Genomic DNA, 53,994 nt, shown 5'->3' with positions numbered 1-53,994 from the left:
TCATCGGCTGGGGCCTGGCCGCTATGAAGATGATCTCGATCGACCGCGCCGCCGGCAAGGATGCCCTCGACCAGGTCGTCAGCCAGGGCCGCGAGCGCCTCAAGCAGGGCTTCTACGTCATCCTCTTCCCGGAAGGCACTCGCGTCGCCCCGGGGCAGACCAAGCGCTACAAGCCGGGCGGTGCCTACCTGGCGACCCACGTCGGCTGCAAGGTGGTGCCGATCGCCCACGACGCCGGCGAACTGTGGCCGCGCCAGGCCTTCCTGAAGAAGCCGGGCACCGTCACCATCAGCATCGGCCCGGCTTTCGACGCCACCGGCATGAGCGAGATCGAGGTCAACAAGAAGGCCGAGGAGTGGATCGAGACCGAAATGCGCCGCCTCTCGCCGCACCGCTACCCGGATGCCGTCAGCAGCACCTGAAGCCGTCCGCAGCATCGTCATCGGCGACCAGACGGTCGCCTATCAGCTGCGCCGCAGCCAGCGGCGGACCATAGGCCTGGCCATCGACCATCGCGGCCTGCGCGTCGGCGCCCCGAACCGCGCCCGGGTCGGCGACATCGAAGCCCTGATCCGCCAGCACGGCCAATGGGTGCTTGACAAGCTCGCTGCCTGGCGCGAGCGCCCCGCCCCGCAAGCGCTGGACATCACCGACGGCACGGTCATTCCGCTGCTCGGCGAGCAACGGGTCATCGCCATCACGCCGCTCGGCCGCAGTGGCTGGCAATTCGGCCCGCAAACCCTCTACCTGCATCCGAGCGCCACGGCCAGCGCCCGGCAATTGATGGAAAAAGCCCTGCGCGACAAGGCCCGCACGGTCTTCGCCGAACGCCTGGCGCTGCATGCCCCGCGCCTCGGCGTCGCCGTGCCGCCGCTACGCCTGTCCTCGGCCCGCACACGCTGGGGCAGTTGCAGCCACCACGGCGGCATTTCGCTGAACTGGCGCTTGATCTTCATGCCGCTGCCGGTGGTGGACTACGTCGTCTGCCACGAGTTGGCCCACCTCAAGGAAATGAACCACAGCCCGCGTTTCTGGGCGGTGGTCGAACAACTGTGCCCCGACTGGCGCGCACTGCGCCTGGAATTGCGGCAATGGGGAAAGACTGTTGCTGGTTATTAGTCATTAGTCAATGCAAGGGGCACCGTGGCGCCCCCAAAAATCGCTAACCATTAACTACTAAAAACTAGTTACTAGCAACTGTCGTCCAATCCTTACCCCAGCTTCGCCGATTGCCGACAACGATCGGCGTCTCTTCCGATTTGCATAGCCCCCCGAATCTCTACACTGCGTTGTGGAGGCGGCGGAATGTCGCCGTGACCGTCAGCATCGCATAACAGACGATACGGGGAATCACGATGATCGTGCATGACAACGGGGGAGCCGTCGCCCATACCGCTCATATCGCCAATAGCGCCGACTACGTGGCGACGCAGTTGCTCCACGACCTGGCCGGCCTCTCGGCGCAGGCCATCGACAGCGTGCCGCAGTTGAAGAAGCGCCTGCTCGACATGCAGTGCGACCGGCAGTTGGGCCGCGTGCGGCTGTTCGACCGGGACGGCCGCATCGGCTTCTCGCTGGTGCCGGCCCATGACTAGCAACGGCGGCCAGCTGGCAGCCTCGCCGGGCCTGGCGGCCGGCAATCTGCCGCAGATCGCGCCGGCAGGCCGGGCGCTGTTGCGCCCGCCCGAGTCGCGCCGCCTGATCGAAAGCCTGCGCGTCATGCTCGCCATCATCGCCGGCCTGCTGATGTTCGACGTGCCGCCGGAAAACCGCCTGCCGCTGGCGATCGGCGTCCTCGCCTTCAGCATCTACGCGGCGGTCATCCTGTGGCTGGCGGCCAACGGCGCGACGGGCGCCCGCCACCGTGTTTTCTGCTGGCTCGACGCTGCCTGGTTCCTGCTCCTGCTCGGCCTGGCCGGCGAACGCGGCGTGCCGTATTTCCAGTTCCTGCTCTTCCCGGTGTATTTCGCCGCCTGGCGCAGCGGCTATCGCGAAAGCGTCGCCATCGCCGCCTTTGCCGGGCTGTCGTCCATCGTCGTCTTCGCGCTGCAGGCGCCGGGCATTTCGTGGGAGCGGCTGCTCGCGCTGCCGCTGTCGCTGCTCCTGGTCGGACCGATCTCGGCGGCGCTGGCCCGCGGCGAGGCGGCCATCCGCGAAGAGCAGGCCTTCGCCGCCAGCGTGGTGGAAGGACTGGATTCCCGGCGCGGTTTCGACGCCCTGATTCCCGAGCTGATCGCCCGCATCGCCCGCCCGCTCGGCGCCTCTGCCGCCCTGCTGGCGGTGCATACCTTTGAGGGGCGCAGCCGCATCTTCTGCTGGGAGACGGAAAGCGGTCCCGCCGAGCTGTCGGCGCTGGCCGCCCAGGCGGTGGCTGAACAGGTGCTGTCGCTGACGCCCGACCTCGCCCTCGGCTGGTCCGGCGCCCAGCGCTGGTGGGAGCATGACCGCCTGCTTGGCTTCGGGCCGGCGCGCCTGCCGCTGGCGCCGGGCGCCACCGACCGCGCCATCGCCGTGGCGCTGGCCGGCCTCACCGGGCGCAACCGCCTGCTGTCGGTACCGCTGTCGCCGTCCGGCATCGGCCGCGTGCGCCTGATCCTGGCCGGCGACATGCTGCCGGTCAGCGTCCGCTGGCTGGAAATGCTCGCCCACATCGTCGACCAGGTCGGCCCGTCGGTTGAAAACGCCTACCTGCGCGAGCGCCTGGCGACCGAGGCGGCCGACACCGAACGGGCACGCATCGGCCGCGACCTGCACGACAGCGCGATCCAGCCCTACATCGGGCTGAAGTTCGCCATCGAGGCCGTGCAGCGCCGGGCCGGACGGGACACACCGCTGGCGGCCGATCTCGAGCGCCTGGTGGCGATGGCCAGCGAGGAACTGGCCTCGATGCGCGAAGTGATCAGCGGCCTGCGCGGCGCGCCAGGCAAGGGCGGCGCCCTGCTGTCGAGCGCCGTGCGGCGCCAGGCGCAGCGCTTCGGGCAGCTGTTCGGCATCGCCGTCGAAGTCGAGGTCGCCGGCGAAATGCCGGTCAGCCGGCGCATCGCCGGCGAGGTGTTCCACATCGTGGCGGAAGGGCTGAGCAATATCCGGCGCCATACCCAGGCCCGCCGGGCGTGGATTTCCCTGAATGCGGCCGGCGGCATGCTGGTGCTCGGCATCCGCAATCCGAACGATGCCGGCAAGGCGGCCGCTCCCCGCTTCACGCCGATCTCGCTCAGCGAGCGAGCCGCCGCGCTCGGCGGCTCGCTCGAACTGGACTGCGACGCGGCCGGCACCACCGTTACCGTCCGCGTACCGATCCCGGTCGGGCGGGCGAAAGGACGAACATGAGCGCCCCCACCGGCCGCCCCCCCATCCGCGTCATGATCGTCGACGACCACAAATCGGTAGTCTGGGGTCTCGAACGCCTGGTCGAAAGCGCCGGGGCGCGCATGACGGTGGTCGGCACGGCCAATTCCTGCGCCGACATGCTGGCCGGCGTCGGCGCCGCGCAACCGGACATCATCCTGCTCGACCTCGACCTGAACGGCCAGAACGCCGGCGACGCCCTGCCCGATCTGCAGCGCCTGAGCCAGGCGCAGGTACTGATCCTGACTGGCGGCCGCGATCCGCAGGTCCAGCACGAAGCCATTCTGAAGGGCGCGCGCGGCGTCATCGGCAAGGACGAAAGCGCCGAACTGCTGCTCCATGCCATCGAATGCGTCCATGCCGGCGAAGTGTGGATCAACCGCATGATGATGGCCAAGGTCATCGGTACCCTGTCGGCCGGCGGCCGAACGCCCGGCGCCGATGCCGAAGCCGTGCGCATCGCCAGCCTGACGGCGCGCGAACGCGAAATCGTCCGCGCCGTGGTGCACAACCGCGGCGCCAAGAGCCTGGCCATCGCCCATGCGCTGCACATCAGCGAGCACACCCTGCGCAACCACCTGACCACCATCTACGACAAGCTCGGCGCCCGCAACCGCATCGACCTGTTCGCCTACGCGGTGGAACACGGACTCGCCGCCGGGTAGCGCCCCCCCACGCCGCCGACCAGGAGTTTTGTCATGGTCGCGGCAGGACAAAACGACGCCGCAAACCCCGCTGCACCTCCTTTGTGCATGCCGCCTGCAGCGGCCGACACTGCTCTGTACATGAGCTTCGATCCGCCCCCCCCTCACGATCACGCCGTCACCGCCGCCAGCCCGCGGCGGGTGCTGGTCGTCGACGACCACGGCCGCACCCTCGCTGCCGTCGCGGCGCTGCTGCAGGCGGAATATCCGCGCATCGACGTGGTCGGCACCGCCAGCGACGGCCCGGCGGCGCTCCGGCTGCTCGCCGAGGCGGCGCCCGGCATCGTCGTCCTCGACCTCGATCTCGGCGGCGAGCGCGGCCTCGACCTGCTGCCGGCCATCGGCCGCCATCCGGGCGTCAAGGTCATCATCCTCAGTTCTTCCGACGACCCGCAGGAAAAGGTCCGTGCCCTCGACGCCGGCGCCGTGGCCTTCATCCACAAGTTTGCGCCGGCCGGCGAGCTGGTCGGCGCGGTACTCGCCGTTGCCCCGCAGGTGCCGGTAGGAGTTTTGTCATGCCGGGCCGGGAGCGCCCGCCCAGACAAATCGGTTGAAGCCTCCGATTCGGGGAAAAAGCCCGCTGCCTAAAGTGATCACAACGGACGGAGAGAAACGCCATGACCCCGACACCACATGCAGCACCCAGCCCTATCGCCTTCGCCTGCCACACAGCCGAGGCCTTTATCCGGGACCAGGCGGCGGTGACGGCCCTTGAGTACGCCCTGCTCGGTTCGCTGATCGCCGCGGTGGCTGCGGCGGGCGTCGGCACCCTGGGCAACCACGTCCAGGCACTGTGGGCGGTAGTCGCCAACGCCGTGGTCGCGGCGATGTGATGGCGATGCGCAGGGATTGCCAAGCAATTGCGGAGGACGCCGAAACAGGCGCCCCCCATCGGATATCAGGCGGGCCGACGGCTTTGCCTGATGTAACAACCGCCAGCCGGCGGGCTTTTTGACCAACCTGGAGAAACACCATGAGCAAGCTGAACCAACTGAAGCACTTCCTGCAGAACGAAGAGGGAGTAACCGCCATCGAGTACGGCCTGATCGCCTCGCTGATCGCCGTCGTCATCATCACCGGGGTAACCACCGTTGGCACCAAGCTGAACACGCTGTTCGGCACGACCATCGCCAGCAAGCTTTGATCGATGCGCTGCGCATCGCATCGACGCTTGCCGTTACCTGCTTTGCGCGGCGCTCCCGACACCCGATTTCACACCAGTTGAAAAGCGAGACGCCCATGTCCCCCTCCCTGCCCACCCTGACGCTGCTCGGCGCCCTGCTCGCCGCGGCGCTGGCCTGCGACACGGCGCAACGGCGCATTCCCAACTGGCTCGTCCTGGCTGGCCTCACCGCCGGCCTCGCCTGCAGCCTGTGGGCCGCTCCCGGCGAACCCGCGCCGCTCGCCGCGCTGCTCGGCGCGCTGCTCGGCCTCATCATCATGCTGCCGCTCTATGCGCTGCGCACCATGGGCGCCGGCGACGCCAAGCTGATGGCGGCCGTCGGCAGCTTCCTCGGCCCGCTGCCCATCCTCGGGGCCGCCCTGCTCACCTTCGCCGCCGGCGGCGTGCTGGCGCTGGGCGCCGCGCTGTGGTCCGGTTCGCTCGGCCGCGTCCTGGGCAATCTCCGCCTGCTCGGACTGGTCCTCATCTCCGGCCGCTCGGCCGGCGTCGCACTGAGCGACGTGCAGACCACCGGCCGCCTGCCCTATGCCTTCGCCATCGCCATCGGCACCGCGCTCCAGCTGTGGCTGGCGACGCAGGAAGGCTGGGTTTTCGCATGACCCCCACTCACAAACCACTGGAGCTCGGAGACATGGCCATCGATACCCTCAACGAAACGTATGGCGCTGCCGGCAGCGACCTGCCGGCAGCATCGCCCGCGCCCTCCGTAGCCCCGCCGGCGCCGCGCCGCCTGGCCGATACCGGGCTCGAAACCCAGCTGCTGCTCGGACTAATCGGCAAGCTGCTCATCCTGCGCGGCAACCAGCGCCTGATCGACCTGGCGCAACACCTGCGCCTGCCGGCCGGCATCGTCGAGGAACTGCTCGATTTCATGCGCGCCGAACGCCTGGTCGAACTGCTGCGCCGCGGCGCAGCGGCCGGCGACGCCGATTACGGCCTAACCGAGCGTGGCCGCGGCCGCGCCGCCGACGCCCTGCGCAAGTGCCGCTACGCCGGCCCGGCACCGGTCACGCTGGGCGACTACGCGGCCCAGGTACGCCGCCAGTCGGTCGCCGACATGCGCGTCACACGGGCCGAAATCGCCGATGCTTACCGCGACACCGTGGTGCGCGGCGAATTGCGCGACCTGATCGGCACGGCGATGAATTCCGGGCGGCCGATGTTCTTCTACGGCCCGTCGGGCAGCGGCAAGACCTACCTTGCGGAAAGCCTGGTCCGCCTGATCCGCGGCACAGTCTATGTGCCGTACGCCCTGGCCGTCGATGGCGAAATCATCCAGGTCTTCGACCCGCTGATCCATCGGCCGCTGCCGGCCGAAGCGGCGACCGCCGGCCTCGACAACCGGGCGCGGATCGACGAGCGCTGGGTGGCCTGTGCCCGCCCGGTAGCGATCAGCGGCGGCGAACTGACCCTCGACCGGCTCAACCTGCAGTACGACCGCGTCGCCGGGCTCTACCAGGCGCCGGCCCATGTCAAGGCCAACAACGGCCTGTACATCATCGACGACCTCGGTCGCCAGCAGGTCAGCCCGGAACAGCTGATGAACCGCTGGATCGTGCCCATGGACCGCCGGCGCGACTACCTCGCCCTGCATACCGGCAGCAGCTTCGAGATTCCTTTCGACGTGAAGCTGGTGTTCTCGACCAACCTGACGCCGGAGGCCATCGCCGACGAGGCCTTCCTGCGCCGGCTGGGCTACAAGATCTACGTCGGGCCGCTCGGCGAAGGCGAATACGAACAGATCTTCCGCCAGGTGTGCGCCGAATTCGGCATCGCCTTCAGCGCCGCCACTTTCCAGTTCCTGCTCACCCTGCACCGGCGCATGAACCGCATGACCTTCGCCTGCTACCCGCGCGACCTGATCGCCCAGGTCCGCGACTACGCGACCTACCGCGAATGGCCGATCGACCTGACGCCGCAGCTCATCGAATGGGCGTGGCACGGCTACTTCGCGCAGCAATGAACACGCAGCAATCAACGCGCAGTAACGAACATTTACCACCTTCAACCATGACGAATCGAGGGACACCATGAAAAATACACGCGGCATCGTGATGCTGGTCATGGCACTGCTGGCGGGTCTGGCGGCTGTCGCACTGGCGGGCAAGTGGATCCAGCAGCAGGGCCGGAACGAGGGGGGACGCATCGCCGTCGCCATGCTCGACCTCCAGCTCGGCAGCCGGATTTCGCCGGAAATGATCCAGATGGTCGCCTGGCCGGCCGGCAGCATCCCGGCCGGCGCCTTCTCCGACCCCGCCGCCCTCGACGGCCGGGTCGCCAAGACGACGCTGACGCGCGGCGAACCACTGCTCGAAAGCAAGCTGGCGCCGGTCGGCAGCCGCGGCGGGCTGTCCGCGGTGGTCGGCGAGGGCAAGCGCGCGATCACCGTGCGCGTCAATGACGTGATCGGCGTCGCCGGCTTCGCGCTGCCCGGCAACTATGTCGACATCATGGTCAATACCCAGGCCGAAGGCGTCAAGACCAACAACAAGGACCGCACCATCTCGAAGATCGTCCTCGAGCACATCCTGGTCCTCGCCGTAGCGCAGGAGGCCGGGCGCGACGAGACGCGGCCCAAGGTGGTCAATGCCGTGACCCTGGAAGTCACGCCCGAACAGGCCGAGCGCATCGACCTGGCGCGCTCGGTCGGCACGCTGTCGCTGGTCCTGCGCAACCAGATCGACCCCGATCTGGCGAAGACGGCCGGGGCGACCAAGGATTCCCTGCTCGCCGTCGCTGCCGCCCCGCTCCCGGTCAAGCTGGCCGCGCCGGCCCGGCGCCCGGTCGCTGCCGCACCGGTCAGCCGCGGCAGCGATTGCGTCGAGGTCATCCGTGGTCTGAGCAAGTCCACCGCCTGTTTCTGAATCGAACGTCTGCACTTTCCGGGAGCACAACATGAAATCAGTAATTTTCCCGCACTGCCTGACGGCGGCCCTGCTTGCCACGGCCTTCGCCCAGGGAGCGGCGCACGCCGCGCCGGCCCCGCATGCCCCGCCGGCCGCGTCGGCCACCGGCGCGTCACCCTGCGGCCGGGTCGAAATCGGTCCAATGGTCAAGCTGGCGGTCGGCAAGGCCAGCCTGCTCAAGCTGGAGACGCCGGTCAGCCGCATCCTGCTCGGCAACCCCGAAAACGCCGCGGCAGCGCGGCCCGGCGAAGGCGCCGCCAATGCGAACCCGGCTGGCCGGGCGGACGCCGGCGGCGGCCAGCAGAACGTGCGGCGGCCCGGCGTCGCCGATGTCGATGCCCTGCTGCTCAGCCCGCGCGAAATCTACCTGCTCGGCAAGACGGTGGGCTCGACCAACATCGCCATGCTCGACCGCAGCGGCCGCTGCATCGTGGTCGACGTGACGGTCGGCATGGACACCGCGGCGCTCGCCGCTTCGCTCAAGGAACTGATGCCGGGCGAGGAGCAGATCCGCATCTCGTCGGCCGCCGATTCGGTGGTCCTGGCCGGCACGGTCAGCGATGCGCTGGCCGCCGACCGCGCCGTCGATATCGCCGGCGCCTACGTGCGGCGGACCACCGGCGGCGGGACGGTCGGCACCGGCCGCGCCGCCGCCCACGACCGCATCATCAACATGCTGTCCATCGCGGCGCCGCAGCAGGTCATGCTCGAAGTCAAGGTGGCCGAAGTGTCGAAATCCCTGCTCGACCAGTTCGGTATCAACTTCGCCCGCGCCTATTCGCCGGCCGACGGGTCGATGATCCGCTTCCTGTCCGGCCTGTTCGGCGGCAAGGGCATCATCGCCCAGCAGGTCAGCGGCACCACCGGCGCCATGGTCGGCAGCGGCGTCGCCTCGACGCTGTCGGGCGGCTCGGCGACGGCGAGCATTTCGGCGCCGGTCGGCGACGTCCGGGCGGTCAATGGCAACGTCACCCAGTGGCCGATCATCGCCGGCAAGAACGCGACGAGTTTCAGCAGCGATGCCCAGAAGCAGGACGGCCTGCTGAAGGTCCTCGCCGAACCGACGGTCATGGCGATCAGCGGCCAGGAAGGCAGCTTCCTCGCCGGCGGCAAGATTTTCATCCCGGTCGCCAGCAACAGTGGCACCGGCGGCACGGCGATCACACTGGAGGAAAAGGAATTCGGCGTCAGCCTGAAGTTCACGCCGACCGTGCTCGGCGACGGGCGGATCAACCTGAAGGTCAATCCCGAGGTGTCTGAACTGAACTCCCAGGGCGTGGCGATCACCGCCACCAACGTGGCAGGGACGGCCATCCTGCCGTCATTCACCACGCGGCGGGCATCGACCACCGTGCAACTGATGGACGGCCAGAGCTTCGCCATTGGCGGCTTGATGAAGAACAACGTCACGGCCAACCTGACCGCCTTCCCCTTCCTCGGCGAACTGCCGGTGCTCGGCGCGCTGTTCCGCAGCACCAGCTACCAGAACGACCGCTCCGAGCTGGTCTTCGTCATCACGCCGCGGCTGGTCCGCCCGCTGCCGCCCAACTACGCGTTGCCGACCGACGGCTTCGTCCCGCCGTCGCGCACCGACGTGATCGTCAATGGCCGGCTGGAAGGCAGCGGCACGGCGTCAAGCCTGTCGGAAATCCCGGCCGGGTCGCAACCGGGCACCGCCAGCCGCGACGGCTTCGAAGTGAAATAAGAGGAGAACGACATGAACAGGACCACCGCAGCACTTTGCGCCATGGCCGGCATCCTTGCCCTCGCCGGGTGCACCGCCACCACCACGCCGAAAAGCGATGCTCGCATGGGCGAAGCGATGCTGCTCATGCGCGCCCAGCAGACCCTGAACCCGGAGGCCTCGCGCAATGCCGAGCCGGTGGTCGGGCTGGACGGCAAGGCGGCCAAGGGAGCGCTCGACAACTACCGCGACAGCTTCCGCCAGCCGCCGGCCGAAACGGCCAATTTCCTCAGCATCGGCACCGTCGGCGGCACCCGCTGAGCGGCAACCAGAGGAGGCAAAAATGCGTCAGACACTGCATGACCGGAAACGCCAGGCGGGCGCGGTGGCGATCATCGTCGCGCTCACCCTGGCCGTCCTGATCGGCTTCGCCGGCCTGGCCCTGGACGGCGGGCAGCTCTACGTTTCCAAGACCGAGCAGCAGAATGCGGCCGATGCCTGCGCCCTGTCGGCCTCCTACCTGCTGACCGGGACGCCGATCCCGGCCGCCAATTTCACCCTCGCCGAAAACGCCGGCGTCGCCGTTGCGGTCGCCAACCGCGTCGGCTTCCAAGGGGCACCAATTTCGGCCGGCGATGTGCAGGTCGAATTCGGCACCTCGCTCGCCGGTTCGAGCTGGACGACGGCGGCGGGGGGCCCGGCGGGCACCGCCCGCTACGTGCGGTGCACCGTTTCGCGCACCGGCATCCCGATGTGGTTCATGCCGGTGCGCGGCTTTGCCGCACAGAGCGTCAGCGCGGCGGCCACCGCGGCGCTGTCGCCGGCGCAGAGCAATTGCGCCATCCCGATGGGCTTGTGTACCTCGGGCACACCGCCCGACTACGGCTATGTCCGCGGCCAGTGGTATTCGATGAATTTCGACGAAAGCGGCGGCAGCCTGTCTAACCTGAGCGGCAACTTCCGCTGGCTCGATTTCGATCCCTCGGCGGGTACACCAGGCTGCTCCGGCGGCGGCGCCCAGGAGCTAGCCTGCCTGCTCAAGGGAGTCGGCCAATGCACGCTGCCGCCGGTCGGGCCGGCTACCTGCTCGAGTTCCGGCAATTCCTCGCCGGTGCCCGGGTGCGTAGGCCAGACCGGGAATATCAACTCGTTGGGCAGTGCCTTCAACACCCGGTTTGGCATCTACCAGGGCGGCGGCGTTTCGAACAGCGACCTGACCGGCGCTCCGCCCGATTTCGCCGGCTTCGGCTATGATGCCACCAGCTGGCCGCCGGGGCACGACGCCTATAACGGCACCTCGGGCGCGACCCACAATTTCCTGACCGCGCGCACCACCAACGACGCCGTCCAGGCCTCGCTGGTGCCCAACGGCGCCAGTGCGGCGACCTCGGGGCAACTGGCCACGCACGGCGCCGACCGCCGGCTGGTTACCGTGCCGCTGGTCGACTGCGCCAGCTTCACCGGCAGCCAGCATGCGCCGATCCGCGGCTACGCCTGCGTCCTGCTGTTGCATCCATACAAGAAGAGCGGTTCGAACGTGACGGTCACCGCCGAGTACCTCGGCCGTTCCGACCTGCCGGGCAGTCCCTGCGCCACGTCCGGGGCGGTGGGCAATTCAACGTCGGTCGGGCCGATGGTTCCGGCCCTGGTGCAATAAGGAGGTTGGCCATGCGCAAGCACATGACAGGGGCGATCGCCGTCGAACTGGGCATCCTGATGATTCCGCTGGTCACGCTGGCCTTCGGGATCACCGAATACGGCCGGGCGATCTATTCGTACAACACGCTGGCCAAGTCGGTGCGCGACGCGGCGCGCTACCTGACCTCGCACACGCCGGGCGACCCGCAGGCCCATGCCGACGCCCAGTGCATGGCGGCCTTCGGCAATGCGGACTGCACCGGCACGCCGCTCGCCCCCGGGCTGACCCAGGCCATGGTGCAGACCTGCGACGCGGTATTGACCTGCCCGGGCGTCACCACCTCGGTCACCACCGGCACCGGCACGATCAACCTGGTCGCCGTGCGCATCGTCGGCTATCCGTACGACTCGGTCGTCGAGTGGGTGATGCCCGACATGACCTTCAACAACATCGCCGTGTACATGAGGTGAGCGCCATGACGACCACGACCAGCACAGCGGGCCGGCGCCCGCAGGACCAGCAGGGCGCGGCGGCCGTCGAATTCGCCGTCGTCGCCGCCGTCTTCTTCACCCTGCTCATCGGCATCGCCGAAATGGGTCGCCTGATGTGGACCTGGAACGCGGCGGCCGAGGCGACGCGGCGCGGCGCCCGCCTGGCCGTGGTCTGTTCGATGAACGACGCCAACATCAAGACCCACATGCGCGAAATGCTGCCGGCACTGGCCAATTCGAACATCAGCATCGACTACCTGGACCCGCCGAACGCCCCGAACACCTGCACGACGGCGACCTGCAAGGAGGTCAGCGTGCGCCTGAGCGGCTACACGCACCAGAGCTTCATTCCCTTCGTACCGCTTTCCGTCCCGCTGCCGCCCTTCCAGACCACGCTGCCGCGCGAGTTCATGGAAAGCACCGGCAATCCTGTCTGCAACTGAGTCCATCCAGCCATGAAAATCAAACTTCTGTGCAATGACCCCGGACGCTACGAGTTCCTGCGCCACGCCGTGGCCGACAAAGACACCACGGGCCACGACATCTCGGGCGGCGCCTGCCCCGATGGCGACCTGCCGGCCTTCGTCAACGGTTCGCCGCCGGACGCCCTGATCATCGACGGCGCCACGCCGGCCTCGCTCGATGCCATCGAGGCGCTGAACCTGCGTTCGCCGGGCATCGAGACCCTGCTCATTTCGGACGATGCGACGGCCGATTTTCTGATGCGCGCCATGCGGGTCGGCGTCCGCGAGGTGATTCCGGCCACCGCCGGGCTCGAGCTTCTGCAGGCCGCCATGGCCCGCCTGCGCCACAAGCGGGGCCGGGCGGAAGGTGCCGGCGACGGCCGGGTGTTCGCCTTCCTGTCCTGCAAGGGGGGCAGCGGCGCCACCTTCCTCGCCGCCAATTTCGCCTATGCCGCGGCCCGCGCCTGCGGCCGGCGGGTGGCGCTGATCGACCTCAACCTGCAGTTCGGCGACGCCGCCATTTTCGTGTCGGAAAGCCGGCCGCCGAGCAACGTGGCCGAACTGGCGCAGCAGATCCACCGCCTGGACGCCTCGCTGCTCGCTGCGTCGATGCTCGAAGCGGCGCCCAATTTCTTCGTGCTGGCCGCTCCGGAGGACCCGGCGCATGCCGGCGACGTCAAGCGCGAGCACGTCGAGGCCATCATCCGGCTCGCCCGCCAGCACTACGATTTCGTCGTCCTCGACGTTTCCCGCTCGCTCGACGCCGTCAGCCTGAAGGCGCTCGACCTGGCCGACACCATCTTCCCGGTGCTGCAGCTGACCCTGCCCTACGTGCGCGACGGCAAGCGCCTGCTTGCCGTCTTCCGCTCGCTCGACTACGACCGCGCCAAGATCGAGCTGGTGGTCAATCGCCACGAAAAGGGCGGCGAGCTGTCGCTACAGGACCTCGAGCAGGCGCTCGAGCACAAGGTCGCCCATGTCGTGCCCAACAGCTACGCGGCGGCCGCGGCGGCGGTCAATCTTGGGGTGCCCATCGTCCAGGCCAGCCCCGCCAACCCGATCAGCAAGGTGGTGACCGAGATGTGCCGTCGCTACGCCCCCGCCCCGGCCCCGGGCGGCGGCTGGTGGACACGCATCCTGGCCCGCCAGGCCCGGCACTGATCTTCACGTATCGACAGGAGAACGAGCATGTCACTGAGAGAAAGACTGGAAGCGGTCAGCGGCATTGGCCTGACCCAGCCGCGCGAAGCGGTGTCGACGCGGCCGGTGGCGCGCAGCGGGCAAGCCTACCAGGAGCTGAAGAGCCACCTGCACACGGTGCTGCTCGAACGCATCGACCTCGAGGCCATGGAAAGCCTTAGCCCGGAGCGCCTGCGCGAGGAATTGCGCGGCCTGGTCGAGACCTTGCTGCAGGAAGAGAACGTGGTGGTCAACGAACTGGAGCGGCGCAGCCTGGTGCGCGACATTCAGTACGAAATGCTCGGCCTCGGGCCGCTCGAACCGCTGCTCGCCGATCCGGCCATTTCCGACATCCTGGTCAATAACGCGCAGCAGGTCTATGTCGAGCGCGGCGGGCGCATCGAGCTCAGCGAGGTCACTTTCGTCGACGACGCCCACCTGATGAAAATCATCGACAAGATCGTGTCGCGGGTCGGCCGGCGCATCGACGAATCGAGCCCGATGGTGGACGCCCGCCTGCCCGACGGCTCACGGGTCAATGCCATCGTGCCGCCGCTGGCGCTCGACGGGCCGGTGCTCTCCATCCGCCGCTTCGCCGCCATCCCGCTGACCATGGACAAGCTGATCGAATTCCGCACCCTGGTCCCCGAAATGGCCGAACTGCTCGCCGGCCTGTGCAAGGCCAAGGCCAACATCCTGATTTCCGGCGGCACCGGCAGCGGCAAGACGACGCTGCTCAACATCCTGTCGGGCTGCATCCCGTCGCACGAACGCATCATCACCATCGAGGATGCCGCCGAGCTGCAACTGCAGCAACCGCACGTCGTGCGCCTGGAGACCCGCCCGGCCAACATCGAGGGGCGCGGCGAAGTCGGCCAGCGGGCGCTGGTCCGCAACGCGCTGCGCATGCGCCCGGACCGCATCATCCTCGGCGAGGTGCGCGACGCCGAGGCCTTCGACATGCTGCAGGCGATGAACACCGGCCACGAGGGCTCGATGGGCACCATCCACGCCAACACGCCGCGCGAGGCGCTGACCCGGCTGGAGAACATGCTGGGCATGGCCGGCGTCAGCTCGCCGCCCAAGGTCATGCGCTCGCAGATCGCCTCGGCCATCCACGTCGTGGTCCAGGTCATGCGGCTGAGCGATGGCAAGCGCAAGGTGGTCAGCCTGCAGGAAATCACCGGCATGGAGGGCGACATCATCACCATGCAGGAAATTTTCCACTTCCGGCAGACCGGCATCGACGAGGGCGGCAAGGTGCAAGGCAGCTTCGCAGCGACCGGCATCCGCCCCCGCTTCTCCGAGCGCCTGCGGGCTTACGGCGTGCAGTTGCCGGACAGCCTGTTCGATCCGCAACGCCATTTCGAGTGAGACGGGAGCCCAGGCCATGTACGACTCGATCTTCCTGCTCTTCGCCGTCACCGTGTTCGTGGCGGTGGTCCTCGGCCTCGAGGGCGGTTTCATCTGGTGGACGGACCGCCGCGGCCCCGAGGCGCGGCGTCTCGAACGGCGCCTGCGCGCGGCGTCGGCCGGCGGCCATGCCGCCGAGCACCTGACCATCCTCAAGCAGCGCTCGCTGAGCAAGTCGGCCGGGCTGCACCGCCTGCTGCTCAGCCTGCCGCGGGTGCATACCTTGGACCGCATCCTGATGCAGTCCGGGCTGACGCTGTCGGTCAGCCAGCTACTCGGCCTGACGCTGGGGCTGGCGGCGGCTGGCCTGTTGCTCCCCATCCTGCTCGGACGCGGCGTGCTGGTCGGCCTCGCCCTAGCCGCCATCCTCGGCACCCTGCCCGTGCTGTACGTGCTGCGTGCCCGGACCAAACGCCTGCAACGCATCGAAAATCAGCTGCCCGACGCCATCGACCTGATGGGCCGCGCCCTGCGCGCCGGCCACGCCTTCCCGACGGCGCTGAGCATGGTCGGCGACGAAATGGCCGACCCGGTGGGCGGCGAATTCCGCACCATCTTCGACGAGATCAACTACGGCGTGGCGCTGGAGAATGCCCTGCGCAACCTCCTGACGCGGGTACCGAGCACCGACCTGCAGTATTTCGTCGTCGCCCTGCTCATCCAGCGCGAAACCGGCGGCAACCTGGCCGAGCTGCTCGACAACATCAGCGCCATCATTCGTTCGCGCATCAAGCTGCAGGGCGAAATCCGCACCCTGTCGGCCGAGGGCAAGCTGTCGGCGTGGGTGCTCTCGCTGCTGCCCTTCGGCGCCGCGCTGGTCATCAACCTGGTCAATCCCGGCTTCATGACCGTGCTATGGACCGACGCGACCGGCCTCAAATTGATCTACGGCGCCTTGTTCACCATGGCTTTCGGCATCTGGTGGATGACCCGCATCGTCAAGATCCGGGTCTGACCCGCCGCCCTTCCACCCTTGCAGGAGTCTCGCCAAATGAATTCCATGCAGATCGCTTTCCTGATTCTCGTCTTCCTGTCCGCCTTCGGGCTTGCCGCGGTGGGCATGGCCTTCCTGGCCCCCAACGCCACCCGCGAACGCCTGCACAACATCGTGCCGGCAGCCGGCGGGCGCAGCACGGCCGGCCGTTCGTGGTTCGGACGGGCAAGCGGCGTGACCGCCCGCTTCGGCAAATTGTCGACACCGGAGGAAGGCTGGGAAAAATCCGGGCTGCGCATCCGTTTCATGAATGCCGGCCAGCGCAGCGCCTCGGCGCCACTCATCTACTTCGGCGCCAAGTCGCTGCTCGCCATTGGCCTGCCGCTCGGCGCCTACCTCGGCCTGTTCGTGACGGAGGCCATGCCCGGCCTCAACGGCACGCTGCTGATCCTGATCGTCGTCGCCGCATTCGGCTACTACCTGCCCAATTTCATCCTGTCGCGCATGGTCATGGTCCGCCAGCGCGAAATTTTCGAGACCTTTCCCGACGCCCTGGACCTGATGACCGTCTGCGTCGAGGCCGGCCTCGGCATCGAGGCGGCGCTGAACCGGGTGGCCGGCGACATCGCGCACAAGAGCGAAGTGCTCAGCGAGGAACTCGGCCTGGTCGGGCTAGAACTGCGCGCCGGCAACGACCGCGAGCGCGCCCTGCGCAACCTGGCGGCGCGAGCCGGCGTCGAGGAGGTGGAAACCTGGGTGGCGATCATGATCCAGGCCGAACGCTTCGGCACCAGCATCGCCGCCGCGCTGCGCGTCCATTCCGAGATGCTGCGCACCAAGCGCCGGCAACGTGCCGAGGAAGCGGCGGCAAAGATCGCGCTGAAGCTGCTCTTCCCACTGATTTTCTGCATCTTCCCGGCCCTGATGCTGGTCCTGCTCGGCCCGGCCTTCATCCAGATCTACCGCGTGCTGCTGCCGACCATGAGCGGCGGCAATTGACCCGGCAGCCATTAAAGGAGTCGCCATGAAACTGCGCCTATCCGTTGTCGCCCTGAGCGCCGCGCTCGCTACGGCATGCACCACCACCGACAACTCCCGCGCCAAGCTCGATGTCCGGCCCACTCTGTCGGTGCGCCACAGCGCGGAAAGCGCGGCATCCTACTACCAACTCGGCCGCTACTTCCACGGCCAGAACCGGCTGGCGCTGGCCGAAGAAGCCTACCAGCGGGCGACGGCGCTCGACGCCGGGCACATCGACGCGCTCAATGCGCTGGGCAGCCTGTATGCCGAACGTGGCGAACTGGAGCGCGCCGCCGCCAGCTTCGCCCAGGCCGTCGCCCTGGCCCCCGATGCTGCCTACCTGCACAGCAACCTCGGCTACGCCTACCATTTGCAAGGCCGCCCGGTCGCCGCCTACGCCGAGCTGTACCAGGCCCTGCGCCGCGACCCCGGATACGAACGCGCCTGGCGCAATCTGCAGCAGCTGGCCAGCCTGCGTCCCGACCCGGCATTGACCGCCACCATCGCCGCCCGCCAGTTCGACCAGCTGCCGGAGACCCTGCCCGGCGCGCAGGCTGTTGCGCTGCCGGCTTCGCCTGGCGACAGCGAAACGATCAGGGTGGCCGTCGCCACCCTGCCGTCAGTTCCGGCGCTGGCCGCGGGCAGCAGTGACAACGCAGCCGTTGGCGAGCCGGCCGCCATCCCGCCCAGCCCGGCGACGGAAGCGGCTCCTGTTGTCGCGCAGCCGGAAACAAGCGAATCGGCGAGTGCCGCGGCAAGTCCCGTGGATTTTTCGGCGCTGCACATCGAGGTCTCGAACGGCAACGGCATTCCCCGCTTCGCCCGGAACTTTCGCGCGCAGTTGAAAGCCGACGGCATCCCGGTGAGCCGCGTCACCAATCTCGGCTCCTTCCGGCTGCAGGAAAGCGTGGTCGAATACCAGCCCGGCCACGAGCCGGCCGCGCGTGCCCTGAACGCCCGCCTCGGCTTGGCGGCGCGGGTCGTCGCGGCGATCAAGCCCCGTCCGCGCTCGGACATCCGGATCGCGCTCGGCCGAGACGCGACAGCGCCGGCCGGCATGGCGCCCAAGGACAAACCGCCCCTCGCCCGCCTGTAACGGCGGGGCGAACGGGCGCAAGCGCTTTACGGATCAGCGGCCGGCGGCTACCAGACGCCGACGTTGGGCATCGATACCCACGGCTCGCACGGCGGCAAGGCCTCGCCGCGCTGCAGCAACTCGATGGAAATCAGGTCCGGGGAACGCACGAAAGCCATGCGCCCGTCGCGCGGCGGGCGATTGATGACGATGCCGGCCTGTTGCAGGCGCTCGCACATCGCGTAGATGTCGTCGACCGCATAGGCGACGTGGCCAAAGTTACGGGCACTGCCGTAATCTTCCGGGTCCCAGTTGTAGGTCAGTTCCAGTTGCGCGCTTTCGTCGCCCGGGGCGGCCAGGAAGACCAGGGTGAAGCGTCCTTGCTGGTGTTCGGTGCGCCGGACTTCGCGCAGCCCGAGGGCTTCGTAAAAACGCAGCGATGCTTCCAGGTCGCGCACGCGCACCATCGTATGCAGGTATTTCATCGGGGGATTCCTTTATGGTTTTGTGAATAGGACAGTCCTGCCATTTTGACATTCCCGCCGGTCGACTTGGGACAAACTGAATTCACTCGTCGGGCGATGAAGATCAAGGCGCGGGAACTACCCTCCGGGCACAATCCCGCGCAAAGGAGATCGCCATGCAACTGCCCGAATTTTTTTCCCAGGCTCCCGCCATCACGCTGTACGACCCGCTGGCCGAATTGCTCGGCGCCGCGCAAGGCGGCCTGATCGACTATCACTTCGCCGATGCGGTCAAACTGGCCGGCCATTCCTGCCCGACCGTCGCTGGCGCCTGGCTGGCGACCGTGCATGGCCTGCGCGCCCTGTATGGCGACGCAACGCCGGTGCGCGGGGAGATTGCCGTGGCGCTGGCCGAGACGGTCGACGACGGCGTCGCCGGCGTCATCGCCAGCATCGCCACCCTGCTCACCGGGGCCGCCGGCGCCGGTGGATTCAAGGGATTGGGCGGCCGCTACGGGCGGCGCAACCTGCTCGCCTTCGGCGTGGCCGGCGTCGCCGGCATCCGCCTGACCCGGCGCGATACCGGTGCCAGCGTGGACAGCATCGTCCGCCTGCAGAGCGTCGCCGGCGATCCGCGCATGGGCGAACTGCTGCCGCAGATTCTGCACGGCATAGCCGGTCAGGAGAGCATCAAACTGTTCGGCCAACTGTGGCAGGATCGGGTGCGCCGCATCCTGACCGGCTACGGCGACGGCAGGGAACTGGTGGAAATCCGCCACCACCGGCCTTCTGACGCCCAAACCGATTGACATCTGCAGCCAGACCGCGACAATGCCAATAGCACATTCCCCAACAGATTCAGACATGGCAAAACCCGCAGCACTAGTCGTCGACGATTACGCCTCCATGCGCAGCGTCGTGGTCGAAGTCCTCAAGCGCGCCGGGTTCACCGAAATCCATCAAGCCGGCAACGGTCTGCTGGCGCTGGCCAAGCTGAAGGAATACAAGAAGATCGGGCTCATCATTTCCGACTGGTACATGCCGGAAATGGACGGCATCTCACTGCTGCAGGCGGTCAAGGCCGACGAGCAGCTGGCGCACATTCCGTTTCTGATGATCACCGCCGAAGGACAGCGCGCCAACGTGCTCGACGCCATGCAATGCGGCGCCGCCGGCTATATCGTCAAGCCCTTCACCCCGCTCGCCCTGCAGCAGCGCCTGGAAAGCATGTTCCCCTAGGTCCGGCTGCCAGGGTGAATCCGCCCTAGCCCTTGCCCAGCGCTTCACGCACCACCGCCTCGAAACGCTCGACCACCACCGACCAGCGGTGGGCCAGCATCGATTGCCGGGCCGCGACGCCCAGGCGCTCCCGGTTCAGGGTGGCCGCCACCATGCCGACGGCAAGCTCGACATAGCCAACCTCGTCGCCCGGCGGCACCAGCCGGCCATTCTCGCCATCAACGATCAATTCGGCCGCCGCCGCACTGCGATAGGCGAGCACGGGCAGGCCGCTGGCCATCGCCTCGGCCACCACGTTGCCATAGGTTTCGGTCAGGCTGGGGAAGAGGAACAGGTCGGCGCTGGCGTAATGCGCCGCGAGATCGGTGCCGGTGCGCATGCCGGCGAAACGATGATCCGGATGATCGCTGGCCAGCTGCTTCGCCGCCGGCCCGTCGCCGACCCAGACCATGGTGGCCAGCGGATGCTGCCGGATGATCGCTTCAAAAGCCCGCTCGACCAGTTGCAGATTCTTCTCCGGCGCCATGCGGCCGACGTACAGACAGACCGGCGCCGCGTCGGGCGCCGCCCAGCTGGCACGCAATTCACTGCTGCGCCGCTGCGGATCGAACAGCTGAGTATCGACGCCGCGGCCAACGACGCGCACGCCGCTCAGCCCCTCGCCGGCGAGATCGGCGGCCAGGGCGGCGGTCGGCACCATGGTCGCCCGCGTCCGCCGATGCAGGGTGCGCAGATAGGCGGCCACCGCCGGTCGCATCCAGCCCAGGCCGTAATGCACGCTGTAGCGGTCGAAATTGGTGTGGAAACCGGAGGTGACCGGTATCCCCAGCTGGCGCGCCGCATTGACGGCCGACCAGCCGAGCGGCCCCTCGGTCACCACATGCACCAGGTCGGGCCGGCGCGGGTGCCATTCCTTGCGCAGCCGGCGGCCGGCCGGCAAGCCGAAGCGCAGGCCGGGATAGCCGGGCAGCGGAAAACCGGGCAGGGCCAGCTCGTGTTCGCTGTCGGCATCGGCCTGCCCCTGGCGCGGGCGGATGACACGAACCCGGTGGCCGCGTTCGCGCAGGCCGCCGACCAGACGGCCGATGGTCATGGCGACACCGTTGATTTCGGGAGGAAAGGTCTCGGTCACGACGGCGATATCGAGGGAATTCGCGAGTGAATTCGTGAGCGGATTCGATGCGTGCATGGCGGCTCCTGTTTGCCGCCAGACTAGCCGGCCATCGCTACGCGCTGATGACAGCTTTTGTCACCCGGCTGTCACGTCGGCCGCCTATAATTCGCCGTTTCCCGCCAGCCCGCCCGTCCCATGTTCCAGCGCTCCGCCCTCCTCCTCGCCCTGACCGCCGCGATGGCTGTCCATGCCGCCGAAGAAGTGCGGGAAGACTGGCAACTCAAGGGCCAGGCCACCTACGTTTCGCAGAAGTCGAAGAGCTTTCATGCCGCCTACAGCGGCACCAATAGCCTGTTGTCCGGCGGCGAGAGCAGCTACACCTTCACGTCCACCGCCTTTCTCGGCGCCCGCCTGTGGAAGGGTGGCGAGGTCTATCTGAACGTCGAGGCCGGCCAGGGCGACCCGATGTCCGGGCTGACCGGCCTGGGCGGCTTCACCAACGGCGAGGCGACCCGCGTTTCGGGCAACAGCATCCGCGCCTATCGGCAGCGCCTGTTCCTGCGCCAGACCTGGGGCCTGGGCGACGAAACCGAATACCAGGAATCCGAGTTCAACCAGATGGCCGGCCGCGTTGCCAAGGATCGCGTCGTGCTGACCGTCGGCAATTTCTCGACCCTCGACATCTTCGACGACAACGCCTACGCCAAGGACCCGCGCACCCAGTTCCAGAACTGGAGCAACATGGCGCATACCGCCTTCGACTACGCGGCAGACGCCCGCGGCTTCGGCTGGGGCTTTGCCGCCGAGTGGTACCAGGGCGACTGGGTGCTGCGCTTCGGGCGGATGACCGGCCCGACGACGCCGAACGGCAAGGATGTCGACTACCACATCGTCCGCCATTACGGCGACCAACTGGAAATCGAGCACGCCCACCGCATCGCCGAACGTCCCGGCAAGGTCCGCCTGCTCGCCTTCCGCAACCGCGCCCGGACCGCCGCCTACAGCGACGCCAGCGCCTGGCTGGACGCCAATCCGGGTGCCGATCCGCAAGCCATCAACAACGTCCGCAACGGCGAGCGGATCAAGTACGGCTTCGGCCTCAACCTGGAACAGGAAATCGCCGACGATCTCGGCTGGTTCCTGCGCACCATGCACGCCGACGGCCGTACCGAAACCTACGCCTTCACCGAGGCCGACGGCTCCTTCGCCACCGGCCTGTCGCTCAAGGGCGGCCGCTGGAACCGGCCAGACGACACCTTCGGCATCGCCTGGATACGCAACACCATCTCCAACGAGCGGCGCGACTACCTGGCCAAGGGCGGCATTTCCTTCTTCATCGGCGACGGCAAGCTGGGCTACAGCCCGGAACACATCTTCGAGACCTACTACAGCTGGAAAGCCATGCGCAGCCTGTGGCTGACCGCCGATTACCAGCACATCGAGAACCCGGCCTACAACGCCGACCGCGGCCCGGCCAACGTGCTGTCGCTCAGGCTGCACACCGAGTTTTAGGGGTATCCGTATTTGATGGTTGATGCGACAAAAGCGTATTGCATCGCATCAAGTTAACGGTTGCATCACGGGAAACGGTTGAATCCGCCCCCCTAAGCAGCCACTTGATGCTCGTCCATTTCGAGCAATGCCATTACATGAAAACGCTAGTTGCGATTGCGAGAATGCTTCCAATCGCAACGATAAAAATAGGCAAAAGCCTCTGCCCATCGCGCCTAGCAATAATTGTCGCCTCATCCACTCTTACAATGCCATCCACTTCTATCTTGAAAACTTGGTTGTCTTGAATCCAGAAAACTGCGCTTTTCCCTTTGTCGCTTCCCATTTCAGGGTAACCGCAATAATCACGATGACAAGATGAGATAACCTCCCTCTTGTCATCGAGCAGTGCCAAACGCTTGCGGGCATAAGCTTTGAAGGGGTCATCCAAAGTGCCCTTGAGAGGGGTCAACGGGATTTCTGCAACACGAGGAATATCCCGTTGCATCACCGAGGCAAACAAACCTATAGCGACAATAACCAAGATTGCCCATTTCGCATTTAAGCCCCTCCTTTTCCTGTCGTTTACGAGAATTTCCATTGAAGGTCTTAAGAAAATATCATTAGTCGCCATTCAATCATATCGCATATTGCCAGGCCGCTTCTGGCCGAACCAGGGCATGATCCCTCGACTACTGCGGCGCACAGTAGGAATTCAACCCGAAAATACAATCCTCTTTTAAGGAAGCGCCGACTGTCCGGTGCGTCATTCCCGCAAAGGCGGGAATGACGGCATGGGGGCCTTCCTCAGATCGCCGCGCCGAGCGGATTTTCCGGAACGAACTGCGGCGCCCGCAGATTGCGATACAAGGCAGCAAGGCGCTCGGCCATCGCCACATCGCTCCACTCACGGGCATAGAGCGGCGCCTCGTCGGCCAGATACCGCCAGGCGGTCGGTCGGCTCAGCAAATGCCCCAGCGCCTCGCCGAAGGCGCGCGGTTCGGCCGGCGGCGAAAAGGCACCTCGCCCGGGGGCCAGGATATCGACCGTCCCCATCTCGGCCACGGCGATGACCGGCACGCCGGCCGCCATCGCTTCGAGCAGAACCAGGCCCTGGGTTTCGGTACGCGACGCAAAGACGAAGACGTCGGCGGCGGCGTAGCAATCGGGCAAGTCCTGCCGGCGGTCGAGATAGCCGATGAAGGACACGCTGCGCGACAAGCCCAGTTCGCCGACCTTGGCCTGCAGGTCGCCCATGGCCGGCCCTTCGCCGGCGATGACCAGCAGCACGTCGGGGCACAGCTTGCGGGCATCGAGCAAGGCTTCGAGCAGGAAGGCGATATTCTTTTCGTGCGCCACCCGGCCGACGAACAGGGCCATCGGCCTATCCTCGGCAATGCCGTGCTTGAGCCGGAAGGCCATGCCCTCACCGCCCGCGAACTGGGCGATCGGAATGCCGGTCGGCAGCACATGCAGGGGTGCGGTGACGCCGTAGCTTTCGAGCCGCTGGCGCATGGCCGTCGACGGCACGACCACCGCATCAAGATCGTTGCACTGGCGCCGCGAGAAGCGCCGCGCCAGCCCGCGCAGCCAGCCGGCCGGCACCAGGCGGGCGTAGTGCTGCAGGTACTCCTCGAACAGGGTGTGATAGGTGGCGATGACCGGGATGCCCAGCGTCCGCCCGGCCTTCAGCCCGGCGTAATGGGCGATGAACGGGGTCTGGACATGGATCAGGTCGCAGGCCCGGGCTTCGACCAGCACGGCCTGCTGCATCGCCCGCCAGCCGACCAGGCGATCCTCGCGGTCGCCGGGCACCGGCCGGCCGGCGACGCGGACGATACCGTCCTCGTCGGGCTCGTCGCCGTAGCGCGGCACGACCAGCCGGACCTCGACGCCCTGCGCCGCCAGCGTGCGCCGGAAAGTCTCGATGGATGTCGAGACGCCATTGACGCGCGGGAAATACACATCGGAAACCATCAGTATCCGCATGTCAAACCTCCAATGTTTCTTCAAGCCGGGCGGGAACTGCCGTCTGCATTGAGGCCGGCGGCGCGGCCAGCAGGCGTTGCGGCGCCGGCTCGCCCCAGGTCACCAGCTCCAGGCGACCGTCGAAATGCTCGACGATGGCCGTACACGAATCGACCCAGTCGCCGCAATTGACGTAGGTCAGGCCGCCGAGGTCGCGGATGGTCGCCCAGTGGATATGACCGCAGATCACGCCATCCAGGCCGCGCTCGCGGGCATGGTGGATGGCCGATTCCTCGAAGTCGAAAATGAAATTGAGCGCCGTCTTGACCTTGCGCTTGGCGTAGCCGGCCAGCGACCAGTAGCCGGAAATGCCCAGCTTGCGCCGCCCCCAGGACAGCCAGGTGTTGACGCGCACCAGCAGGTCGTAGGCCTTGTCGCCGAGTATGGCCACCCAGCGGTGGTGGCGCGTCACCTGGTCGAACTGGTCGCCATGGATGAGCAGGAAGCGCCGGCCGTCGGCCGTCTCGTGCACCAGTTCATCGACCACCTCGACATCGCCGAAGACGATGCCGCAGTAGTCGCGCAAGGCCTCGTCGTGGTTGCCGGGAATAAAGACCACCCGCTCGCCATGCCGCGCCCGGCGCAGCAGCTTCTGTACCACCGTGTTCTGCGCCTGCGACCAGCAGATGCTGCGGCTCATCGCCCAGAAATCGATGATGTCGCCAATCAGGTAGGTCTGCTCGGCCGGGTGCTCGCGGAGAAATTCAAGAAGACGCTCCGCCTGGCACGCCCGCGTGCCGAGGTGGATGTCGGATAAGAAGACGGATCTGACCTTGGGCATGGCCCCACGATACGACCCGCCCGTGACCGGCCTGTTACGGCCGCATTACGCTTCGATGTCGCTCAGTAGGTCTTGAAGAAGTAAACGACGGTCAGCGTTGCGCCGACGGCGATCACCAGACGCCGCAGCCAGATCGCGGGCATACGTTTGGCGACGGCAGCGCCGACCATGCCACCGATGGCGGCCGTGCCCAAGGCGACCAGGGTATGCGGCCAGCTGATGGCGCCGGCGATCAGGAAGGTGGCCGCCGCGATGGTGTAATTCACCGCCGAGGTCAGGTTCTTCAAGGCATTGAGTTCCTGCATGTCCTCATACCCTTGGATGGACAGCGCAGCCAGGGTCAGGATACCCATGCCGGCACCAAAGAAACCACCGTAGATGGCGACAACGAGTTGAAACAGGGCGCCCCCGACGCCACCACCAGGTTCGCCGGTGGGCACGGCGCCAAAGCGCCGTTTGCCCCAGGCGACAAGCCGGCTGACCTGGGCACTGAAGGCGAACAAGCTGGTGGCGACCAGCAGCAGCCACGGGATGAGCGCCGAAAAAGCAGCATTCGAAGTGGCCAGCAGCAGCAAACCGCCGGTCAGGCCGCCGATGACGGAAACGATGATCAACAGGATGGCCCAGCGCCCATGGCGCATGGCCTCCTCGCGATAGGCCCAGGCGCTGGACAGGCTGGCCGGCCATAGCGCGACCGTATTGCTGGCGTTGGCCGTAACGGGCGGCACGCCTGCAGCAAGCATGGCCGGGAAGGAAAAGAAGGTTCCACCGCCGGCGATGGCGTTCATGCCTCCAGCCAGGAAGGCGCCGAGCGCGACGAGAAGGGCTTCGTTCAGCGTCATATCGTTTGGTCACTGCAAGAGAAATGGTTGGAGGGCTCTGTCCAATTTGCCGCCCGCTAGACAGTGCGATTTTCCCTTAGGGGCGGCAACAGCTTCTACAGCCCCCCTGCTCCGGCGTCCACCTTCAGCTTCAAGGAAAGCTTCATCTCAAAATGGATATATGTCAGAAGAGGGTCAGTGCACGGTAGGAGCTTTTGTCGGCATTCTTTACACAAAAGCATGTACAAAAATAAAAACACATTAAAAATCAGCAACATGCACCAATGGCACGACCATTGCAGAGAATGACCACGTCTTGTTTGCCAGGGGCCTGAAATGAATTTCTTCAGCAAAATGCTCGTCGCCAGCACAATCGCAGCCTTATTCGTGAGTTCAGCTTCCGCTGACCAAATCAAGGTCAGCATGACTGTCGATAACTCCTACGCTCTTTACACCGGCACTCTGACGAGCGCCACCACGTTTATCGGCACTGACGGCAACTGGCCAAGCGTTGAAACCTACAACTTCAACCTCACGGGCGGCAGCTATATTTATGTCGTGACATCATCCGACAAATCAGTTGCACAAGGATTTCTCGCTCAGTTTGAGAACCTAACGCAAGGCTACAAATTCTACAGCCAAGACCCGCAATGGCAGGTAATGGCGACCGGTCTGGGAGGAAATGCTCCCTATGCAGGCACGCCAGCAGACATCGCTCTTCTAAGTCAGGAATTATTGGATGCGAATTCCGGAGGAAATGCCTCCAATGGCTGGGCTGATTTCACTGCCGGAGCCAACAACGGAGCTGGTCCTTGGGGCCTCATGTCCGGTATTGATGCTGCTGCCAAATGGGTATGGTACGCAGGTGGCAACTGCGACGCCACGAATCCGACGAACGGCGGATGCGATGCCGGTGAATGGCTCGTTTTCAGAATTGCAGTTGCAGCGACACCGGATAATCCGCGGCCTGACGCCAACAACAACGTGCCGGAGCCGACTACCCTCGCTCTTCTCGGATTAGGTCTTATTGGCCTGGCAACGAGACGTCAGCGCCCAAGCCGGCCTTAATAAAATTCGCTACGCTCACCCAAGCGGCCAGCTCGGTGAGGTGGCCTTGTTTTTCTATCCAAAGAACATCTCTAGGCTATCTCAAGCGTCAATTTCGCCTCGGCAATGAATCGCGACTGAGTTATCAAGTCGCTCCATTCACGATCATGAGCCGCGATGGTATTGAGTAGGTCATCTAGCGGGCGAGCTTGCCAGAGGCATCGCTATTCGCTGCCACCACACAGGCTAGATCGCGATTCACGCCGCCCCAGCCGTCCTTGAACAAGGGCAGCAGATAAACCGCAGCAAATCCACCCAGTCCCCACAAGCAAGCGGCAATACGCCACGGCAGCGAACCGGGGTAGCCTTGGCCGTCGAAAGGCAACGTCGCCACGGCAACCACGGAAATGGCGATCAGGAACCAGTGGGCGCGTACGCCCAGGCCCCAGCGGAAGTGCTGGCTCAGGCGCAGGCCGAGCCAGCCGCCGAGCAGGCCGACCATGGCACCGGCCAGCACGTCGACCGGCCAGTGGGCGCCGACCGCGACTCGGGAGAAGCCGGCCAGTGCGGCGAGCGCGACCAGCAGCGCGGCGCGCCAGCCAAGCAGCGCCATCCACGCGACGACGAAGGAGAAGGCCGATACCGTGTGGCCGGAGGGAAAGCTGTGTGCTGTCAGCTTGGCACCGATGATGGTGATCTGCGCCGCATCGAATACGGCCGCCGGACGCGGCAAGGGAACCGCCATCTTGAAGCCGCGGCTGACCGCACCGGCGATCAGCGCGCCGAGGAAGAGCGCCCAGAACACGCGCGGATAGCGCAGGCAGAAGGGCAGCATCAGGGCCAGTTGGACGCGGGCGTCGCCGAGCGTAGTCAGCGACTCCCACAATATCGGCGGCAAATGGCTGCCGACTGCCTGGCCGGCGAGAAAGCCGCCTTGCCAGCTATCACTCAGCCACACCCCGAGCAGCGCCACGGCGAGCAGCAGGCAGCTGATCAGCACCCCGGCATCGAACCACGGATGCCGGGCGTACAGCGCGTCGTCCTTCACGGCTGCCCCTCGCGCTCGACGCGGGCCAGGGTGACAAAGCTCTTCTGGTAGAGGTTGTTCATGCGCAGCCCCGGGGCCAGCAACGCCTGGACTTCGGACTGGCGGTCGGTGCGGGTGAGGACCAGTTCGCCCTCGACCGGCACGCGGGTCGGCGTCGCGGCCTGCCGATAAACGCTGAAGCTGGGCATGATGATGCGCCAGGCGACGACCGTGCCGCCGGCATCCCGAGCCACCTGTGCCGCCTCGCGGATCGGCCCCTGGGTGACGCCGATGACGCGCGGCGCGATGATCGCCGAGATCATCACCGCCTGCAGCAGGCCGGCCAGCAGCAGGCCCTGCCACACCGGCAGGCTGCGCCACAGTGCGAGGCCGATGGCAGCGACGGCGAGCAGCGGCAACAGCCAGCGCGCCTGGTCGGAGAAGGCCACGACCAGACCGTCGAGCAGGGTTTTCTCGAACGGCTTGCCCGCCTTGCCGGCGGCAAAAGTCAGGATTTCCGGCAGGGCCGCGAGGACCACCGCGAACAGGATCAGCGGCATGTAGGCCAGCCAGCGCCGTTCGAAGTCTGGCCGATACTTGGCCAGCAGAATGAACACCGGCGTGCAGCCGTAGAGCAGGTAGTGCGGCAGCTGCGTGCCGGAAAACGAAAAGAAGGCGAAGACGACGACGAACCAGATGAGCAGGAAGCGCTCGAACAGGCCTTCGCCACGCATCGTACCCAGCGGCGCCCGGCGTAGCCGGCCGGCCAATTTGCCGACGATGGCCAGCAGCCAGCCAAAGAAGGGCATCAGCACGAAGGGCAGCACGACCAGGTAGTAGTACCACTTGCCGCCGTGCCCCTCGAAGGTGTTCGAGTAGCGATTGACGTTGTGCTTGAGGTAGAAGCCGCGGAAGAAGGCATCACCCTGGTCGAGATAGACCGCCACATGCCAGGGCACGACGATGGCCAGGAAGACCAGCCAGCCCGGCCAGAAGAAGATGGCGCGCAGCCAGGCCCGCCAGGCGCCGGCCGATACGAAGAACAGGCCGCTGACCAGCAGCGGGAAGAAGACGGCGACCGGCCCCTTGGTCAGGAAGCCGAGGCCGAGCATGCCGTAGGTGTAGAACAGCAGGCGCCGCGTTTGCCCGGCCGGCTTGCCGTCGCGTTCGGCGCAGAAATAATCGTAGATGCCGAACATCGACAGGGCGATGAACAGGTTGAGCAGGGCATCGGAAATCGCCGCCTTGGCGACGAAGCCGACGGCCAGCGACAGGGCCATGACCAGCGCCGCGACCTGCGCCGTCCGCCGGTCGGCATGGCGGGCGCAGAAACGGTAGAGGGCGAGCATCCACAGCACGGCGAAGACGATGGACGGCAGGCGGAAGCCGATTTCGCTGACGCCGAGCGCGCTGACCGACACGGCCTGCGCCCAGTAGATCAGGATCGGCTTGTCGTGGCGCGGCGCGTCGTTCAGGGTGGGCGACACCAGGTTGCCGCGCGCCATCATTTCGCGCGTCGCTTCCGAGAAGGCGCCCTCGTCCACGTCGGTCAGCGGCAGGCTGTAGGCATTCAGCACGAAGGCGATCGCCACGGCCAGCAGCAGGCTGAACGGCGACAGCAGGAAACGCTCGATGGCGGAAGGGAGGTCACGGGCTCGCATGGCCGGCATTATAAGGCAGCGCGTGGGCCGCCCCGCCGCCGCTTGACGTTGCCATGGCGGGCGCCTAAATTCGCCGCTTTCCGCCCACTGCGCCCCAAGGATTCCCCATGAACATCGGCACTCCGCTCTCCCCTTCGGCCCTGCGCGTCATGCTGCTCGGCGCCGGCGAACTCGGCAAGGAAGTGATCATCGCCCTGCAGCGCCTGGGCGTCGAAGTCATCGCCGTCGACCGCTACGAAAACGCCCCCGGCCACCAGGTCGCCCACCGCGCCCACGTCATTTCGATGACCGACGGCGCCGCCCTGCGCCGCCTGGTCGAACTGGAGAAGCCGCACCTGATCGTGCCGGAAATCGAAGCCATCGCCACCGACATGCTGGTCGCCATCGAGGCCGCCGGGCTGGCCGAAGTGATCCCCACCGCCCGCGCTGCCAAGCTGACCATGAACCGCGAAGGAATCCGCCGCCTGGCGGCCGAGGAACTCGGCCTGCCCACCTCGCCTTATCAATTCGCCGATTCTCTGGCCGAACTGCAGGCCGCCATCGACGGCGGCATCGGCTACCCGTGCATCGTCAAGCCGACCATGTCGTCGTCGGGCAAGGGCCAGTCGCTGCTGCGCGGCCCGGACGACGTGCAGAAGGCCTGGGGCTATGCGGCGAGCGGCGGCCGGGTGAACCAGGGCCGGGTCATCGTCGAGGGCTTCATCGACTTCGATTACGAAATCACCCTGCTCACCGTCCGCGCCCGCAATGCGGCCGGTGACGTGGCGACCCACTTCTGCGAGCCGATCGGCCACGTGCAGGTTTCCGGCGACTACGTCGAATCGTGGCAGCCGCAGGCAATGACCCCGGCCGCGCTGCAGCGGGCGCAGGAAATCGCCGCCGCCGTCACCGGCAACTTGGGCGGGCGCGGCCTGTTCGGCGTCGAACTGTTCGTCAAGGGCGACCAGGTGTGGTTCTCCGAAGTCAGCCCACGGCCGCACGACACCGGGCTGGTCACCCTCTGTTCGCAACGCTTCTCCGAATTCGAACTGCACGCCCGCGCCATCCTCGGCCTGCCAGTCGATACCGCCCTGCGCGAACCGGGCGCCTCGGCCGTCATCTACGGCGGCATGGAAGAAAAGGGCATCGCTTTCGAAGGCCTGGCCGACGCGCTGGCCGTCCCGCGCAGCGACCTGCGCCTGTTCGGCAAGCCGGAATCCTTCACCAAGCGCCGCATGGGGGTCGCCGTGGCCAACGGCGACGACACCGACCAGGCCCGCCAACGCGCCAAGCTGGCGGCCGGCAAGGTGCGCCCGATCAAACGCTGAAAAACCCGGTTTAGATCAGGCGCGGAGAGGGTGACGGCTCGGCGCGGCGGTCAGGCCGTCGCCTTGCCGGCCGGCAGGCGCTTCCCTTTTGCCGGCTTGGCAGTAGCCGACTTGACGGTCGCTGGCTTGGCAACGGCCGGCTTGGTGGCGGCCTTCACAACGAGCGCCTGATGGCCTTCGCTTTCGGCCCGGGCTACCGTCTCGATGGCCGCTTCGCTCATTTCATGCAAAGCGTGCTCGGCCGATTGCAGCGAGCTTTTCACCGCTGCCAGGGCCAGTTCCGTCTCCCACGGGCTGCTCTTGCTGGCCCGGTCGATGGCCGCTATCGCCATGGAATCGAGGATGCGCACCTGGATTTCGGCACTGCGGATGATCGCCTTGTGCGTGGCGCCGAAGATGGACAGCGCCTCGTCGAACAAGCGCCCGGCCCGGGCCACATGGTCCAGCCACAGCGCCGCCGGCAGCTGCGCCGCGCTGTCCGGCCGCGCGGCACCGAACGACGCCCATTGCCGCGCGCCCTGTTCGATGCTGGCGCGCCCTGCCGCCGCGACGGCCGCCGACAGGCAATGCGCCGCATCGAGGCAGGCGTCGGCCAGACCCAGCATGTTGTTCAGGGCGCGTTCTCGGCTCAGCGCGATTTCATGGGCAGACAGGAACATGGCCTTCTCCGGTTGGGTTGCGGGGCACGCAATCTAATGCAGGGCGATGACGGCAAAATGACTAGCGGATGGACTTGACGCCATCGGCCGTGCCGAGCAGCAGCAGATTGGCCGGACGCACAGCGAACAGGCCGTTGGTGACGACGCCGGTGATCTGGTTGACCTGCGCCTCCAGCCCCTTGGGATCGGTAATGGCCAGGCCCTTGACGTCGAGGATGACGTTGCCGTTGTCGGTGACGAAGCCTTCGCGCAGCACCGGGGTACCGCCCAGCTTGGCCAACTCGCGGGCGACATGGGCGCGCGCCATCGGGATGACCTCGACCGGCAGCGGAAACTTGCCCATCACCTCGACCAGCTTGGAGGCGTCGCAGATGCAGACGAATTCGCGCGCCACGGCGGCGACGATCTTCTCGCGGGTCAGCGCCCCGCCGCCGCCCTTGATCATATTCAGCCCGCCGTCGATTTCGTCGGCACCATCGACATAGACCGGGATGTCGCTCACGTCGTTGAGATCGAAGACGGTGATGCCGTGGCCTTCGAGACGCTTGCGGGTGGCTTCCGAACTGGCCACGGCGCCCTGGTAGCGGTCCTTGATGGCGGCCAGCGCGTCGATGAAGAAGTTGGCCGTCGAGCCGGTGCCGACGCCAATGATGCTGCCGGCCGGTGCGGTCTGCGCCACGTAATCGGCGGCGGCCTGGGCGACGGCCTGCTTGAGTTCGTCCTGGGTCATGCTGTTGCTCCTGATGAGTTTTGCGCGCATTTTACTCCGTCGGCGGCGCGCCAAATGGTCATAAAAGTTTAACTTTCGGCAGATAGCGAATCGCTAAACTAGCCATACTGTTTTTCAGGGAGAACACCGTATGACCGACAAGACGCAAAAGTTGGCCGCCAAGCCGGCCAGCACCACGCGCACGCCGAAAAAACTGGTGCCGCGTACCGCGCCGAAGCCTGCCGCCAAGGCGGCAGCCGCCGAAGCCACAACCAAGCCCGCCACCCGGACCCCGGCGCCAGCGGCCACGCCCCCCGCACCGAACCAGGCCAAGACCAGCGCCGCCAGCGCCCCTAAAAAACCGCGCGCTCCGCGCCAGCCGAGTGAAGTCGAACAGACCGTGGCCAAGCACCAGAAAGTGCTGGCCGATGCGCTGGCCAAGGCGCAGGCGATCAAGTACGACCAGCCCAAGGTGATGAAGCAGGAAACACCGAAGTCCGCGAAGGCCGCAAAAGCCGCCAAGCCGGAAAAGGCCCCCAAGGCGAAGAAGGTCAAGTTGGTGCGCGACAGCTACGCCATGCCGGAATCCGAATACGCCCGCATCGGCGAATTGAAGAAGCGCCTCACCGCGCTGGGCAGCGAGGTCAAGAAGAGCGAACTGCTGCGCTGCGGCATCGCCCTGCTCGCCGCGCTCAACGACAGCGAACTGAAGGCCGTGATGGGCCGCGTCGAGCGCATCAAGACGGGGCGCCCGAACAAGTAAGCCTATAAATCCCGTTTGTTACAGCCTGTCATCCGGCTGTAACAAACGGCGGATAACCTGCACACATCACAAAACCCAACCGTGCAGGAGTTACCCCATGCAGTATTCCAAGCTCGTTTCCGCCCTGGCCGTTGCCGGTGTCGCCATGCTCGGCGCCCAGGCCGCCCACGCCCAGGTCATCAAGATCGACGGTTCTTCCACCGTCTATCCGATCACCGAAGCCGTCGCCGAGGAATTCCAGAAGGCCAAGAAGAACGTCGTCAAGGTCACCGTCGGCATCTCCGGCACCGGCGGCGGCTTCAAGAAGTTCTGCCGCGACGAGACCGACATTTCCAACGCTTCCCGCCCGATCACCAAGAGCGAGATGGAAGCCTGCAAGGCCGCCGGTGTCGATTACGTCGAAATGCCGGTCGCCTTCGATGCACTGACCGTCGTCATCAACCCGAAGAACAGCTTCCTGAAGCAGGCCACCGTCGCCGAACTGAAGGCCATCTGGGAACCCGCCGCCCAGGGCAAGATCACCAAGTGGAACCAGGTCAACCCGACCTGGCCTGACGCGCCGATCAAGCTGTTCGGCGCCGGCGCCGACTCCGGCACCTTCGAGTACTTCACCGAAGCCATTGTCGGCAAGGCCAAGTCCTCGCGCGGCGACTACACCGCTTCCGAAGACGACAACGTGCTGGTCCAGGGCGTCTCGCGCGACGTCAATGCCATCGGCTACTTCGGCTACGCCTACTATGCCGAGAACAAGGGCCGCCTGAAGGCGCTGCCCATCGTCAATCCGAAGACCAACGCCGCCGTCGAGCCGGCCGAGGAGTCGGTGATCAAGGCCACCTACCAGCCGCTGTCCCGCCCGATCTTCATCTACGTCAAGGCCAAGTCCCTCGACAAGCCTGAGGTCAAGGAATTCGTCGAGTTCTACATGAAAAACGGCGCCCAGCTGACCAAGGAAGTGAAGTACGTGCCGCTGCCGGCCTCCGCCTACACCGGCAACGTCGAGCACATGAAGAAGAAGAAATTCGGTACGGTGTTCGGCGGCCAGAATGAAATCGGCATTACCATCGAAGAATTGATGAAGCGCGAATCCAAGTCCTGAGCGCCCGAGCGAACCAGAAGCCCGACCCCGGCCGGGGTCGGGCTTTTTCACAGGACGATATCCGAGTGAATACCACCACCATGTCCCTAGATAAAACCACTGACCTGCCCACGGTCAGCGACCGCCTGGCGAAAAACGCCATGCGCCACGCCAGCGAGCGCCTGATCGAGGCCCTGCTGTTTGGCGCCGCGGCCGTCTCGGTGCTGACCACCATCGGCATCGTCTATGTGCTCGTTTCCGAGTCCATCCATTTCTTCCAGAACGTCAGCATCGTCGACTTTCTGACCGACACCCAGTGGACCCCGCTGTTCGACGATGCCCACTTCGGCATCATGGTCCTCGTCTCCGGCACCGTCGTGTCCTCCGCCGTCGCGCTCGCCGTCGCCATTCCGATGGGCACCGTGATCGCCATCTACCTGTCCGAATTTGCCGTTCCCAAGGTCCGTGAAGTCGCCAAGCCGGTTCTCGAATTGCTCGGCGGCATCCCGACCATCGTCTTCGGCTACTTCGCGCTACTCATGGTCACCCCGCTGCTGCAGAAGGTTTTCCCGGAGCTGCCGGGCTTCTCGCTGCTCTCCGCCGGCCTGGTCATGGGCATCATGATCGTGCCCTACATCGCCTCGCTGTCCGAGGACGCCATGCGCGCCGTGCCGATGTCGCTGCGCGAAGGCTCCTACGCCATGGGCGGAACCAAGCTGTACACCGCCATCCACGTCGTCGTCCCGGCCGCGTTCTCCGGCCTCGCCGCCTCGTACATCCTGGCCATCTCGCGCGCCGTCGGCGAAACGATGATCCTCGCCGTGGCCGCCGGCATGCAGCCGAACCTGACCTGGAACCCGGCCGAACCGGCCGCCACCATCACTTCCTACATCGTGCAGGTGGCGCTGGGCGACCTACCGCACGGCTCGATCGGCTACCAGACCATCTTCGCCGCCGGCCTGACCCTGATCCTGATCACCCTCTGCTTCAACATCCTCGGCCAATGGCTGCGCAAGAAGTTCCGGGAGAACTACTGACATGCAACATCCCACTTTGACGACCGAACAGGTCCGCGCCCTGATCGCCCGCGGCAAGTTCCGCGACACGCTGTTCCAGGCCATCGGCATCCTCTTCCTGGGCATCGGCCTGCTGGTCATCTTCCTGCTCGTTTCCGACATGGTGATGCGCGGCGCCGAGCGCCTGAACCTCGACTTCTTCATGAACTTCGCCTCGCGGCGCGCCACGCAGGCCGGCATCCTGTCGGCCTGGGTCGGCTCGCTGCTGGTCATGCTGGTCACCGCCTTCGCCGCCGTGCCGCTCGGCGTCGCCGCCGGCGTCTATCTCGAGGAATACGCCAAGCGCAACTGGATCACCGAAGTCATCGAGATCAACATCACCAACCTGGCCGCCGTGCCGTCCATCGTCTATGGCCTGCTGTCGCTCGGCATCTTCGTCTATGCCTTCGGCTTCGGCCAGAGCATCCTGACCGCCGGCCTGACCCTCGCGCTGCTCATCCTGCCCATCGTCATCGTCTCCACCCGCGAAGCGATCCGCGCCATCCCGGCGATGATCCGCGAGGGCTCGATGGCGGTCGGCGCGACGCGCTGGCAGACCTGCCGCTACCACATCATCCCCTACGCCATGCCCGGCATCCTGACCGGCGTCATCATCGGCCTCGCCCGCGCCATCGGCGAAACGGCGCCGATCATCACCATCGGCGCCCTGACCTTCATCGCCTTCCTACCGCCGGTGCCCTTCACCGAGGTCAGCCCGGGCGTCACCGCCGGCCTGTTCGACTGGCTGACCTCGCCCTTTACCGTCATGCCGATCCAGATCTTCAACTGGACCTCGCGCCCCGACCCGGCCTTTGAGATCAATGCCGCCGCCGCCGGCTTCGTGCTGATGGTCATGGTGCTGACCATGAACGGCATCGCCATCTGGCTGCGCTACAAGATGCGCAAGAACATCAAGTGGTAAGCCCTGCGCTTGCCCGAACCGAATACCGACCTGGAGTCACCATGCAGATTCATGACCATCCCAGCCTGAAGGCCGAAGCCCGCAACCTGAACTTCTTCTACGGCGAAGCGAAGGCCCTCAAGAACATCAACATGCCGATCTACGACAAGAAGGTCACCGCCCTGATCGGTCCTTCCGGTTGCGGCAAATCGACCTACCTGCGCAGCTTCAACCGCATGCACGACCTCTACCCGGGCAACCGCTACGAGGGCGAGATCCGCTTCTACCCGGACAACACCAACCTGCTGTCGCCGGAAGTCGATCCGATCGAAGTGCGCATGCGCGTCGGCATGGTCTTCCAGAAGCCCAACCCCTTCCCCAAGTCGATTTACGAAAACGTCGCCTACGGCCTGCGCGTGCGTGGCGAGAACAACAAGCGCGTCCTCGACGACAAGGTCGAGCACGCCTTGAAGGGCGGCGCCCTGTGGGACGAAGTGAAGGATCGCCTGCAAGACCTCGCTTCCAACCTGTCCGGCGGCCAGCAGCAGCGTCTGTGCATCGCCCGCGCCCTGGCCACCGATCCCGAACTGTTGCTTTTCGACGAGCCGACCTCGGCGCTCGACCCGATCGCCACCGGCGCCATCGAGGAGCTGGTGCATGAACTGAAAAAGCGCGTCACCATCCTGATCGTTACCCACAACATGCAGCAGGCGGCCCGCGTCTCGGATTACACCGCCTACATGTACCTGGGCGAGATGATCGAATTCGGCAAGACCGACGAGATCTTCATCAAGCCGAACGACAAGCGCACCGAAGACTACATCACCGGCCGTATGGGCTAAGGGAGACCGACATGAACGAAAGCCAACACCTCTCCAGCCAGTTCGACGAGGAACTGAGCCGCCTGCGCACCCACGTGCTGCAGATGGGCGGCATGGTGGAAACCCAGGTTTCCGCCGGCATCGAAGCCTACAGTTCGGGCGAAGTGGCCAGCGTCAAGAGCATCGTCGAGGCCGACCGCAAGATCAACGACCTGGAAAAGGCCATCGACGACGACTGCGCGCATATCATCGCCAAGCGCCAGCCGACTGCCTCCGACCTGCGCCTGGTGCTCGGCATCAGCAAGATCGTCACCGACCTGGAACGCGCCGGCGACGAAGCCAAGAAAATCGCCAAGGGCGTGCGCCGCATCTACGAGGCCGGCCACATGCCTTCCCAGTACGGCATCGGCATCCGCCACCTGGCCGAAGCGGCGCTCAACCTGGTGCGCCAGTCGCTCGACGCCTTCGCCCGCCTCGATGTCGCACTGGCCCAGGCCGTGATCAAGGCCGACAGCGATGTCGATACCGAATTCAAGTCGATCATCCGCCAGTTGATCACCCACATGATGGAAGATCCGCGCACCATCACGACCTCGATCGAGATCATCAACATCGCCCGGGCCATCGAGCGCATCGGCGACCATGCGAAGAACGTCGCCGAGCAGGTGGTCTTCGTCGTCGAAGGCCGCGACATCCGCCACATCAAGGAGCCGACCAAGTGACACCGACGATACTGGTCGTTGAGGACGAACCGGCCATCCAGGAACTGGTGGCCATCAACCTCAAGCACGCCGGCTTCCTGGTCGTCCGCGCCGGCAGCGCCGAAGAGGCCGAATCGGCCATTCGCGCCGCCCTGCCCGACCTGGTCATCCTCGACTGGATGCTGCCCGGCCAGTCCGGCGTCGCGCTGGCCAAGAAGATCCGTGCCGACGAACGGACGCGCGAACTGCCGATCATCATGCTCACCGCCCGCGTCCATGAAGAGGACAAGGTGCAGGGACTGGAAGCCGGGGCCGACGACTACATCACCAAGCCGTTCTCGCCCAAGGAAATGGTCGCCCGCGTCCGCGCCGTGCTGCGCCGCCGCGCCCCGCACCTGGCTGGCGAAGCGGTCGAGGTCGGCAACCTGTCGCTCAATCCGGCGACCCATCGCGTACTGGCCGCCGGCCAGCCGATCGAGCTGGGGCCGACCGAATTCCGTCTGCTGTTCTTCTTCATGACCCACGCCGAGCGGGTATACACTCGCGCCCAGTTGCTCGACGAGGTCTGGGGAGACCATGTCTTCATCGAGGAACGGACGGTGGATGTGCATATCCGCCGCCTGCGCGCCGCGCTGGAAACATCCGGTCACCACGAACGGGTGGAAACCGTGCGCGGTACCGGTTACCGCTTCCGGGGAGCCTGACCAGGGTGACTTCTCAAGTGATCAGGGCCGTCCTGCTGGCCCTGCTGGCGGCCGCCGTGGCCGTCCCGGTCGGCCATTTCGTCGCCCACTGGGCCGGCTGGTCGACCTTCTGTCTCGGCCTCGCCCTGCAGATGATCTTCCATTTCCGCAACTTCGCCCGCCTCGACCGCTGGTCGCGGCAACCGCTGGTCGACGCCAGCCTGGAAGGCGAAGGGGAATGGGACAACATCTTCGGCCGCCTGTACCGGCACGAGAAGGACCTGCGCGACCAGATCGCCCGCCGCGACCAGGAAATCGCCATGCTGATCGCCGCCGGCCAGGCGCTGACCGACGGCGTCGTGCTGCTCGACACCCAGAACCACATCATGTTCTGCAACACCACGGCGGAAACCCAGCTCGGCCTGAAGGTGGCGACCGACCGCGGGCAGTCCATCGTCAACCTGGTTCGCCAGCCGGAATTCGTCGCCTATCTTGAAGCCGGCGACTTCTCGCGGCCGCTCACGCTACGCCCCGAACGCTACAAGGATCGCGTCTACGCCATCCACGTCATTCCCTACGCCGGTAACCGCCGGCTCATGCAGATCAAGGACGTCACGCAGGCCGACCGCCTCGACCAGACGCGCCGCGATTTCGTCGCCAACGTTTCGCACGAATTGCGCACGCCGCTCACCGTGCTGGCCGGCTTTCTGGAGACGATGCAGGAAATCGACCTCGACGACGACGAGCGACGGCGCTACCTGGGCATGATGGCCGACCAGTCGCGCCGCATGCAGTCCATCGTGCAGGACCTGTTGACCCTGTCGTCGATCGAATCGGCACCGCCGCCCGACAACGACGTGGTCGACATGGCCAGCCTGATCGACAAGCTGCGCCGCGATGCCGAAGCCCTGTCCGGCGGCCGCCACAACATCGTCGTCGAAAGCGACGGCCGCGGCGACCTGCGCGGTTCCGAGCCGGAACTGATCAGCGCCCTGGCCAACCTGGTCACCAATGCCGTGCGCTATACGCCGGCCGGCGGCAAGATCACCCTGCACTGGCAGACCTCGCCGCAGGGCGCCGAATTCGCCGTGCAGGACACCGGCCCGGGCATCGATCCCAAGCACATCCCGCGGCTCACCGAACGTTTCTACCGCGTCGATCGCGGCCGTTCGCGCGACTCGGGCGGCACCGGCCTCGGTCTGGCCATCGTCAAGCATTCGCTGAACCGCCACCAGGCCCAGCTCGACATCAAGAGCGAACTGGGCGTCGGCAGCCGCTTCGCGGCGCGCTTCCCGGCCAGCCGGGTAGCCAATGGCTAGGGTGTAATCAGGTCTTAAGGGGGGTCAAGGTGCGGGCCGAAACGATGATGCGCTTTCGGCTTCCTTCGCTGATACGGCGTTCCACTTCCCACATGGGCAAGCCCTTGACGACTCCGATCTGTTCAATGGCCGTAACGACCTCACCCAGCTTGACGCAAAGATAGTTGGCACCGCGTTCGATGGAAGACTTCACTTTCATGTCCCGATCTTTCCTGTGAGCAGAAGGTGAGGACATCGTAGCCGAGTTCACCCGAAAGCGAATCGCCCAAACCGGGAGCAATACTTCGCTTAAATCGGAACGTCGATTTCGAGCATCCCGATTCCGCTCGAAGCGCCGCGAGCCGCTGTCTCAATTCAGGCTCGACCGGCAAACCGCCAGTTCACCGGCGCCGATCCGCCGCCGCTCGATGAACAGGCTGCCGCCCGCCGGCTCGGTTCCTGCCGTCCGGGCGCGCTTCTTGGCCTGTTTCTTCGCAGCCGACGCAGCGGCGGCCACCTCGCGATGCGATTCGCATTCGCCCGGGCCGACCCGCACGGCGCCCAGCGACAGGGTGGGCGCCGGCTGGAAGCTCAGCTCCCCACGCCGATTCTCGGCCATGTAGCCACCGCGCAGGCGTTCGTCGATACCGAGCAGGTTGGCGACCGCCTCGGCAAAGCGGGAAATGGTCTCCCAGCAGCGCATCTCCCAGTCGGCACTGCGGAAGATGATGAAGAAATCGTCGCCGCCGATATGGCCGACGAAATCCAGCCGCTCATCGACCTGCTCGCACAGCAGGCGGGCCAGGGTCTGGATCACGTCGTCGCCGCGCCGGTAGCCGAAGGTGTCGTTAAAGGGCTTGAAATCGTCGATATCGACATAGACGGCGACGAAGGGGCTGCCCGCCGCCAGCATGCGGTCGACGTGCTCGTTGATCGGCACGTTGCCCGGCAACTGGGTCAGCGGATTGGCGTAACGCGCAGCGCTGATCTGCATTTCGGTAATCGTCCCCATCAGGTCGTGGCTGCTGCCCACCCCCATGTACTGCCCCTCGCCGGTGACGATGAAACCGTCGAGCAGGTAGTGCTTGGGCGCCAGCGACAGCATCATGGCCAGTTCCTGGATAGTGGCATGCTGGTCGACGATCAGCGGCGCGTGGTCCATGAACAGCTCGCAGCTCTTGCGGCCGAACAGCTCGCGCCGGAAGGGCCGGGCAAAACGGTCGATCATGCTGTGCCGGTTGATCATGCCGACCGGCTGGGTGCCCTGCACGACGGGCAGCACGTCGAGCGACGGATCGGCTTCGAAGCGGTCGATCACCTCGGCATTGCTGGCGTGCATATGCACCGGTTCGATCATCTTGAGCAGGGTGCGCGCCGTCGGCAGCTTGCCCGGCCCGCCGGTCATCGGCGACAGCGCCAGCGATTGCTGGTCCAGCGCCGACACCGTGCGCCGCGGCAGCAGGCGAACCGGATAGGCCTCCGGGTAGGCGATGAAGTAGCCCTGGCCGCAGGCGATGCCCATGTCGCGGATGCAGACGAAATCCTCCTCGCGCTCGATGCCCTCGGCAACCAGCGAGGCATTGCCGATCTCGGCCAGGTCCTGCATGGCGCGGACGAAATGGAACTTGATCCGGTCGTCGGCGATGCCATTAATGAAATGCTTGTCGATCTTGACGAACTCCGGGCGCAGTTCCGACCACAGGCGCAGGTTGGCGAAGCCCTCGCCGAGATCGTCGATGGCGATCTGGAAACCGCGCCCGCGGTAGTGCAGCAGGGCCTCCAGTATTCCCGGCATGTCGGTGATCTGCTCGTTCTCGGTCAGTTCGAGCACGATGCGGTTGGCGGCGATGCCCAGTTCGTTGAGCAGTTCGCGGGTATGGCCGTTCATCAGCCGCGTGTCCAGCAGGCAGCCCGGCGTGACGTTGAGGAACAGCCGTCCGGCCAGGCGCTGGCCGGCGAAAGCCCGCAAACTGGCCTCCCGGCAGGCATGTTCGAGTTGCAGCGACATCTGGTAGCGCGCCGCGGCGGCGAACAGCTGGTCCGGGCGGGCCAGGCTGCTGCCCTCCGGGCCGCGGATCAGGGCTTCGTAGCCCAGTATGGCCCGTACGCGAAAATCCAGGATGGGCTGGAAAACCGGGTACAGCCGCCCCTCATCGAGTATCTGCTGCAGTTCTGCGAACTCGTCATCCAACGCAACACACATGATCGTTCTTGTCTTTCCCTGTGAAACCGATCATCCAGTTTAGGCAGCCCAGATTTCAGCACCGTGACAGGCGCGCCGGCCAAGTCATGCTGGCGTAACAAAACGGCCGCATCCTGAATCCGTGGTCCCTGAACCACTCCCCGAGGAGCTTGCGATGCCGGAAATGAAATTCTGCTATTGCTGTCGTGTGCACCATCCGCTCGACCAGATGCGTCTATTCCCGACCCGCCAGGGCCATCGCTGGCGCTGCGTGCGCAGTATCGAAGCGGCGGTGCGCAGCCGGCCGGAGCGCGATGCCTTCGGCCAGCAACAGACCGTCATCAACCGCGATGCCGCCAGCCGGACCGCCGAATTCGCGCGGCGCCTGCGGCACAGTATCCCGGGAAGCGCCTGAACCGGCATGGGCAAATTCCGCATCGACACCTTGGACACCAGCAGCGAAGCCCTGCTCGACACCTGCGCCAAGCTGATCGTCAATGCCTTCGCCGATCCCGAACGCTACAACCTGGATCGCGTCCGGCGCGAGCTGTGCTGCGACGACCCGCTGTTCTACCGGCGTTTCTTCATCGCCATCGAGGACGGCGAGATTGTCGGCGTCGGCGGCGTCAAGGCGGCCGACTGGGCGTCGCGGACGCACATCCTTTACCTGTCGGCGGTTTCCGCCGCCAAACGCGGCAAGGGTGTCGGCCGGGCGCTGATCAAGGCCCGCCTCGACTGGCTGCAGAGCACCTTCAAGTCCGGCCGCATATTGGTTTCAGCCACCAAGACCCGGCGTTTCCGCGATCTCGGTTTCCGCGAACTGCGCAACGGCCGCATCGACGGCAAACACCTGATGCTGTGCCGGTTCTAGCCATTAAAAACAGCGACGCCTTGCCTACGCCAACCGCCATTGTCATAACCCCGCGTGACGGCCAATCCGTCAGCCCAAAAGAAGGAGAATTCATGGAAAAGCGCAACGACATCGCCGTCTTTCCCGAGCTGTTCGAGGGCATGGAACAGTTCATCGAGGAACAGGCCGCCGGCCTCAAGCGAACCAGTGCCATCCTGGCCCTGGCCCTTGCCGTACCGACCACACTGTTCATCCACTACACGCTGCACAGGCTGTTCTGAGCGCCGCTCACGGGCGCGCCAGATTGGCCGCCAGCATGTTGCAGAACAGCGCGCCCTGCTCCAGCGCATCGTCCAGCGCGACATGGGTATGCGGCGCCGGATCGAACCAGGCGGCCGGCATCGTCTGCTTGCCGCAGACCCGGTACGGCTGGCGCAGCACGGCCATGGCGTAGGTCTTGATATCGATCACCGCATAGCCGAACGGATTGTCGTCGGCATAGCGCGCCAGGTACCACTGGACGAAGGGAAAATCGAAGGCCGCCGGATAGGCCACGAATACCGGCCGGCCCGGCAAGCCCCGCAGCCACGCCACGTAGCGCCGCATGGCCGCCGCCGGCGTTTCCTGGTTCTGCCGACAGGCCGTCCACGCCGCCGGCTGCGTCGCCCACCACTGGGTGGTGCGCTCGTCTGCAACCAGCCCGGGCACCGTCTCCAGATTGGCCGCAAAAGTCCCGAGCAGCGTTTTGTCCGCCGCAAAGGCCGCCGAGCCGAGGCTCAGCATCGAATGCCGCCCGGCAACCGGGCCGTCGGTTTCGATATCGGTGCTGACGTAAATTTCGCGGAGAACGGATTTTTCGGTCATGGGGAGATTATTGGCCTTTGCACCGCCCGCTGCCAATAGCGCGCGCCCGACATCGCTCATTGCCAAGCCGAGGGTAAGATGATCGCCAGCCCAGACCATCACCGGAGGCCTTTCATGACAGTCCAGTTGCTGAACGGAAAACGGGTCCTGATCACCCATGCCGATGCCTTCATGGGTCCGGCCCTGTGCGAAACCTTCCGGCGCCACGGCGCCCACGTGGTGGCCGACGGCGCTCCCTTGCTGAATCCGGACGAACCAGCGCAGATCGTCGCTGCCGCCGGCCAGATCGACGTCCTGGTGGTCAATCTGGCCATGGCCGCCCCCAGCACACCGCTCACCGCCATCGACGACGACGAATGGCAGCGCGTCTTCCGCAGCCTGGTCGATCCGCTACCGCGTCTGGTCAAGGCGGTACTGCCCCAAATGCAGGAGCGCCGGCGCGGCAAGATCCTGGTCATGGGCAGCGCCGCCGCCTTACGCGGCATACGCCTGTGCGCCACCTACAGCGCGGCGCGCGGCGCTCAATTGGCTTTCGTCCAGGCCGCCGGCGTCGAACTCGCGCCGAGCAACATCCAGATCAACGCCATCGCCCAGAATTTCGTCGACAACCCGACCTACTTCCCGCCCGAGGTGCAGGCCAACCCGAAATTCCAGGAGCGTCTGAAGCGGGAAGTTCCCTTGGGGCGCCTGGTCAGCGCTGCCGAGGATACCGAGTTTGCCGCCTATCTGTGCAGCGAGCATGCCGACTGCTTCGTCGGGCAGGCTTTTCCCGTCTGTGGCGGCTGGGCGCCACGCTAGAGAGGTAGGGGCGGGCCAGGCGAAACCCGCCTTACCAGTACAGTCCCAAGCCCACCGTCAGTCTCGACCGGCCATCGCTTTCCCATAGCAGGCGAAGATCGGCGTCATGGCCCATGGCCAAACGCCCCTCGAGCGAATTGAGCCGGTGGATTTGGCGATCAGGACGCAAGGGCATACGTTCTTCATGCAGTAACTGGAACCCGAGTTGTGCCGAAGGTCGGAAAACCACAGTTCCGCTGGCCCGAACAAAACCGAGGCCATAGACATCGCCGTATTGCTGGAGCGCGCCACCGACATGGACGGCGGCAAACAGCTGGCTATTGAATTGGCGCCCGATTCCGACGTCGCCCTGGGCGCGCGCGACCAAGCAGGCCCTACAGGAAACGCTCTCCTGTTCGGCGCCGACCTTGAGTTTCCAGCCAAAGCCGCGGTCGCCCCGCAACCCGGTTACCGCCGGATTCATGCTATTGATGGCGAGCAGGTCGAACTGGCGTATGCGCAATTGCTCGTCGGCAAGCTGCAATTGCAACTCGCCCATGCTCAGTGTGCCGTTTTTCACCTGGGCGCTGCCGGCATCGAGGATGTCGTAATACGCCGGACGCAGGCGCAGCAAGGCGGCCGTTCCGGCGACGCGGGAATGGCTGACCCCGAGTTGCAGCCAGCTGGGCGCGCGCCCCTGGTCCGGGGATGTCGCCCGTGTCGGCACTACCTCGCTGCCACCGGGCGGCAGTTGCAGGCGGGCGGCCAGGGCGGCGGTGTATTCCGGCGAAGACTTGTAGCTGCCCTCCTTTTTGCCGCGGTCGAGACTGAACTGGTAATAGTCGAGCAGGGTGTCGAGCACCGCCTGTTGCTGGGCCAAGGGCAGTTCCTGCTCCGTCAGGTCGGCCGGCATCAAGGCCTTGCCGGCGATCCGGGTGACCCACTGCCGTGCCTCTCCATCCAGTGCTTCGTACTTGGCGTACAGGCGCGACTGGCGCGATGGATGGAATATCGTTTCGGCCACCAGCGGATGGCCATCGAAACGGCTGGCCGCCACCTCCTGGACCAGCGCTTGCGGAATCAACCATGGACGATTGCGCGGAATGACTTGCAGGCCATCGACGATTTCCAGCAATTCGGCCGCCCGAAACGAGCAGTTATGCCGGAAGAAATAATAGACGTAGCGTTTCTTCATCACCTCCCAGGCATGGGCGACAATCAGGCGGGTCGCCGCCTCGGGAAGGTCGAGCCGGTACTCCCACAGATCGCGCAGCTCATTTTCGCCATACGTCGTATCGTGGAAGTAGAACTCGATCGGGCTGAAGCCGCCGTCATAGCCGCCGGTCACCCCCTTGATGATGTAACTGACCGGATCGTCGTGCCCATCAAGAATCGCGCCGTAATTGACGGTCAGATCGAGCAGCCGCGATTTTTTGGCGCTTTTCCGCTGGTTGAACTTCAGAAAGGTATGGCCGTAATACGACGCCGGGTTGCCAAGATAGCCATTGGCGAAGACCAGGCTGACCGATTCGATGCCTGCGGGGTCGCCCCATTCGGCAAATTCGGGGCAATGGATGTCGGCGAGCTGGTCGCGCTTATCGGGGAATTGCTGCCGGAGCCAGATCAGGCGGGCCGGGAATCGGCATTTGGCATGTTGGTCCGCATTGTCCGTAAGCGGCAACAGCATGGCGGCCAGACTGGCCTCGAGTTCCGCCGCCGGTTGGACGGCGCCGTATTCGGCCAGGAAGAACTCCGGGCTGTGGATCGCACTTCTGAAGCCGCTCGGACTGCCGCGCTCGGCTTCGTAATGCACCAACCTGTGCCACGAAGCGCTGGCAGCCAATAGCGAAAGATCGCCAGCGTATGCATTGGTCAGGCATACGAAAGGGATAAGGAACAGGAAGCGGAATGTCCGCCACAGCGGACGACAGACAGGCCGTATCGACAGATGCGAATCCCCGGCCAAGACCGGGGATTCGTAGCATTGCGGGCCATTACCCCCAGGCAGCCCGAAAGCGGCCATCAAGCGCTACAGGAACGGCTGGCAGCCTTTTCGATGATGTTGTACAGCTGACCGGCATGTTCGAGATGCTGCTGTTCGCTATAGCCGGGCGCGGCCACGGCCTTGCCCATGTCGGCACGAATTTGACCGATGGCGGCGCCATGTTGATTCTCGCCGCACTGGAACATTTCCAGCGCCGTCACCAGGTGCTTTCCTTCTCCCCGCGCCACGTCTTCCGCCAGCTGTTCGTAGGTGTCGCGAATGAACAGTGCGGTCTTGACCTTCTGGGCCGAGCAGGTTTGCGGGCTCATGGTGGCCGAAGTCACCGCAGTGGTGCCGACGTCCCAGATCACGTTGGAGGTTACGGCAGCCCAGGCTGTATCCGGGAACAAGGCAGCCCCGATACCGCAATCGGAGAACGGGTTGGGACCACTGCCGGTGGGAGCGGACGATTGCGCAAAAGCCGAAAAACTGAGCGATCCGGCAATGGCTACTGCGGCAAGCTTCAACAACGCACGACTCATGATTTCCTCCCAAGGAAAGTCGGTTATTAATTAAATGGCAATCACGACAATGATTACGCCGATGGAATGTAACAGCTATTACTTTGGGATAAGTACGAATCGGCACATCCGTTGACCTAGGACAAATGAATTCGCCCACCCAGCGGTCGTCTTGGGGTAAAAACGGCGATCGCACGGTCATTTGCCGACGCCGCAGGCGAACCTTCGCCTGGTCATATCGCCATCGAAGCGAACCGCAGGCTTGCCTGGCCGCAATCGCGACCTGCCAGGCTTCAATGGCAGCGAGACGCCGCTTGGCACCGTTCGCAGACTTCGATTAGCATCGAAATCTATTTCCATTCCGGACGTGACCTACGTCATAATGCAATACCCTCATATTGCATAGGGGTTTTTAACCCCCTCCGCTAACCCGCCTTCGCGGCTCCTCGCCCGTAACTCCGCTCATGCTGAAACCATCACTACACCTGACCGAAAACGAACGGATTGCGACGCTGCGCGACTTGCTGATTCTCGACACTGCACCCGAGAAACGTTTCGATGTAGTCACGGCCTACGCCGCTTCCTTATTCAACGTCCGCATTTGCCTGGTGACGCTGGTCGACACCCATCGTCAATGGTTCAAGTCGCATCATGGCATCGGAGTTCAGGAAGTGCCGCGCGAAGTCGGCTTTTGCTCGCACGCCATTCTGCAGGACGACATCCTGGAGATTTTCGACGCCCGGAACGACGCCAGAGTCTTCGACAGCCCGCTGGTGACCAGCGCACCCTTCATCCGCTTTTATGCCGGCTATCCGCTGACCATGGAGAATGGCCAGCATGTCGGGACGCTGTGCCTGATCGATCCGCAGCCCAAGCGCCTGTGCGAGTGGGAGCGCGAACACCTGGCGATACTCGGCCGGATGGTCGAAGCCGAGTTGCAAGGCTTGCCGACCGGCAGCCTCCAACAATTCATCGACAGCCGAAAAGGCGTGGTGTCGACCAACGGCATGGACCTCAGCAGCAGGGCCTACGCCTAGCACCGTCACCGGAGGCCGCGGACAAATGCCGACCGGCAAAATCGGACAACAAAAAACCCGCCGCGGCGGGTTTTTTGTTTGTACCAGAAACTCCGGTCAGGCCTTCGGCGCGACATAGCCCTGGATCTGGTCGGCACCTTCGCCGAAGAAGTGCTTCTCGACCTGTTCCATCAGGTACTTGCGATGCTTGGCATCGACCAGGTTCAGGCGATTTTCGTTGATGATCATGGTTTGCAGCTTGATCCACTGCTGCCAGGCTTCTTTCGACACGCTGTCGAAAATGCGCTGACCGAGGGCGCCCGGGTACGGGGGGAAATCCAGACCTTCGGCCTCGCGGCCGAGCTTGATGCAATTGACGGTACGTGCCATGTGAAACTCCGTGGGGTTGATGGGCGGGATTATAAGGTCTTGAATAGGACCTTGGACCTCCGCTGATAGTTGTACATATCTCGTTTGGCGGCCGGCAGGTCATCGACCGTGCCGAGCTTGAAGCCGCGTTCGACGAACCAGTGCTCGGTGCGCGTGGTCAGCACGAACAGGCGCTTGACGCCAGCCTTGCGGGCGCGCTTTTCGATGCGCTTCATCAACTGCTCGCCATATCCCCATTCGCGTTGATCGGGCGCCACGGCGAGGCAGGCTAGTTCGGCCTCCTCCTCCGAGTGCGAATAGAGCGCCGCGCAGCCGACGATGATGTTGTCGTGGAGCATGATGGAGAAACGGTCGATTTCGCGCTCGAGCAGTTCGCGCGGCCTATGCACCAGGATGCCCTCTTCCTCCATCGGCTCGATCAGGGCGATCAGCGCGGCGATGTCGTCCGGCTTGGCTTCGCGGATGTTTTCCAGCGATTCCCGGGTGACCACGGTGCCGACGCCGTCATGGGTGAACAACTCGCGCAGCAAGGCGCCGTCCTGCTCGTAGCTGATCAGGTGCACCCGGCCGACACCAGCCCGCGTCGAGCGCATGCTGCACGGCAGGTAGCGGCGGATGTCGGGCGACAGCCATTCGGCCTTCTTCAGCAGGTCGTCGACCTCGTCGGCCGTCATCGCGTCGAGCAGTTCGCCGTCCTTGTCGGTCACCCCGCGGCTGTCGGTCAGGTACACCAGTTTGTCGGCCTTGATCGCCACGGCGACCGCCTCGGCCGCCTCTTCCATCTGCAGGTTGAAGATTTCGCCGGTCGGCGACGGCCCTTCGCAGTTGAGCAGCACGATGTTGCCCAGGCCCAACTGGGCGTTGATACCTTCGCTATCGACCTTGCGCACCTTGCCGGCGTACTGCATGTCGATGCCGTCGAGCACGCCAATCGGCTGGCCGGTGATGAAATTGCCGCCGATGACGCGGATGCGGCTGTTGGCCATCGGCGTATTGGGCAGACCCTGCGACAGCATGGCCTCGATTTCCAGATAGACGCTGCCCACCGCGTCGAGCACGCAATCGAGCGCCTCGGCATCGGTCACCCGGTAACCGCGGTGATAGACCGAGTCCAGGTTCTTTTCGCGCAGCTCTTCCTCGATCTGCGGCCGCGCGCCATGCACCAGGACCAGGCGGATGCCCAGGCTGACCAGCAGGTTGACGTCGTAGGCCAGGGTCTTGGCAAATTCGCTCTCGACCGCCGCGCCGCCGAAGGCGATGACGAAGGTCTTGCCTCGGAAGGCGTTGATATAGGGCGTGACCGCCCGGAACCAGGAGACGAAATGCTCGTCGTAAGGGGTATCGCTCATTTGTCGCCGTATTTTCCGTCGTCGTCTTTCAGGGCTTCTTCAAGGCGCTCGCATACCGTTCGTAGCACCTTGACCCGGGCAAAGTTCTTGTCGTTGGCCTCAACCAACGTCCAGGGCGCGAGGCCGGTTGACGTCCGGTCGACCATGTCGCACACGGCGGACACGTAGTCGTCCCACTTCTCGCGGTTGCGCCAGTCCTCGTCGGTGATTTTGAAGCGCTTGAATTCGGTGTCCTGGCGCTCCTTGAAGCGGCGCAACTGCTCGTCGGCACTGATCTGCAGCCAGAATTTGACGACGATGGCGCCGGACTCGACCATCTGGTGCTCAAAATCGTTGATCTCGGCATAGGCGCGCAGCCAGTCGGCTTCGGTGCAGAAGCCCTCGACCCGCTCGACCAGCACGCGGCCGTACCACGAGCGGTCGAAAATCGTCGCCCGCCCGGTGCGCGGCAGATGCCGCCAGAAGCGCCACAGATACGGCTGGGCGCGCTCCTCCTCGGTTGGCGCGGCAATCGGCACGATCTGGTACTGCCGGGCGTCGAGCGCAGCGCCAATGCGGCGGATGGTGCCCCCCTTGCCGGCTGCGTCCGAACCCTCGAAGACCAGCACCAGCGAACGCTTGGCAAAGCGTGGATCGCGCACCAGTTCCGCCAGTCGCGACTGGTACTTGGCCAGCTGGCTTTCGTAATCTTTCTTGAGCAGCTTCTGCTTGAGGTCCAGCGAACTGAGCACGTTCTTGCTATCGATGGCGTGCAGGATGGGCGGCGCCACCGGCACCTGCCGGCGGCCTTCCTGCTGCAGGCGGCGCTTCATGGCGTCGAGCACGATGCGGCCAACGGTCAGCGAGCGGTATTCGTCGTCGGTGCCTTCGACGATGATCCAAGGCGCATGAGCGGTATTGGAAATGCGCAGCACATGGCCGGCCACGGACTGCAGCTTGTTGTAGGTCTTCAGGCGGTCGTAGCTTTCCTTGGTAACGCGCCAGGCGGTGTTCGGATTCTTTTCCAGCGCCTTGAGCCGCTTCTTCTGGCCGTCCTTGGACAAGTGGAACCAGAATTTGAGGACCAGCGCCCCTTCATTGACCAGCATGGCCTCAAAGCGGTTGATGTCGTCGAGCCGCTCGTCCAGCTCGGAACGGCGCATCTGGCCGGTGATGCGGTCGGTGATCGGCTGCGAATACCAGGAGCCGGCAAAGATACCCACCTTGCCCTTGGGCGGCAGGGCACGCCAGTAGCGCCACATGTAGGGACGCGAGCGCTCCTCGTCGGAGGGCGCCGCGAAGGCCAGCGTCGAGATGTGGCGCGGGTCCATCCACGAATACAACAGGTTGATCGTCTCGCCCTTGCCGCTGCCGTCGACGCCGGAAATCAGGATGACGACCGGAAATTCCTTTTTCTGCAGCATGTCGTACTGCACATCGAGCAATTCGGCACGCAGTTTCGGAACCTCGGTCTTGAACGTCTTCTTGTCGACCTTGTGCCCCAACTCGGCTGATTCGAACATGACTTACCCCTCCCTGAGATCGCCCCAAAGCGCCTGCAGCACGGCCAAAGCGGCCAGACCGGCCGTTTCGGTGCGCAGCACGCGCGGTCCCATGCGCACAGCCCGGAAGCCGGACTGCCTGGCCGCAATCATCTCCTGCGGATCGAGCCCCCCTTCGGCCCCAATCAGCAGTTGAACCTCTTTCGCCGGCGGAATGGACAACAAGGTGTCCTCGGCATCCGGCGCCAGCATCAGGCGCAGCGGCGCCTGCGTCGGCCGGGCCAGCCAGCTTTCCAGCTTCTCCAGCGGCGCCACCAGCGGCACCTGGTTGCGCCCGCACTGCTCGCAGGCTGAGGCGGCGACCCCCTGCCAGTGCGCGACGCGCTTGGCGGCCCGCTCGCCACTCAATTTCAGCACGCTGCGCCGGCTTTCGACCGGCACGATGTCGCGCACGCCGAGTTCTACCGCTTTCTGGATGGTGAAATCCATCTTGTCGCCGGCCTGCAGCGCCTGGACCAGCGTGATGGCCAGCGGCGACTCGCACTCGACTTCCTCCCAGGCGCCCAGTTCGGCGTATACCCGGTCGCGCTCGATGCGCTCGATGGTCGCTGGATACTGGCCGCCACGGCCGTCGAACAGCACCATCGCCGCTCCTGGCGGCAGGCGCAGCACGCGCACCGCGTGGCGGGCCACGGGTTCGGGAAGTTCAACGTGCGCCCCCGGCGAGAGCGCTTCACGGCAGTAAAAACGGGGAGAATTCATCGGTGCTATTATGGGCGAAATGCGTTTTGGAGTGGTGAATCATGGTCGCCCTTAACCCGCCTGTCTGCGATTTCGGCCGCCCGGCTGTCGATTTCGACCTGCCCGGCACGGATGGACAACGTCATACGCTGGCCAGTTGCCGCGGCCCGAACGGCCTGCTGGTCATGTTCATCTGCAACCACTGCCCTTACGTCAAGGCGGTCATCGACCGCCTGATCCGCGACTGCCGCGAACTGGCCGGCCTCGGCATCGGCTGCGTGGCGATCATGAGCAACGACATCGCCGCCTATCCGGAAGACGCCCCGGAGAACATGAAACGCTGGGCGGCTGAACTCGCCTTCCCTTTCCCTTACTTATATGACGAAACCCAGGCCGTTGCCCGCGCCTACGGCGCCGTGTGCACGCCGGACTTCTTCGGCTACAACGCCCGCCTCGAACTGCAATATCGCGGCCGTCTTGATGCCTCGGGACGCAACCCGGCGCCGCCCGATGCCAAGCGTGAGATGTTCGCCGCCCTGCAGCAAATCGCCGCCAGCGGCCGTGGACCGGCCGAGCAAATCGCTTCCATCGGCTGCTCGATTAAATGGCAGACATGACAACATTTGCGATATTTAACAAAACATATCGTTTTTGTTACCCCGCTCCCACCCCCTACGCTATCATTCACGATTGACCCACTAAATCCCCGAATTTGATGTCACCGGACGCCTCCTCGCCCCCCGCAGGCGACATCCAGCGCCAGCTGGCTTACCTGCAGGCCGTCGTATCGAACATGCCGCAAGGCATCAGCGTCTTCGACGAACAGCTGCGCCTGCGCGTGTGGAACCAGGGCTTCATCGACGTCCTGAACCTGCCGGCCAATGCGGTGTACGAAGGCGTCGAGTTCTCGGATCTGATCCGCATTCCCGCCACGCGGGGCGAATACGGCCCCGGCGACGTCGACACCCATGTCCGGCGCATCACCGAACTGGCCCGCAAATTCGAGGCGCATTGCTTCGAGCGCACGCGCCCGAACGGGCACACCCACCTGGTGCAGGGCGAACCGCTGCATATCGGCGACGAACTGGTCGGTTTCATCACCACCTATACCGACATCACCGAGCGCAAGGCGGCCGAAATGGCGCTGCACAAGCAGCACGAGCAGTTGCACACCGTCCTCGAGAGCATCCCCAGTGCGGTCAGCCTGTTCAATCGCGACTCGGTGCTCGAACTGTGCAATTCCGAATTCGCCCGGCTGCTCGACTTCCCGGCCGACCTGGCCACGCCGGGCACCCACCTCGAAGCGCTGTTTCGCTTCAATGCCGAGCGCGGCGAGTATGGCCCAGGCGACTCCGATCAAATCGTGCAGAGTCTGGTCTCGCGCTCGACCCATGCGATCAATCATCGCTTCGAGCGCACCCGACCCAACGGCAAGATCCTCGAAGTCAGGGGCGTGCCGCTGGCCGAGGGCGGTTTCGTCACGGTGTACACTGACGTCACCGAACGCCGCCACAGCGCCGAGCGCGAGCAACTGGCGCAGAAGGTCTATACCCACACGCCGGCCGGCATCATCTTCACCGACGATGCCCACCGCATCCTGTCGATCAACCCGGCCACCACCGAGATGACCGGCTACGAACCGTTCGAACTGATCGGCCAGACCGTCTTCGGGCTGATCGACCTCGACGAAGGCCACACCCCCGAGGAAATGGCCAGCCAGCTGGCCCAGCGCGGCTCATGGAACGGCGAACTGGCCGTCACCCAGAAGTCCGGCGAGGATTTCCCGGCTGGCGCCCGGATCAACCGGGTGGACGATCCGCAGAGCGGCATGCCGGCGCACTATGTCTGGATTCTGGCCGACATCACCGAGCGCAAGCAGGCCGAGGACCGAATGCGCCATATCGCCCAGCATGACGCGCTGACCGGCCTGCCCAACCGCCTGTCCCTGCTCATGCGCCTCGCCCAGTTGCTGCCGGAAGCCCGCCGCCACAACTGGAAAGTGGCGCTGATGTTCCTCGACCTCGACCGTTTCAAGATCATCAACGACACGCTCGGCCACCAGGTCGGCGACGAAATGCTGCGCGAGGTGGCCTGTCGCCTGTCCAACCTGCTGCGCGAAACCGATTTCGTCGCCCGCCTCGGCGGCGACGAGTT

General features: G+C 65.3%; 60 protein-coding genes (2 of these 60 cut by a window edge). 41 read left to right on the top strand and 19 right to left on the bottom strand.

Annotated elements, in window-relative coordinates:
• The 21 genes from LZ012_RS05645 to LZ012_RS05545 form a co-directional block, all read left to right on the top strand.
• Positions 1-422, top strand: the 3' portion of a protein-coding gene (locus tag LZ012_RS05645) for a lysophospholipid acyltransferase family protein (RefSeq protein ID WP_275708450.1). 328 nt of this gene lie to the left of the window's left edge; the window shows 422 of its 750 coding nt (coding positions 329-750); its start codon lies beyond the left edge, outside the window; it ends in the stop codon at positions 420-422.
• The gene (locus LZ012_RS05640) at positions 403-1,119 is read left to right on the top strand and encodes a M48 family metallopeptidase (RefSeq protein WP_275708448.1); all 717 of its coding nucleotides are present in this window, start codon (positions 403-405) and stop codon (positions 1,117-1,119) included. Before LZ012_RS05645 ends, LZ012_RS05640 begins: the two co-directional genes overlap by 20 nt.
• A 236-nt stretch (positions 1,120-1,355) precedes the next feature.
• Entirely contained in the window at positions 1,356-1,595 is a 240-nt protein-coding gene (locus tag LZ012_RS05635; protein WP_275708446.1) for a hypothetical protein, read from the top strand.
• Entirely contained in the window at positions 1,588-3,330 is a 1,743-nt protein-coding gene (locus LZ012_RS05630) for a sensor histidine kinase (RefSeq protein ID WP_275708443.1), read from the top strand. Before LZ012_RS05635 ends, LZ012_RS05630 begins: the two co-directional genes overlap by 8 nt.
• Positions 3,327-4,013 carry a response regulator transcription factor gene (locus LZ012_RS05625; RefSeq protein WP_275708440.1) on the top strand — a complete coding sequence of 229 codons (687 nt, stop codon included), beginning with the start codon at positions 3,327-3,329 and terminating at the stop codon, positions 4,011-4,013. The genes LZ012_RS05630 and LZ012_RS05625 overlap by 4 nt, the downstream gene beginning before the upstream one ends.
• A gap of 120 nt (positions 4,014-4,133) precedes the next feature.
• A complete protein-coding gene (locus LZ012_RS05620; RefSeq protein ID WP_275708437.1) occupies positions 4,134-4,640 on the top strand; it encodes a response regulator in 507 nt (168 codons plus the stop codon).
• A 29-nt stretch (positions 4,641-4,669) separates the two neighbouring features.
• Positions 4,670-4,885 carry a Flp family type IVb pilin gene (locus LZ012_RS05615; protein WP_275708434.1) on the top strand — a complete coding sequence of 72 codons (216 nt, stop codon included), beginning with the start codon at positions 4,670-4,672 and terminating at the stop codon, positions 4,883-4,885.
• Between the two features lie 140 nt (positions 4,886-5,025).
• Positions 5,026-5,196 (top strand): Flp family type IVb pilin, encoded by a 171-nt coding sequence (locus LZ012_RS05610; protein ID WP_275708432.1) that lies wholly within the window; start codon positions 5,026-5,028, stop codon positions 5,194-5,196.
• A gap of 95 nt (positions 5,197-5,291) precedes the next feature.
• A complete protein-coding gene (locus LZ012_RS05605; protein WP_275708430.1) occupies positions 5,292-5,834 on the top strand; it encodes an A24 family peptidase in 543 nt (180 codons plus the stop codon).
• 32 nt (positions 5,835-5,866) lie between these two features.
• Positions 5,867-7,198, top strand: a complete 1,332-nt coding sequence (locus tag LZ012_RS05600) for a P-loop NTPase and SpoVK domain-containing protein (RefSeq protein WP_275708428.1) — start codon at positions 5,867-5,869, stop codon at positions 7,196-7,198.
• 67 nt (positions 7,199-7,265) lie between these two features.
• On the top strand, positions 7,266-8,099 hold the full coding sequence (cpaB, locus tag LZ012_RS05595) for a Flp pilus assembly protein CpaB (protein ID WP_275708425.1): 834 nt from the start codon (positions 7,266-7,268) through the stop codon (positions 8,097-8,099).
• A 31-nt stretch (positions 8,100-8,130) separates the two neighbouring features.
• A complete protein-coding gene (locus LZ012_RS05590) occupies positions 8,131-9,846 on the top strand; it encodes a type II and III secretion system protein family protein (protein ID WP_275708423.1) in 1,716 nt (571 codons plus the stop codon).
• Between the two features lie 12 nt (positions 9,847-9,858).
• On the top strand, positions 9,859-10,146 hold the full coding sequence (locus tag LZ012_RS05585; protein WP_275708421.1) for a hypothetical protein: 288 nt from the start codon (positions 9,859-9,861) through the stop codon (positions 10,144-10,146).
• A gap of 22 nt (positions 10,147-10,168) precedes the next feature.
• Positions 10,169-11,482: a TadE/TadG family type IV pilus assembly protein gene (locus LZ012_RS05580; RefSeq protein ID WP_275708418.1), complete on the top strand. Its 1,314-nt coding sequence runs from the start codon at positions 10,169-10,171 to the stop codon at positions 11,480-11,482.
• An 11-nt stretch (positions 11,483-11,493) separates the two neighbouring features.
• Positions 11,494-11,934: a TadE/TadG family type IV pilus assembly protein gene (locus LZ012_RS05575; RefSeq protein ID WP_275708416.1), complete on the top strand. Its 441-nt coding sequence runs from the start codon at positions 11,494-11,496 to the stop codon at positions 11,932-11,934.
• A gap of 5 nt (positions 11,935-11,939) precedes the next feature.
• Entirely contained in the window at positions 11,940-12,398 is a 459-nt protein-coding gene (locus tag LZ012_RS05570; protein WP_275708414.1) for a TadE/TadG family type IV pilus assembly protein, read from the top strand.
• 12 nt (positions 12,399-12,410) lie between these two features.
• Entirely contained in the window at positions 12,411-13,580 is a 1,170-nt protein-coding gene (locus LZ012_RS05565; RefSeq protein ID WP_275708412.1) for a CpaE/TadZ family protein, read from the top strand.
• 27 nt (positions 13,581-13,607) lie between these two features.
• Positions 13,608-14,972: a TadA family conjugal transfer-associated ATPase gene (locus LZ012_RS05560; RefSeq protein ID WP_275708410.1), complete on the top strand. Its 1,365-nt coding sequence runs from the start codon at positions 13,608-13,610 to the stop codon at positions 14,970-14,972.
• Between the two features lie 16 nt (positions 14,973-14,988).
• Positions 14,989-15,966, top strand: a complete 978-nt coding sequence (locus tag LZ012_RS05555; RefSeq protein ID WP_275708408.1) for a type II secretion system F family protein — start codon at positions 14,989-14,991, stop codon at positions 15,964-15,966.
• 36 nt (positions 15,967-16,002) lie between these two features.
• Positions 16,003-16,944 carry a type II secretion system F family protein gene (locus LZ012_RS05550; protein ID WP_275708406.1) on the top strand — a complete coding sequence of 314 codons (942 nt, stop codon included), beginning with the start codon at positions 16,003-16,005 and terminating at the stop codon, positions 16,942-16,944.
• A gap of 25 nt (positions 16,945-16,969) precedes the next feature.
• Positions 16,970-18,061: a tetratricopeptide repeat protein gene (locus LZ012_RS05545; RefSeq protein ID WP_275708404.1), complete on the top strand. Its 1,092-nt coding sequence runs from the start codon at positions 16,970-16,972 to the stop codon at positions 18,059-18,061.
• Between the two features lie 47 nt (positions 18,062-18,108).
• Here LZ012_RS05545 and LZ012_RS05540 read toward each other — a convergent pair whose 3' ends face one another.
• Entirely contained in the window at positions 18,109-18,525 is a 417-nt protein-coding gene (locus LZ012_RS05540; protein ID WP_275708402.1) for a VOC family protein, read from the bottom strand.
• 155 nt (positions 18,526-18,680) lie between these two features.
• On the opposite strand from LZ012_RS05540, the gene LZ012_RS05535 reads away from it, so the two are divergent.
• Both LZ012_RS05535 and LZ012_RS05530 read left to right on the top strand, forming a co-directional pair.
• Entirely contained in the window at positions 18,681-19,313 is a 633-nt protein-coding gene (locus tag LZ012_RS05535; protein ID WP_275708400.1) for a hypothetical protein, read from the top strand.
• Between the two features lie 55 nt (positions 19,314-19,368).
• Positions 19,369-19,743 carry a response regulator gene (locus LZ012_RS05530; RefSeq protein ID WP_275708397.1) on the top strand — a complete coding sequence of 125 codons (375 nt, stop codon included), beginning with the start codon at positions 19,369-19,371 and terminating at the stop codon, positions 19,741-19,743.
• A 25-nt stretch (positions 19,744-19,768) separates the two neighbouring features.
• Here LZ012_RS05530 and LZ012_RS05525 read toward each other — a convergent pair whose 3' ends face one another.
• Positions 19,769-20,932, bottom strand: coding sequence for a glycosyltransferase family 4 protein (locus LZ012_RS05525; protein ID WP_275708395.1), 1,164 nt, complete (start codon positions 20,930-20,932; stop codon positions 19,769-19,771).
• Positions 20,933-21,052: 120 nt separating this feature from the next.
• On the opposite strand from LZ012_RS05525, the gene LZ012_RS05520 reads away from it, so the two are divergent.
• Positions 21,053-22,369, top strand: a complete 1,317-nt coding sequence (locus LZ012_RS05520) for a carbohydrate porin (RefSeq protein WP_275708393.1) — start codon at positions 21,053-21,055, stop codon at positions 22,367-22,369.
• A gap of 133 nt (positions 22,370-22,502) precedes the next feature.
• Here LZ012_RS05520 and LZ012_RS05515 read toward each other — a convergent pair whose 3' ends face one another.
• The 4 genes from LZ012_RS05515 to LZ012_RS05500 form a co-directional block, all read right to left on the bottom strand.
• Positions 22,503-22,949: a hypothetical protein gene (locus LZ012_RS05515; RefSeq protein ID WP_275708390.1), complete on the bottom strand. Its 447-nt coding sequence runs from the start codon at positions 22,947-22,949 to the stop codon at positions 22,503-22,505.
• Positions 22,950-23,155: 206 nt separating this feature from the next.
• Positions 23,156-24,337, bottom strand: coding sequence for a glycosyltransferase (locus LZ012_RS05510; protein WP_275708388.1), 1,182 nt, complete (start codon positions 24,335-24,337; stop codon positions 23,156-23,158).
• A 1-nt stretch (position 24,338) separates the two neighbouring features.
• The gene (locus LZ012_RS05505; protein WP_275708385.1) at positions 24,339-25,157 is read right to left on the bottom strand and encodes a UDP-2,3-diacylglucosamine diphosphatase; all 819 of its coding nucleotides are present in this window, start codon (positions 25,155-25,157) and stop codon (positions 24,339-24,341) included.
• Between the two features lie 62 nt (positions 25,158-25,219).
• Positions 25,220-25,999: a sulfite exporter TauE/SafE family protein gene (locus LZ012_RS05500; protein WP_275708383.1), complete on the bottom strand. Its 780-nt coding sequence runs from the start codon at positions 25,997-25,999 to the stop codon at positions 25,220-25,222.
• Between the two features lie 315 nt (positions 26,000-26,314).
• Here LZ012_RS05500 and LZ012_RS05495 point away from each other — a divergent pair, with 315 nt between their 5' ends.
• Positions 26,315-27,046, top strand: a complete 732-nt coding sequence (locus LZ012_RS05495) for a PEP-CTERM sorting domain-containing protein (RefSeq protein ID WP_275708379.1) — start codon at positions 26,315-26,317, stop codon at positions 27,044-27,046.
• 175 nt (positions 27,047-27,221) lie between these two features.
• On the opposite strand, the gene LZ012_RS05490 is transcribed toward LZ012_RS05495, so the two are convergent.
• On the bottom strand, positions 27,222-28,073 hold the full coding sequence (locus LZ012_RS05490) for a phosphatase PAP2 family protein (protein WP_275708376.1): 852 nt from the start codon (positions 28,071-28,073) through the stop codon (positions 27,222-27,224).
• Positions 28,070-29,713, bottom strand: a complete 1,644-nt coding sequence (locus tag LZ012_RS05485) for an ArnT family glycosyltransferase (RefSeq protein WP_275708373.1) — start codon at positions 29,711-29,713, stop codon at positions 28,070-28,072. Before LZ012_RS05485 ends, LZ012_RS05490 begins: the two co-directional genes overlap by 4 nt.
• Before the next feature lie 107 nt (positions 29,714-29,820).
• Between LZ012_RS05485 and purT the strand changes: the two genes are divergently transcribed.
• Entirely contained in the window at positions 29,821-31,020 is a 1,200-nt protein-coding gene (gene purT / locus LZ012_RS05480; protein WP_275708371.1) for a formate-dependent phosphoribosylglycinamide formyltransferase, read from the top strand.
• Positions 31,021-31,070: 50 nt separating this feature from the next.
• Here purT and LZ012_RS05475 read toward each other — a convergent pair whose 3' ends face one another.
• The gene (locus tag LZ012_RS05475) at positions 31,071-31,679 is read right to left on the bottom strand and encodes a hypothetical protein (protein WP_275708369.1); all 609 of its coding nucleotides are present in this window, start codon (positions 31,677-31,679) and stop codon (positions 31,071-31,073) included.
• Between the two features lie 61 nt (positions 31,680-31,740).
• Positions 31,741-32,409: a ribose-5-phosphate isomerase RpiA gene (gene rpiA, locus LZ012_RS05470; RefSeq protein ID WP_275708367.1), complete on the bottom strand. Its 669-nt coding sequence runs from the start codon at positions 32,407-32,409 to the stop codon at positions 31,741-31,743.
• A gap of 130 nt (positions 32,410-32,539) precedes the next feature.
• Between rpiA and LZ012_RS05465 the strand changes: the two genes are divergently transcribed.
• The 8 genes from LZ012_RS05465 (at position 32,540) to phoR (ending at position 39,706) form a co-directional block, all read left to right on the top strand.
• Entirely contained in the window at positions 32,540-33,151 is a 612-nt protein-coding gene (locus LZ012_RS05465) for a hypothetical protein (protein WP_275708365.1), read from the top strand.
• Positions 33,152-33,248: 97 nt separating this feature from the next.
• Positions 33,249-34,247, top strand: coding sequence for a PstS family phosphate ABC transporter substrate-binding protein (locus LZ012_RS05460; RefSeq protein ID WP_275708363.1), 999 nt, complete (start codon positions 33,249-33,251; stop codon positions 34,245-34,247).
• Between the two features lie 65 nt (positions 34,248-34,312).
• Entirely contained in the window at positions 34,313-35,263 is a 951-nt protein-coding gene (gene pstC / locus LZ012_RS05455; RefSeq protein WP_338033143.1) for a phosphate ABC transporter permease subunit PstC, read from the top strand.
• Position 35,264: 1 nt separating this feature from the next.
• A complete protein-coding gene (gene pstA, locus LZ012_RS05450) occupies positions 35,265-36,203 on the top strand; it encodes a phosphate ABC transporter permease PstA (RefSeq protein ID WP_275708361.1) in 939 nt (312 codons plus the stop codon).
• A gap of 41 nt (positions 36,204-36,244) precedes the next feature.
• Complete coding sequence (pstB, locus tag LZ012_RS05445) at positions 36,245-37,024, top strand: phosphate ABC transporter ATP-binding protein PstB (protein ID WP_275708358.1); 780 nt, start codon at positions 36,245-36,247, stop codon at positions 37,022-37,024.
• An 11-nt stretch (positions 37,025-37,035) separates the two neighbouring features.
• The gene (gene phoU / locus LZ012_RS05440) at positions 37,036-37,725 is read left to right on the top strand and encodes a phosphate signaling complex protein PhoU (protein WP_275708356.1); all 690 of its coding nucleotides are present in this window, start codon (positions 37,036-37,038) and stop codon (positions 37,723-37,725) included.
• Complete coding sequence (gene phoB, locus LZ012_RS05435; protein ID WP_275708354.1) at positions 37,722-38,408, top strand: phosphate regulon transcriptional regulator PhoB; 687 nt, start codon at positions 37,722-37,724, stop codon at positions 38,406-38,408. The genes phoU and phoB overlap by 4 nt, the downstream gene beginning before the upstream one ends.
• Before the next feature lie 17 nt (positions 38,409-38,425).
• Positions 38,426-39,706 (top strand): phosphate regulon sensor histidine kinase PhoR, encoded by a 1,281-nt coding sequence (gene phoR, locus LZ012_RS05430; RefSeq protein WP_275708352.1) that lies wholly within the window; start codon positions 38,426-38,428, stop codon positions 39,704-39,706.
• Positions 39,707-39,713: 7 nt separating this feature from the next.
• On the opposite strand, the gene LZ012_RS05425 is transcribed toward phoR, so the two are convergent.
• A complete protein-coding gene (locus LZ012_RS05425) occupies positions 39,714-39,905 on the bottom strand; it encodes a hypothetical protein (protein WP_275708351.1) in 192 nt (63 codons plus the stop codon).
• 150 nt (positions 39,906-40,055) lie between these two features.
• Positions 40,056-41,888, bottom strand: coding sequence for a GGDEF domain-containing protein (locus LZ012_RS05420; RefSeq protein ID WP_275708349.1), 1,833 nt, complete (start codon positions 41,886-41,888; stop codon positions 40,056-40,058).
• A gap of 154 nt (positions 41,889-42,042) precedes the next feature.
• Between LZ012_RS05420 and LZ012_RS05415 the strand changes: the two genes are divergently transcribed.
• From LZ012_RS05415 to LZ012_RS05405, 3 genes are all read left to right on the top strand, one after another.
• Positions 42,043-42,282, top strand: a complete 240-nt coding sequence (locus tag LZ012_RS05415) for a hypothetical protein (protein ID WP_275708347.1) — start codon at positions 42,043-42,045, stop codon at positions 42,280-42,282.
• A gap of 6 nt (positions 42,283-42,288) precedes the next feature.
• Positions 42,289-42,738 (top strand): GNAT family N-acetyltransferase, encoded by a 450-nt coding sequence (locus LZ012_RS05410; protein ID WP_275708345.1) that lies wholly within the window; start codon positions 42,289-42,291, stop codon positions 42,736-42,738.
• Between the two features lie 92 nt (positions 42,739-42,830).
• Entirely contained in the window at positions 42,831-42,998 is a 168-nt protein-coding gene (locus LZ012_RS05405) for a hypothetical protein (RefSeq protein ID WP_275708343.1), read from the top strand.
• A gap of 7 nt (positions 42,999-43,005) precedes the next feature.
• On the opposite strand, the gene LZ012_RS05400 is transcribed toward LZ012_RS05405, so the two are convergent.
• A complete protein-coding gene (locus LZ012_RS05400) occupies positions 43,006-43,581 on the bottom strand; it encodes a 3'-5' exonuclease family protein (RefSeq protein ID WP_275708341.1) in 576 nt (191 codons plus the stop codon).
• Positions 43,582-43,695: 114 nt separating this feature from the next.
• Between LZ012_RS05400 and LZ012_RS05395 the strand changes: the two genes are divergently transcribed.
• Entirely contained in the window at positions 43,696-44,379 is a 684-nt protein-coding gene (locus tag LZ012_RS05395) for an SDR family oxidoreductase (RefSeq protein WP_275708339.1), read from the top strand.
• A gap of 31 nt (positions 44,380-44,410) precedes the next feature.
• Here LZ012_RS05395 and LZ012_RS05390 read toward each other — a convergent pair whose 3' ends face one another.
• Together LZ012_RS05390 and LZ012_RS05385 are read right to left on the bottom strand one after the other, a co-directional pair.
• Positions 44,411-46,381: an Lnb N-terminal periplasmic domain-containing protein gene (locus LZ012_RS05390; protein WP_476728682.1), complete on the bottom strand. Its 1,971-nt coding sequence runs from the start codon at positions 46,379-46,381 to the stop codon at positions 44,411-44,413.
• A complete protein-coding gene (locus LZ012_RS05385; RefSeq protein WP_275708335.1) occupies positions 46,381-46,884 on the bottom strand; it encodes a DUF3015 family protein in 504 nt (167 codons plus the stop codon). Before LZ012_RS05385 ends, LZ012_RS05390 begins: the two co-directional genes overlap by 1 nt.
• 443 nt (positions 46,885-47,327) lie before the next feature.
• Here LZ012_RS05385 and LZ012_RS05380 point away from each other — a divergent pair, with 443 nt between their 5' ends.
• Positions 47,328-47,900: a GAF domain-containing protein gene (locus tag LZ012_RS05380; protein WP_275708332.1), complete on the top strand. Its 573-nt coding sequence runs from the start codon at positions 47,328-47,330 to the stop codon at positions 47,898-47,900.
• Positions 47,901-47,996: 96 nt separating this feature from the next.
• Here the strand turns inward: LZ012_RS05380 and LZ012_RS05375 are convergent, their stop codons facing one another.
• From LZ012_RS05375 to LZ012_RS05360, 4 genes are read right to left on the bottom strand one after another with little or no spacing between them, the layout of a single operon-like run.
• Positions 47,997-48,269: an oxidative damage protection protein gene (locus tag LZ012_RS05375; protein WP_275708329.1), complete on the bottom strand. Its 273-nt coding sequence runs from the start codon at positions 48,267-48,269 to the stop codon at positions 47,997-47,999.
• Between the two features lie 29 nt (positions 48,270-48,298).
• Positions 48,299-49,618 carry an amino-acid N-acetyltransferase gene (argA, locus tag LZ012_RS05370; protein ID WP_275708327.1) on the bottom strand — a complete coding sequence of 440 codons (1,320 nt, stop codon included), beginning with the start codon at positions 49,616-49,618 and terminating at the stop codon, positions 48,299-48,301.
• Entirely contained in the window at positions 49,615-51,120 is a 1,506-nt protein-coding gene (gene pap / locus LZ012_RS05365; RefSeq protein ID WP_275708325.1) for a polyphosphate:AMP phosphotransferase, read from the bottom strand. The genes argA and pap overlap by 4 nt, the downstream gene beginning before the upstream one ends.
• 3 nt (positions 51,121-51,123) lie before the next feature.
• A complete protein-coding gene (locus LZ012_RS05360; RefSeq protein ID WP_275708322.1) occupies positions 51,124-51,861 on the bottom strand; it encodes a 16S rRNA (uracil(1498)-N(3))-methyltransferase in 738 nt (245 codons plus the stop codon).
• A 41-nt stretch (positions 51,862-51,902) separates the two neighbouring features.
• Between LZ012_RS05360 and LZ012_RS05355 the strand changes: the two genes are divergently transcribed.
• Positions 51,903-52,457 (top strand): thioredoxin family protein, encoded by a 555-nt coding sequence (locus tag LZ012_RS05355; RefSeq protein WP_275708320.1) that lies wholly within the window; start codon positions 51,903-51,905, stop codon positions 52,455-52,457.
• A gap of 98 nt (positions 52,458-52,555) precedes the next feature.
• Positions 52,556-53,994 carry the 5' portion of an EAL domain-containing protein gene (locus LZ012_RS05350; RefSeq protein ID WP_275708318.1) on the top strand. The gene runs 1,042 nt beyond the window's last position, so only the first 1,439 of its 2,481 coding nucleotides appear in the window; the start codon lies at positions 52,556-52,558; its stop codon lies beyond the right edge, outside the window.

The sequence above is a fragment of the Dechloromonas hankyongensis genome (assembly GCF_022012295.1).
GTDB lineage: Bacteria > Pseudomonadota > Gammaproteobacteria > Burkholderiales > Rhodocyclaceae > Azonexus > Azonexus hankyongensis.
This window is presented reverse-complemented; position numbering and strand designations above follow the sequence as displayed.

What these genes read in the sequence shown, in the direction of transcription:
- LZ012_RS05555 (WP_275708408.1), top strand. Translation starts at nt 14,989, where the DNA reads ATGTACGACTCGATCTTCCTGCTCTTCGCCGTCACCGTGTTCGTGGCG.
- LZ012_RS05580 (WP_275708418.1), top strand. Translation starts at nt 10,169, where the DNA reads ATGCGTCAGACACTGCATGACCGGAAACGCCAGGCGGGCGCGGTGGCG.
- LZ012_RS05525 (WP_275708395.1), bottom strand. Translation starts at nt 20,932, where the DNA reads ATGCACGCATCGAATCCGCTCACGAATTCACTCGCGAATTCCCTCGAT.
- LZ012_RS05485 (WP_275708373.1), bottom strand. Translation starts at nt 29,713, where the DNA reads ATGCGAGCCCGTGACCTCCCTTCCGCCATCGAGCGTTTCCTGCTGTCG.
- LZ012_RS05355 (WP_275708320.1), top strand. Translation starts at nt 51,903, where the DNA reads ATGGTCGCCCTTAACCCGCCTGTCTGCGATTTCGGCCGCCCGGCTGTC.
- LZ012_RS05395 (WP_275708339.1), top strand. Translation starts at nt 43,696, where the DNA reads ATGACAGTCCAGTTGCTGAACGGAAAACGGGTCCTGATCACCCATGCC.
- LZ012_RS05410 (WP_275708345.1), top strand. Translation starts at nt 42,289, where the DNA reads ATGGGCAAATTCCGCATCGACACCTTGGACACCAGCAGCGAAGCCCTG.
- LZ012_RS05625 (WP_275708440.1), top strand. Translation starts at nt 3,327, where the DNA reads ATGAGCGCCCCCACCGGCCGCCCCCCCATCCGCGTCATGATCGTCGAC.
- LZ012_RS05565 (WP_275708412.1), top strand. Translation starts at nt 12,411, where the DNA reads ATGAAAATCAAACTTCTGTGCAATGACCCCGGACGCTACGAGTTCCTG.
- LZ012_RS05615 (WP_275708434.1), top strand. Translation starts at nt 4,670, where the DNA reads ATGACCCCGACACCACATGCAGCACCCAGCCCTATCGCCTTCGCCTGC.
- LZ012_RS05505 (WP_275708385.1), bottom strand. Translation starts at nt 25,157, where the DNA reads ATGCCCAAGGTCAGATCCGTCTTCTTATCCGACATCCACCTCGGCACG.
- LZ012_RS05545 (WP_275708404.1), top strand. Translation starts at nt 16,970, where the DNA reads ATGAAACTGCGCCTATCCGTTGTCGCCCTGAGCGCCGCGCTCGCTACG.
- LZ012_RS05420 (WP_275708349.1), bottom strand. Translation starts at nt 41,888, where the DNA reads ATGTGTGTTGCGTTGGATGACGAGTTCGCAGAACTGCAGCAGATACTC.
- LZ012_RS05360 (WP_275708322.1), bottom strand. Translation starts at nt 51,861, where the DNA reads ATGAATTCTCCCCGTTTTTACTGCCGTGAAGCGCTCTCGCCGGGGGCG.
- LZ012_RS05535 (WP_275708400.1), top strand. Translation starts at nt 18,681, where the DNA reads ATGCAACTGCCCGAATTTTTTTCCCAGGCTCCCGCCATCACGCTGTAC.
- LZ012_RS05400 (WP_275708341.1), bottom strand. Translation starts at nt 43,581, where the DNA reads ATGACCGAAAAATCCGTTCTCCGCGAAATTTACGTCAGCACCGATATC.
- LZ012_RS05475 (WP_275708369.1), bottom strand. Translation starts at nt 31,679, where the DNA reads ATGTTCCTGTCTGCCCATGAAATCGCGCTGAGCCGAGAACGCGCCCTG.
- LZ012_RS05500 (WP_275708383.1), bottom strand. Translation starts at nt 25,999, where the DNA reads ATGACGCTGAACGAAGCCCTTCTCGTCGCGCTCGGCGCCTTCCTGGCT.
- LZ012_RS05425 (WP_275708351.1), bottom strand. Translation starts at nt 39,905, where the DNA reads ATGAAAGTGAAGTCTTCCATCGAACGCGGTGCCAACTATCTTTGCGTC.
- pstA (WP_275708361.1), top strand. Translation starts at nt 35,265, where the DNA reads ATGCAACATCCCACTTTGACGACCGAACAGGTCCGCGCCCTGATCGCC.
- LZ012_RS05510 (WP_275708388.1), bottom strand. Translation starts at nt 24,337, where the DNA reads ATGCGGATACTGATGGTTTCCGATGTGTATTTCCCGCGCGTCAATGGC.
- LZ012_RS05540 (WP_275708402.1), bottom strand. Translation starts at nt 18,525, where the DNA reads ATGAAATACCTGCATACGATGGTGCGCGTGCGCGACCTGGAAGCATCG.
- LZ012_RS05515 (WP_275708390.1), bottom strand. Translation starts at nt 22,949, where the DNA reads ATGGAAATTCTCGTAAACGACAGGAAAAGGAGGGGCTTAAATGCGAAA.
- pap (WP_275708325.1), bottom strand. Translation starts at nt 51,120, where the DNA reads ATGTTCGAATCAGCCGAGTTGGGGCACAAGGTCGACAAGAAGACGTTC.
- LZ012_RS05390 (WP_476728682.1), bottom strand. Translation starts at nt 46,381, where the DNA reads ATGGCCGCTTTCGGGCTGCCTGGGGGTAATGGCCCGCAATGCTACGAA.
- purT (WP_275708371.1), top strand. Translation starts at nt 29,821, where the DNA reads ATGAACATCGGCACTCCGCTCTCCCCTTCGGCCCTGCGCGTCATGCTG.
- LZ012_RS05460 (WP_275708363.1), top strand. Translation starts at nt 33,249, where the DNA reads ATGCAGTATTCCAAGCTCGTTTCCGCCCTGGCCGTTGCCGGTGTCGCC.
- LZ012_RS05630 (WP_275708443.1), top strand. Translation starts at nt 1,588, where the DNA reads ATGACTAGCAACGGCGGCCAGCTGGCAGCCTCGCCGGGCCTGGCGGCC.
- phoU (WP_275708356.1), top strand. Translation starts at nt 37,036, where the DNA reads ATGAACGAAAGCCAACACCTCTCCAGCCAGTTCGACGAGGAACTGAGC.
- LZ012_RS05495 (WP_275708379.1), top strand. Translation starts at nt 26,315, where the DNA reads ATGAATTTCTTCAGCAAAATGCTCGTCGCCAGCACAATCGCAGCCTTA.
- LZ012_RS05605 (WP_275708430.1), top strand. Translation starts at nt 5,292, where the DNA reads ATGTCCCCCTCCCTGCCCACCCTGACGCTGCTCGGCGCCCTGCTCGCC.
- LZ012_RS05640 (WP_275708448.1), top strand. Translation starts at nt 403, where the DNA reads ATGCCGTCAGCAGCACCTGAAGCCGTCCGCAGCATCGTCATCGGCGAC.
- cpaB (WP_275708425.1), top strand. Translation starts at nt 7,266, where the DNA reads ATGAAAAATACACGCGGCATCGTGATGCTGGTCATGGCACTGCTGGCG.
- LZ012_RS05610 (WP_275708432.1), top strand. Translation starts at nt 5,026, where the DNA reads ATGAGCAAGCTGAACCAACTGAAGCACTTCCTGCAGAACGAAGAGGGA.
- LZ012_RS05560 (WP_275708410.1), top strand. Translation starts at nt 13,608, where the DNA reads ATGTCACTGAGAGAAAGACTGGAAGCGGTCAGCGGCATTGGCCTGACC.
- LZ012_RS05375 (WP_275708329.1), bottom strand. Translation starts at nt 48,269, where the DNA reads ATGGCACGTACCGTCAATTGCATCAAGCTCGGCCGCGAGGCCGAAGGT.
- LZ012_RS05585 (WP_275708421.1), top strand. Translation starts at nt 9,859, where the DNA reads ATGAACAGGACCACCGCAGCACTTTGCGCCATGGCCGGCATCCTTGCC.
- LZ012_RS05405 (WP_275708343.1), top strand. Translation starts at nt 42,831, where the DNA reads ATGGAAAAGCGCAACGACATCGCCGTCTTTCCCGAGCTGTTCGAGGGC.
- argA (WP_275708327.1), bottom strand. Translation starts at nt 49,618, where the DNA reads ATGAGCGATACCCCTTACGACGAGCATTTCGTCTCCTGGTTCCGGGCG.
- LZ012_RS05575 (WP_275708416.1), top strand. Translation starts at nt 11,494, where the DNA reads ATGCGCAAGCACATGACAGGGGCGATCGCCGTCGAACTGGGCATCCTG.
- LZ012_RS05380 (WP_275708332.1), top strand. Translation starts at nt 47,328, where the DNA reads ATGCTGAAACCATCACTACACCTGACCGAAAACGAACGGATTGCGACG.
- LZ012_RS05635 (WP_275708446.1), top strand. Translation starts at nt 1,356, where the DNA reads ATGATCGTGCATGACAACGGGGGAGCCGTCGCCCATACCGCTCATATC.
- LZ012_RS05415 (WP_275708347.1), top strand. Translation starts at nt 42,043, where the DNA reads ATGCCGGAAATGAAATTCTGCTATTGCTGTCGTGTGCACCATCCGCTC.
- LZ012_RS05590 (WP_275708423.1), top strand. Translation starts at nt 8,131, where the DNA reads ATGAAATCAGTAATTTTCCCGCACTGCCTGACGGCGGCCCTGCTTGCC.
- LZ012_RS05520 (WP_275708393.1), top strand. Translation starts at nt 21,053, where the DNA reads ATGTTCCAGCGCTCCGCCCTCCTCCTCGCCCTGACCGCCGCGATGGCT.
- LZ012_RS05620 (WP_275708437.1), top strand. Translation starts at nt 4,134, where the DNA reads ATGAGCTTCGATCCGCCCCCCCCTCACGATCACGCCGTCACCGCCGCC.
- rpiA (WP_275708367.1), bottom strand. Translation starts at nt 32,409, where the DNA reads ATGACCCAGGACGAACTCAAGCAGGCCGTCGCCCAGGCCGCCGCCGAT.
- LZ012_RS05550 (WP_275708406.1), top strand. Translation starts at nt 16,003, where the DNA reads ATGAATTCCATGCAGATCGCTTTCCTGATTCTCGTCTTCCTGTCCGCC.
- pstB (WP_275708358.1), top strand. Translation starts at nt 36,245, where the DNA reads ATGCAGATTCATGACCATCCCAGCCTGAAGGCCGAAGCCCGCAACCTG.
- LZ012_RS05385 (WP_275708335.1), bottom strand. Translation starts at nt 46,884, where the DNA reads ATGAGTCGTGCGTTGTTGAAGCTTGCCGCAGTAGCCATTGCCGGATCG.
- LZ012_RS05465 (WP_275708365.1), top strand. Translation starts at nt 32,540, where the DNA reads ATGACCGACAAGACGCAAAAGTTGGCCGCCAAGCCGGCCAGCACCACG.
- LZ012_RS05570 (WP_275708414.1), top strand. Translation starts at nt 11,940, where the DNA reads ATGACGACCACGACCAGCACAGCGGGCCGGCGCCCGCAGGACCAGCAG.
- LZ012_RS05600 (WP_275708428.1), top strand. Translation starts at nt 5,867, where the DNA reads ATGGCCATCGATACCCTCAACGAAACGTATGGCGCTGCCGGCAGCGAC.
- LZ012_RS05530 (WP_275708397.1), top strand. Translation starts at nt 19,369, where the DNA reads ATGGCAAAACCCGCAGCACTAGTCGTCGACGATTACGCCTCCATGCGC.